54 protein-coding genes and 4 tRNA genes (2 of these 58 running past the window's edge) are annotated in these 55,839 nt (G+C 59.6%); 28 read left to right on the top strand and 30 right to left on the bottom strand.

Annotated features, from left to right (window positions below; all coding sequences use genetic code 11):
• The 7 genes in view from KSS91_RS24845 to thiO are tightly spaced (at most 58 nt apart) and all read left to right on the top strand, a layout consistent with a single transcriptional unit that may run on beyond the window.
• Positions 1-317, top strand: the 3' portion of a protein-coding gene (locus KSS91_RS24845; protein WP_217836401.1) for a GspH/FimT family pseudopilin. It extends 157 nt beyond the left edge of the window; the window shows 317 of its 474 coding nt (coding positions 158-474); its start codon lies off the left edge, out of view; its stop codon occupies positions 315-317.
• Positions 314-763 (top strand): type IV pilus modification protein PilV, encoded by a 450-nt coding sequence (gene pilV / locus KSS91_RS24840; protein ID WP_217836400.1) that lies wholly within the window; start codon positions 314-316, stop codon positions 761-763. The genes KSS91_RS24845 and pilV overlap by 4 nt, the downstream gene beginning before the upstream one ends.
• A complete protein-coding gene (locus tag KSS91_RS24835; protein WP_217836399.1) occupies positions 760-1,467 on the top strand; it encodes a PilW family protein in 708 nt (235 codons plus the stop codon). The genes pilV and KSS91_RS24835 overlap by 4 nt, the downstream gene beginning before the upstream one ends.
• A gap of 10 nt (positions 1,468-1,477) precedes the next feature.
• Positions 1,478-1,957, top strand: coding sequence for a pilus assembly PilX family protein (locus KSS91_RS24830; protein WP_217836398.1), 480 nt, complete (start codon positions 1,478-1,480; stop codon positions 1,955-1,957).
• Positions 1,958-2,015: 58 nt separating this feature from the next.
• Positions 2,016-2,369 carry a hypothetical protein gene (locus KSS91_RS24825; RefSeq protein ID WP_225923714.1) on the top strand — a complete coding sequence of 118 codons (354 nt, stop codon included), beginning with the start codon at positions 2,016-2,018 and terminating at the stop codon, positions 2,367-2,369.
• A 14-nt stretch (positions 2,370-2,383) separates the two neighbouring features.
• Complete coding sequence (locus tag KSS91_RS24820) at positions 2,384-2,785, top strand: type IV pilin protein (protein ID WP_217836396.1); 402 nt, start codon at positions 2,384-2,386, stop codon at positions 2,783-2,785.
• A 56-nt stretch (positions 2,786-2,841) separates the two neighbouring features.
• Positions 2,842-3,942, top strand: a complete 1,101-nt coding sequence (gene thiO, locus KSS91_RS24815) for a glycine oxidase ThiO (protein ID WP_217836395.1) — start codon at positions 2,842-2,844, stop codon at positions 3,940-3,942.
• Positions 3,943-3,955: 13 nt separating this feature from the next.
• On the opposite strand, the gene KSS91_RS24810 is transcribed toward thiO, so the two are convergent.
• The 3 genes from KSS91_RS24810 to KSS91_RS24800 form a co-directional block, all read right to left on the bottom strand.
• Positions 3,956-5,293 carry a sigma-54-dependent transcriptional regulator gene (locus tag KSS91_RS24810; RefSeq protein ID WP_217836394.1) on the bottom strand — a complete coding sequence of 446 codons (1,338 nt, stop codon included), beginning with the start codon at positions 5,291-5,293 and terminating at the stop codon, positions 3,956-3,958.
• A 344-nt stretch (positions 5,294-5,637) separates the two neighbouring features.
• On the bottom strand, positions 5,638-5,871 hold the full coding sequence (locus KSS91_RS24805; protein ID WP_126047608.1) for a PP0621 family protein: 234 nt from the start codon (positions 5,869-5,871) through the stop codon (positions 5,638-5,640).
• A 199-nt stretch (positions 5,872-6,070) separates the two neighbouring features.
• A complete protein-coding gene (locus tag KSS91_RS24800; RefSeq protein ID WP_015096879.1) occupies positions 6,071-7,093 on the bottom strand; it encodes an outer membrane protein assembly factor BamD in 1,023 nt (340 codons plus the stop codon).
• A gap of 151 nt (positions 7,094-7,244) precedes the next feature.
• Between KSS91_RS24800 and rluD the strand changes: the two genes are divergently transcribed.
• From rluD to KSS91_RS24765, 7 genes are all read left to right on the top strand, one after another.
• Complete coding sequence (rluD, locus tag KSS91_RS24795; protein ID WP_007990414.1) at positions 7,245-8,207, top strand: 23S rRNA pseudouridine(1911/1915/1917) synthase RluD; 963 nt, start codon at positions 7,245-7,247, stop codon at positions 8,205-8,207.
• Positions 8,204-8,929 (top strand): peptidoglycan editing factor PgeF, encoded by a 726-nt coding sequence (pgeF, locus tag KSS91_RS24790; protein WP_126047606.1) that lies wholly within the window; start codon positions 8,204-8,206, stop codon positions 8,927-8,929. The genes rluD and pgeF overlap by 4 nt, the downstream gene beginning before the upstream one ends.
• 130 nt (positions 8,930-9,059) lie before the next feature.
• Positions 9,060-11,624, top strand: coding sequence for an ATP-dependent chaperone ClpB (gene clpB, locus KSS91_RS24785; protein ID WP_217836393.1), 2,565 nt, complete (start codon positions 9,060-9,062; stop codon positions 11,622-11,624).
• A 403-nt stretch (positions 11,625-12,027) separates the two neighbouring features.
• Positions 12,028-12,103: transfer RNA gene (locus tag KSS91_RS24780), tRNA-Asn, on the top strand.
• A 9-nt stretch (positions 12,104-12,112) separates the two neighbouring features.
• Positions 12,113-12,189, top strand: a tRNA-Pro gene (locus tag KSS91_RS24775).
• 5 nt (positions 12,190-12,194) lie between these two features.
• Positions 12,195-12,270: transfer RNA gene (locus tag KSS91_RS24770), tRNA-Lys, on the top strand.
• Positions 12,271-12,365: 95 nt separating this feature from the next.
• Positions 12,366-12,442: transfer RNA gene (locus tag KSS91_RS24765), tRNA-Pro, on the top strand.
• 173 nt (positions 12,443-12,615) lie between these two features.
• Here the strand turns inward: KSS91_RS24765 and KSS91_RS24760 are convergent.
• From KSS91_RS24760 to KSS91_RS24745, 4 genes are read right to left on the bottom strand one after another with little or no spacing between them, the layout of a single operon-like run.
• Positions 12,616-13,914 (bottom strand): NAD(P)/FAD-dependent oxidoreductase, encoded by a 1,299-nt coding sequence (locus KSS91_RS24760; protein WP_007970529.1) that lies wholly within the window; start codon positions 13,912-13,914, stop codon positions 12,616-12,618.
• 60 nt (positions 13,915-13,974) lie between these two features.
• Positions 13,975-14,148 (bottom strand): DUF3094 domain-containing protein, encoded by a 174-nt coding sequence (locus KSS91_RS24755; RefSeq protein WP_007970531.1) that lies wholly within the window; start codon positions 14,146-14,148, stop codon positions 13,975-13,977.
• A gap of 53 nt (positions 14,149-14,201) precedes the next feature.
• Positions 14,202-14,729, bottom strand: a complete 528-nt coding sequence (locus tag KSS91_RS24750) for an MOSC domain-containing protein (RefSeq protein WP_217836392.1) — start codon at positions 14,727-14,729, stop codon at positions 14,202-14,204.
• Positions 14,726-15,352 carry a DUF1780 domain-containing protein gene (locus KSS91_RS24745; RefSeq protein WP_007970534.1) on the bottom strand — a complete coding sequence of 209 codons (627 nt, stop codon included), beginning with the start codon at positions 15,350-15,352 and terminating at the stop codon, positions 14,726-14,728. Before KSS91_RS24745 ends, KSS91_RS24750 begins: the two co-directional genes overlap by 4 nt.
• Positions 15,353-15,481: 129 nt before the next feature.
• Between KSS91_RS24745 and KSS91_RS24740 the strand changes: the two genes are divergently transcribed.
• Together KSS91_RS24740 and KSS91_RS24735 are read left to right on the top strand one after the other, a co-directional pair.
• Positions 15,482-15,949, top strand: coding sequence for an FAD/FMN-containing dehydrogenase (locus KSS91_RS24740; protein WP_217836391.1), 468 nt, complete (start codon positions 15,482-15,484; stop codon positions 15,947-15,949).
• Positions 15,946-16,635: an energy-coupling factor ABC transporter permease gene (locus KSS91_RS24735; protein ID WP_217836390.1), complete on the top strand. Its 690-nt coding sequence runs from the start codon at positions 15,946-15,948 to the stop codon at positions 16,633-16,635. Before KSS91_RS24740 ends, KSS91_RS24735 begins: the two co-directional genes overlap by 4 nt.
• Positions 16,636-16,653: 18 nt before the next feature.
• On the opposite strand, the gene yacG is transcribed toward KSS91_RS24735, so the two are convergent.
• The 4 genes from yacG to KSS91_RS24715 are packed head-to-tail and all read right to left on the bottom strand — an operon-like array spanning position 16,654 to position 19,562.
• Positions 16,654-16,854, bottom strand: coding sequence for a DNA gyrase inhibitor YacG (gene yacG / locus KSS91_RS24730; RefSeq protein WP_007970539.1), 201 nt, complete (start codon positions 16,852-16,854; stop codon positions 16,654-16,656).
• Positions 16,851-17,474, bottom strand: coding sequence for a dephospho-CoA kinase (gene coaE, locus KSS91_RS24725; protein ID WP_217836389.1), 624 nt, complete (start codon positions 17,472-17,474; stop codon positions 16,851-16,853). The genes yacG and coaE overlap by 4 nt, the downstream gene beginning before the upstream one ends.
• Positions 17,471-18,343 (bottom strand): prepilin peptidase, encoded by an 873-nt coding sequence (locus KSS91_RS24720; protein WP_217836388.1) that lies wholly within the window; start codon positions 18,341-18,343, stop codon positions 17,471-17,473. Before KSS91_RS24720 ends, coaE begins: the two co-directional genes overlap by 4 nt.
• Before the next feature lies 1 nt (position 18,344).
• Positions 18,345-19,562 carry a type II secretion system F family protein gene (locus KSS91_RS24715; protein WP_217836387.1) on the bottom strand — a complete coding sequence of 406 codons (1,218 nt, stop codon included), beginning with the start codon at positions 19,560-19,562 and terminating at the stop codon, positions 18,345-18,347.
• 227 nt (positions 19,563-19,789) lie between these two features.
• Between KSS91_RS24715 and KSS91_RS24710 the strand changes: the two genes are divergently transcribed.
• On the top strand, positions 19,790-20,212 hold the full coding sequence (locus KSS91_RS24710) for a pilin (RefSeq protein ID WP_217836386.1): 423 nt from the start codon (positions 19,790-19,792) through the stop codon (positions 20,210-20,212).
• 301 nt (positions 20,213-20,513) lie between these two features.
• A complete protein-coding gene (locus KSS91_RS24705) occupies positions 20,514-20,870 on the top strand; it encodes a BON domain-containing protein (protein ID WP_056728649.1) in 357 nt (118 codons plus the stop codon).
• Between the two features lie 215 nt (positions 20,871-21,085).
• Here KSS91_RS24705 and KSS91_RS24700 read toward each other — a convergent pair whose 3' ends face one another.
• The 15 genes from KSS91_RS24700 to dksA all read right to left on the bottom strand — a co-directional run bounded on the left by KSS91_RS24700 (position 21,086) and on the right by dksA (position 41,745).
• Positions 21,086-24,043 carry a DUF748 domain-containing protein gene (locus tag KSS91_RS24700; RefSeq protein WP_217836385.1) on the bottom strand — a complete coding sequence of 986 codons (2,958 nt, stop codon included), beginning with the start codon at positions 24,041-24,043 and terminating at the stop codon, positions 21,086-21,088.
• Positions 24,044-24,136: 93 nt separating this feature from the next.
• The gene (locus KSS91_RS24695; protein WP_217836384.1) at positions 24,137-25,153 is read right to left on the bottom strand and encodes a class I SAM-dependent rRNA methyltransferase; all 1,017 of its coding nucleotides are present in this window, start codon (positions 25,151-25,153) and stop codon (positions 24,137-24,139) included.
• A 171-nt stretch (positions 25,154-25,324) separates the two neighbouring features.
• Positions 25,325-26,194, bottom strand: coding sequence for an oxygenase MpaB family protein (locus KSS91_RS24690; RefSeq protein WP_217836383.1), 870 nt, complete (start codon positions 26,192-26,194; stop codon positions 25,325-25,327).
• 125 nt (positions 26,195-26,319) lie between these two features.
• Positions 26,320-28,257, bottom strand: coding sequence for an acetate--CoA ligase (gene acs, locus KSS91_RS24685; protein ID WP_217836382.1), 1,938 nt, complete (start codon positions 28,255-28,257; stop codon positions 26,320-26,322).
• Positions 28,258-28,450: 193 nt separating this feature from the next.
• Complete coding sequence (gene pgi / locus KSS91_RS24680; RefSeq protein ID WP_015096864.1) at positions 28,451-30,115, bottom strand: glucose-6-phosphate isomerase; 1,665 nt, start codon at positions 30,113-30,115, stop codon at positions 28,451-28,453.
• Positions 30,116-30,339: 224 nt separating this feature from the next.
• A complete protein-coding gene (gene panD, locus KSS91_RS24675) occupies positions 30,340-30,720 on the bottom strand; it encodes an aspartate 1-decarboxylase (RefSeq protein WP_003228271.1) in 381 nt (126 codons plus the stop codon).
• Positions 30,721-30,904: 184 nt separating this feature from the next.
• Positions 30,905-31,765, bottom strand: coding sequence for a pantoate--beta-alanine ligase (gene panC, locus KSS91_RS24670; protein ID WP_217836381.1), 861 nt, complete (start codon positions 31,763-31,765; stop codon positions 30,905-30,907).
• Positions 31,762-32,562 (bottom strand): 3-methyl-2-oxobutanoate hydroxymethyltransferase, encoded by an 801-nt coding sequence (gene panB / locus KSS91_RS24665; RefSeq protein WP_015096862.1) that lies wholly within the window; start codon positions 32,560-32,562, stop codon positions 31,762-31,764. The genes panC and panB overlap by 4 nt, the downstream gene beginning before the upstream one ends.
• 387 nt (positions 32,563-32,949) lie before the next feature.
• Entirely contained in the window at positions 32,950-33,435 is a 486-nt protein-coding gene (gene folK, locus KSS91_RS24660; RefSeq protein ID WP_217836380.1) for a 2-amino-4-hydroxy-6-hydroxymethyldihydropteridine diphosphokinase, read from the bottom strand.
• A gap of 3 nt (positions 33,436-33,438) precedes the next feature.
• A complete protein-coding gene (locus tag KSS91_RS24655) occupies positions 33,439-34,839 on the bottom strand; it encodes a polynucleotide adenylyltransferase PcnB (RefSeq protein WP_173862160.1) in 1,401 nt (466 codons plus the stop codon).
• A 711-nt stretch (positions 34,840-35,550) separates the two neighbouring features.
• Entirely contained in the window at positions 35,551-36,990 is a 1,440-nt protein-coding gene (locus KSS91_RS24650; protein WP_095965619.1) for a sigma-54-dependent transcriptional regulator, read from the bottom strand.
• 22 nt (positions 36,991-37,012) lie between these two features.
• On the bottom strand, positions 37,013-39,967 hold the full coding sequence (locus KSS91_RS24645; protein WP_217836379.1) for a sensor histidine kinase: 2,955 nt from the start codon (positions 39,965-39,967) through the stop codon (positions 37,013-37,015).
• Entirely contained in the window at positions 39,951-40,127 is a 177-nt protein-coding gene (locus KSS91_RS24640; protein ID WP_003176118.1) for a hypothetical protein, read from the bottom strand. Before KSS91_RS24640 ends, KSS91_RS24645 begins: the two co-directional genes overlap by 17 nt.
• A 77-nt stretch (positions 40,128-40,204) precedes the next feature.
• A complete protein-coding gene (gene gluQRS / locus KSS91_RS24635) occupies positions 40,205-41,101 on the bottom strand; it encodes a tRNA glutamyl-Q(34) synthetase GluQRS (protein WP_217836378.1) in 897 nt (298 codons plus the stop codon).
• Between the two features lie 203 nt (positions 41,102-41,304).
• Positions 41,305-41,745 (bottom strand): RNA polymerase-binding protein DksA, encoded by a 441-nt coding sequence (gene dksA / locus KSS91_RS24630; protein ID WP_007971100.1) that lies wholly within the window; start codon positions 41,743-41,745, stop codon positions 41,305-41,307.
• Positions 41,746-42,079: 334 nt separating this feature from the next.
• On the opposite strand from dksA, the gene KSS91_RS24625 reads away from it, so the two are divergent.
• Both KSS91_RS24625 and sfsA read left to right on the top strand, forming a co-directional pair.
• Positions 42,080-43,252, top strand: a complete 1,173-nt coding sequence (locus tag KSS91_RS24625; protein WP_217836377.1) for a pyridoxal phosphate-dependent aminotransferase — start codon at positions 42,080-42,082, stop codon at positions 43,250-43,252.
• Positions 43,252-43,965, top strand: coding sequence for a DNA/RNA nuclease SfsA (sfsA, locus tag KSS91_RS24620; protein WP_217836376.1), 714 nt, complete (start codon positions 43,252-43,254; stop codon positions 43,963-43,965). Before KSS91_RS24625 ends, sfsA begins: the two co-directional genes overlap by 1 nt.
• Here the strand turns inward: sfsA and KSS91_RS24615 are convergent.
• From KSS91_RS24615 to KSS91_RS24600, 4 genes are all read right to left on the bottom strand, one after another.
• A complete protein-coding gene (locus tag KSS91_RS24615; protein ID WP_015096854.1) occupies positions 43,962-44,279 on the bottom strand; it encodes a Rieske (2Fe-2S) protein in 318 nt (105 codons plus the stop codon). The two genes, sfsA and KSS91_RS24615, sit on opposite strands and share 4 nt — an antisense overlap.
• 455 nt (positions 44,280-44,734) lie before the next feature.
• Positions 44,735-45,007 (bottom strand): TfoX/Sxy family protein, encoded by a 273-nt coding sequence (locus KSS91_RS24610; protein WP_007971093.1) that lies wholly within the window; start codon positions 45,005-45,007, stop codon positions 44,735-44,737.
• Between the two features lie 246 nt (positions 45,008-45,253).
• Positions 45,254-45,598, bottom strand: a complete 345-nt coding sequence (locus tag KSS91_RS24605) for a pentapeptide repeat-containing protein (RefSeq protein WP_217836375.1) — start codon at positions 45,596-45,598, stop codon at positions 45,254-45,256.
• Positions 45,599-45,688: 90 nt separating this feature from the next.
• Entirely contained in the window at positions 45,689-47,245 is a 1,557-nt protein-coding gene (locus tag KSS91_RS24600; RefSeq protein WP_217836374.1) for a bifunctional aminoglycoside phosphotransferase/ATP-binding protein, read from the bottom strand.
• 115 nt (positions 47,246-47,360) lie between these two features.
• Here KSS91_RS24600 and mrcB point away from each other — a divergent pair, with 115 nt between their 5' ends.
• The 8 genes from mrcB to msrP all read left to right on the top strand — a co-directional run.
• Positions 47,361-49,679, top strand: a complete 2,319-nt coding sequence (gene mrcB / locus KSS91_RS24595; protein ID WP_217836373.1) for a penicillin-binding protein 1B — start codon at positions 47,361-47,363, stop codon at positions 49,677-49,679.
• A 16-nt stretch (positions 49,680-49,695) separates the two neighbouring features.
• Entirely contained in the window at positions 49,696-50,433 is a 738-nt protein-coding gene (locus KSS91_RS24590) for a tetratricopeptide repeat protein (RefSeq protein ID WP_217836372.1), read from the top strand.
• Positions 50,433-50,768, top strand: coding sequence for a YqcC family protein (locus tag KSS91_RS24585; protein WP_015096848.1), 336 nt, complete (start codon positions 50,433-50,435; stop codon positions 50,766-50,768). Before KSS91_RS24590 ends, KSS91_RS24585 begins: the two co-directional genes overlap by 1 nt.
• Positions 50,769-51,251: 483 nt before the next feature.
• Entirely contained in the window at positions 51,252-52,976 is a 1,725-nt protein-coding gene (locus tag KSS91_RS24580; protein ID WP_015096847.1) for an acetolactate synthase 3 large subunit, read from the top strand.
• Positions 52,977-52,978: 2 nt separating this feature from the next.
• The gene (ilvN, locus tag KSS91_RS24575; protein ID WP_003176102.1) at positions 52,979-53,470 is read left to right on the top strand and encodes an acetolactate synthase small subunit; all 492 of its coding nucleotides are present in this window, start codon (positions 52,979-52,981) and stop codon (positions 53,468-53,470) included.
• A 45-nt stretch (positions 53,471-53,515) separates the two neighbouring features.
• Complete coding sequence (ilvC, locus tag KSS91_RS24570) at positions 53,516-54,532, top strand: ketol-acid reductoisomerase (RefSeq protein ID WP_003228216.1); 1,017 nt, start codon at positions 53,516-53,518, stop codon at positions 54,530-54,532.
• A gap of 144 nt (positions 54,533-54,676) precedes the next feature.
• A complete protein-coding gene (gene pssA, locus KSS91_RS24565; protein ID WP_217836371.1) occupies positions 54,677-55,531 on the top strand; it encodes a CDP-diacylglycerol--serine O-phosphatidyltransferase in 855 nt (284 codons plus the stop codon).
• Positions 55,532-55,589: 58 nt separating this feature from the next.
• Positions 55,590-55,839 carry the start of a protein-methionine-sulfoxide reductase catalytic subunit MsrP gene (gene msrP / locus KSS91_RS24560; RefSeq protein ID WP_217836370.1) on the top strand. 764 nt of this gene lie beyond the right edge of the window, so only the first 250 of its 1,014 coding nucleotides appear in the window; it begins with the start codon at positions 55,590-55,592; its stop codon lies beyond the right edge, outside the window.

The following is a 55,839-nucleotide window of genomic DNA, read 5'->3' as shown; positions in this document are numbered from 1 at the left end:
TTGCCCGGCTCGAAGCCATCGATCGGGGCAATACCACGCGTGTGCGGCCGACAGCCGGCGGGGATGTCTGGAGTGGGGAGCTGGCGATTTACGACGGTACTGGCGCTTTGGCCAATGTATTGCGGGTTGTTCCGGCGATGAGCAACGGCGCAACTCTGGCGCTAACCTCTGGCGTCACTGCCATCGATTTCAACAGTCTGGGCGGATTGTCATCGCCGTCCTCGGAGGTGGTGATCAGCTATGGGCGGGGAGCACAAAGCAGGACGCTGACAGTGTGTTTGAACGGACGAATTCTATTGGGTGGACATTGCGGATGAGGGCAGGGATGCAAGGCTCGCAGGGGGGCATGACGCTGGTCGAAGTCCTGGTGGCGTTAGTCATTCTGGGAGTGGGGTTGCTGGGCGCAGCGGCGTTTCAGCTCAATGCGCTGAAGTACACGGACAGTGCGCGCATGACCAGTCAGGCCAGTTTTATCGCCTACGACATGCTGGACCGCATTCGCGCCAATGCCGCTGCGGACTACACCATTGCGCCTCCGGCTTCGGGCAATCCAGACGTTGCCCGGGATCAGGACCTCTTTGACTTCAATGCCAACATTGTCAGCTCGCTCGGTGCATCCGCGACCGGCAGTGTCACTGTCAATCAGCAGGTGTACACCATCACGATTACCTGGGACGACTCACGGGCTGCCAATGCTGCCGACTCGCGGCGCAGCTTTGTCCTGAGCAGCCGGACGGCCATTGATCTGGTGGTGATTCCGTGAGCCGGCGTAGCAGAGGCTTTGGCCTGGTCGAGTTGCTGATCGCCCTGGCATTGAGCCTGATCGTGGTGCTGGGCGTGGTGCAGGTTTTCATCGCGGCCAAGAACACCTATCTCAGTCAGAATGCGGCCGCGAACATGCAGGAGGATGCACGTTTCGTGTTGAGCAAAATGATTAAGGAAATCCGCATGGTCGGGATGTTCGGTTGTCTGGAAACGATCACTGATTCAAGTGAGAAAGGTGATTTCCATGCCAGTCGCACAACGCCGATCCGTTGGGACAATGGCAGTCGCAGTTTGACGCTGGTTATGGCGGATGTCGGCGGTAATGGCGACAAACCGGACTGGACCGTGCTTTCCGATTGTAGAACCCATTCGACAGCCTACAGTGAAGGCCGGACGCCAGCGGCAGGGCAGCAGGCATTTCCGATCCGGCGTCTGACTTACAACTTCAGCAACAACCAACTGCTCATGAAGGGCGGGGCTGCAGCACCTCAGGTATTGGTGGATAACGTCAGCGCTTTCGACGTGAGCTTCGGCTTGGCCAGTACGGCCACTGATCTGGCAGCATCGCGCTACAGCAGCAACCCGCCGGACCCCGCGCTGATTCGTAGCGTTCGCCTGAGGCTGACCCTCACCGATCCGCGCCACCGAGTGAGTGATCAAACCTTCAACGTGGTTGCCGCTCTGCGCAACCGCTTGCCATGAGGGAATGCCATTGAATCGTTATCCCATGACGTATTACACCCAGCGCGGCATGGCGCTGCTGGTCAGTCTGGTGTTCTTGCTCTTGCTGACGCTGATTGGTCTTTCCTCGATGCAGAGTGCGACCCTGCAGGAAAAAATGGCCGGTAGCGTCGCCTTGCACAACCAGTCGTTTCAGAGCGCCGAGGCAGCATTGCGGGTGGGCGAGAGTGGAGTGCAACGGGACAGTTATGCGCTACCTGTTTGCAGCGGCATCGTTCAATGTGCACCACCGTCCGAGTCCTCGACCATTACCGCAGCCGGCTTCAACGCCACTTCCGGAGTGACCTGGATTGCATCGGGCAAGGGTTTTTACGGCGTGCAAAACATCGGTGTCAGCAAGAAGGCGTTGAATGTGCCAATCAATACCCCGGCGACCTTGTATCGGGTAACGGCAGTCGGCATCGCGGGTCATTCGCGCAGTGTGGTGGAGAGTATCTATGCGAAGTACTGAGCGACCTGTCAGGTTATGGTCACTCCTGCTCGGCGTTGTAGTCGCGCTTGACCTGTCGATGTCGGCGCACGCAGCTGCGCCAGCGGATTCGCCAGCGGATTCGCCAGCGCTGAACCGGCCAACCTGTCTGGCGAATGGCAACTGGTACGGTTTCTATCATGGCAATCAGGGCTTGAAAGCCGTCTGCCTGAAGCTGCCCGAAGCGATCAGCGTTAAGATGCTCGACAGCAACGCCGATGGAGTGGTCGACAACCTCGACACCCTGTCTGAAGGCGTGATCTTCGTCGGAGAGCATTCGACTCAGGATACCGGCGACAATGGCGGGGTCGCAAACGATTCCACTGGCGACGATACCCCGGGGATGGAAAAATCCGGCGGCAGCCGTCGCATCATGTGGCGACAAATACAGTAAGTGAGAGTTGAGGCATGCGTAGTTCCAACCGCGGTTTTACCCTGATCGAAATCATGATCGTGATTGCGATCATCGGGATTGTCATGACCATTGCCGCCCCGAGTTTCACCGAGTACCTGAACAAGGGCCGTCGCGCGGAAGTGGCTGGTCTGCTTTCGGAGCAGGCGCAGCTCCTGGAGCGCTTCTACTCGCAGAAAAATGTCTACACCGATGCGACGGGCCTCAGCGCCGGCAATGACTACTACAGCATCACTCCAACCCTGACCGACCAGACCTTTCTGCTGACGGCGGTACGCAAGGCCGGCTCAAGCATGGCCACTGACAAATGCGGTGATCTGACCATCACCAACACCGGTGTACTGGGTATGGTCAATGCGAAGTCCGGCCTGACCAGCAAAGATTGCTGGGGGCGCTGAGTTTCTTTTTCGGGTGCCTTTTGCACCCTCTGTCTATTTAACGATTGGATCAGAACATGACCAGGCAACAGCAAGTGGTGATTGTCGGCGGTGGGGTGATTGGCTTGCTGACGGCCTTCAATCTCGCCTCCGAAGTGCAAAGCGTTGTGCTGCTGGATCGCTCGAACGTCGGTCAGGAGTCGTCCTGGGCCGGTGGTGGCATCGTTTCGCCGCTTTACCCGTGGCGCTACAGTCCGGCGGTTACCGCGTTGGCTCACTGGTCCCAGGACTTTTATCCACAACTGGGCGAGCGCTTGTTCGCCGCCACCGGTGTTGATCCTGAAGTGCATACCACCGGTCTGTATTGGCTGGATCTGGATGACGAGGCCCAAGCGCTGGCATGGGCCGCCCGGGAACATCGTCCGTTGAGTGCCGTGGATATCTCGGTGGCACACGACGCGGTGCCAGTGCTGGGCAACGGGTTTTCCCGGGCGATCTACATGGCCGACGTCGCCAACGTGCGTAACCCGCGTCTGGTGAAGTCGCTAAAGGCCGCGTTGCTGGCGCTGCCGAACGTGACGATCCATGAACAGTGCGAAGTCAGCGGGTTTATTCGTGATGGCAACAAAGTGGTCGGCGTGCAGACCGCCACAGGTGCTGTTCTCGGCGATCAAGTCGTCCTGACGGCGGGGGCCTGGAGCGGTGAGTTGCTCAAGCGTCTTGATCTGACGCTGCCGGTCGAGCCGGTGAAAGGGCAGATGATTCTCTACAAGTGCGCGGCGGACTTCCTGCCAAGCATGGTCCTGGCCAAGGGCCGTTATGCGATTCCCCGGCGCGACGGACACATACTGATCGGCAGTACGCTGGAGCATGAAGGTTTTGACAAGACACCGACCGGGTCGGCACTGGAAAGCCTGAAGGCGTCGGCGGTGGAATTGATCCCGGCACTGGCCGATGCCGAAGTGGTGGGGCACTGGGCCGGATTGCGCCCGGGATCACCCGAGGGCATTCCCTATATCGGCCCGGTGCCGGGGTTTGACGGGCTCTGGCTCAACTGTGGGCATTACCGTAACGGACTGGTGTTGGCGCCGGCGTCATGTCAGTTGTTTGCCGATGTGATGCTGGGCCGTACGCCGATTATCGATCCGACGCCTTATGCGCCTGCTGGAAGACTGTGATCTGTTTAAAGTCTCAATCCAGTCCCAATTTCTTGAGCCTGTAACGCATCGACCTGAATGACAGATTCAACCGCTGAGCCGCCGCCGTGCGGTTCCAGCGGGTTTCCTCCAGGGCCTGGAGCAGCAGTTGGCGCTCGACGTTTTCCAGATAGGTGTCCAGATTGTCTATCCGGGACAGGTCCGGCATTCCACTTTCAGCTGCGCAATTGCCTTCAGCCAGGCGCAGGTCATTGGCTTCGATCTGATTGTCCTCGCACAAGGTGTGAGCCCGCTCGAGCATATTTTCCAGTTCCCGCACATTGCCCGGGAAGCGATAGCTTTTCAGCGCATCGAGGGCTAGGGGGTGGAGTCTGGCTGCCGATTGACCCGTATCGGCGGCCAGGCGCTTGAGTATGTGGCTGGCCAGCACCTCGATGTCATCGCGACGCTCGCGCAAGGGCGGCACCCGCAGTTCAATCACATTCAAACGGTAGTAAAGGTCATGCCGAAATCGCCCAGCGGCGACTTCGGCGCCAAGGTCCTTGTGTGTAGCGCAGAGAATGCGCACATCCACCGCCACTTCCTGCTGCCCGCCGACGCTGCGTACGGCTTTCTCCTGAATGGCGCGTAGCAGTTTGACCTGCATTGCCAGCGGCAGGTCGGCCACTTCGTCGAGGAGCAGGGTGCCGCCATGAGCTGTCTGGAACAGACCGGGTTTATCTTCGATGGCGCCGCTGAAGCTGCCTTTGCGATGGCCGAAAAACTCGCTCTCCAGCAGTTCCGAGGGAATCGCCGCGCAGTTGATCGCAATGAACGGCTGCTTGGCGCGGGGGCTTTGATCATGGATCAGGCGCGCGACCAATTCCTTGCCACTGCCGGACTCTCCGCTGATGTATACCGTCGCGTGACTGTGGGCCAGTTTGGTGATGTGTTTGCGCAGGTTGCGCATGGGCAATGAGTCGCCCAGCAAACGGCGATCGATGTCGACCCCGCTGGCAGGAAGCAGCAGCGCGCTGGTGACCAGTTCGCGCAGGCGCGTAAGGTCCACCGGTTTCGTCAGGAAGTCGAATGCTCCGGCCTTGAGCACATTGATTGCGGTTTCGAGACTGGCATAGGCGGTGATCATCGCCACCTGGACCTGAGGGTGACGTTGCTGGATGTGCTGCACCAATTCCAGGCCGGTGCCATCCGGCAATTGCATGTCGGTCAGGCAGAGGTCGAATGTTTCGCTTTTCAGTAGCGATTGCGCTTCGCCGACATTGCGGGCGTTGAACGTCTCCAGTTTCATCCTTCCCAGGGTGATTTCCAGGAGTTCGCGTATGTCTGGTTCGTCATCGACGATCAAGACTTTTTGTCGTGGTCTCGTGTTCAAACTGGGTTCCGTCCGTGAGCAAAGGTCATGCAACAGCAGCCGCTTTCCTGGCGTGCCTTGAAGTCTAGGTGGGACAGAATGCTTTCGCCCGGGTAGCCGGACAGATAAAGCCCCGGGCCCTTGATAGACGGGGCGGGGGCTTCGTGATGGAGTATTTCCAGCGATTTCAGGTCAAGCCATGGCGGCGACATTTGCGCGCGGCGCTGCAGGTACAGGACGTTTTCGATTACCCGGTTCATTCGCAGAGAGAGGTCTTGAATAATCTGTGTCAGACGTCACTCGATGCCTTTCAGTTCCTTGGGTGCCTGCGATAGTCCTCGATCGGCCGCCAATTCGGGAGAGTGTCAGCGGTCGCTGGAGTCCTTGTCCTGCTCGAGATGAGCCTGGCTGCAATACCACCGCTGGTCGAGGCTCAGCGCGCGGTCACGGGGCAGGTGAACACCGCAATGGGCGCAGCGGACCATGGGCGCCGCTTCCCGTTCGGCAGGGGAGCTGGGGGTGGAAGCCTGACCCTTGAACTTGCGCCAGAACCATACGGCAGCGGCAATCAGGGCAATCCAGAACAATATACGAAGCATGGTGAGCTGCTTTTCGACGAGTGATTGGCTAGTTTAGCCAAGGACATGACCAGCGCACAGCCTAATAGCTTATGTAGGAGCGAGCTTGCTCGCGATGGTCTCAAGGACGACGCGTTTATTCAGACAAAGCGCGTTAACGTTGACGTCCATCGCGAGCAAGCTCGCTCCTGCAAGTCTCCCTTTGGCATAGCGCGAGGTGTCAGTCGAACACGCCCAGGGTCATGTAGCTGAACCACGAGCGGTCGCTGTTGTTGCCTTCCGCTTCGTGATTTTCTTCTTCGATCACGTCGCCATTGTCGTCTTTAGGCTTGAGTTCGGATGGAATCGCGTCCTTGGCGTCCTGGAACTGCTTCTGTACATCCTGATTGGCGCGGGTTTCGCCCGGTGGCAGCGGCGGACGGGATTCGATCAGGCCCAGGGTCGCCTTGCTCAGCCACGAACGGTTGTCGGCTTCGGCCACGGTCGGCACGAACTGGCCGTCTACCAGCGTCGGGTGGTTCGGGTAGTTGAGCTTCAGGGTTTCCAGGCTGGTGGCAGCCAGTTCGTCCAGGTGCAGGCGCTGATAGGCCTCGGTCATCACCGCCAGGCCGTCGCCGACCGAAGGGGTTTCCTGGAAGTTTTCCACCACGTAACGACCGCGGTTTGCCGCCGCGACATAGGCCTGACGGGTCAGGTAGTAGTCGGCAACGTGAATTTCGTAGGCCGCCAGCAGGTTGCGCAGATAGATCATGCGCTGCTTGGCATCCGGTGCGTAACGGCTGTTCGGGAAGCGGCTGGTCAGCTGGGCGAACTCGTTATAGGAGTCGCGGGCGGCGCCCGGGTCACGCTTGGTCATGTCCAGCGGCAGGAAACGCGCCAGCAGGCCGACGTCCTGGTCGAAAGAAGTCAGACCCTTGAGGTAGTAGGCATAATCGACGTTCGGATGCTGTGGGTGCAGACGAATGAAGCGCTCAGCCGCGGACTTGGCCGCTTCCGGCTCGGTGTTCTTGTAGTTGGCGTAGATGAGCTCGAGTTGCGCCTGGTCGGCATAGCGACCGAACGGATAACGCGACTCCAGAGCCTTCAGCTTGGCGATGGCGCTGGTGTAGCTACTGTTGTCCAGGTCATTTTGAGCCTGTTGGTACAGCTCGACTTCACTGAGGTTTTCGTCTACGACTTCCTTCGATGAGCAAGCAGCGGTCAATGCGAGGATGGCGATCAGCAGCAGGTGTTTCACTTGCATGGCGGCTTGCGTCCCTATGACGGCCGCTGTCTTGGGCGTGGCCGTCCTGTTATGATGAGCGCCCCGTTGAATAGCCTCGGGGCAAAAGACGCCGTATTTAACCACAAGCGCGCAGCCGAAACCAAAGGCTGTGCCGACGCCTAGTCTGAGCATGTCCGATAAAATTGAACTTCGCGCAGAGGTGCCGTCCGAATTGGGCGGCCAACGCCTCGATCAAGTCGCCGCACAATTATTCGCTGAGCACTCGCGCTCGCGCCTTTCCGCCTGGATCAAAGACGGCCGCCTGACTGTGGATGGGGCGGTTATCCGCCCGCGAGACATCGTCCATGGTGGCGCCATCCTTGAGTTGACTGCCGAGCAGGAAGCTCAGGGCGAATGGGTCGCTCAAGACATAGCCCTGGACATCGTCTACGAAGACGACGACATCCTGGTGATCAACAAGCCTGCGGGCCTGGTGGTGCACCCGGCTGCCGGTCATGCCGACGGCACCTTGCTCAACGCCTTGCTGCACCACGTGCCGGACATCATCAATGTGCCCCGCGCCGGTATCGTGCATCGTCTGGACAAGGACACCACCGGTCTGATGGTGGTGGCCAAGACCATTCAGGCGCAGACGCAGCTGGTGACACAGTTGCAGAGTCGCAGCGTCAGCCGGATCTACGAGTGCATCGTGATCGGTGTGGTGACAGCCGGCGGCAAGATCAACGCGCCGATCGGTCGTCACGGCCAGCAACGCCAGCGCATGGCCGTGATGGAAGGTGGCAAGCAAGCCGTCAGCCATTACCGCGTGCTCGAGCGCTTCCGCTCCCACACTCACGTGCGGGTGAAGCTGGAAACCGGTCGTACGCACCAGATTCGCGTGCACATGGCGCACATCAACTACCCGTTGGTCGGAGATCCCGCCTACGGCGGTCGTTTCCGTATTCCGCCGGCCGCCAACCCGACCATGGTCGAGTCGCTGAAAAATTTCCCGCGTCAGGCGCTGCATGCGCGTTTCCTGGAACTGGATCATCCGACCACCGGTAAGCGCATGAGCTGGGAATCGCCATTGCCGGAAGACTTCGTCTGGCTGTTGACCCTGCTCAAGCAAGACCGCGAGGCGTTCATCGGATGAGTGACTGGCTGATTCCTGACTGGCCCGCGCCGGCCGGGGTCAAAGCCTGTGTGACCACCCGTGCGGGCGGCGTCAGTGTGGCGCCGTTCGACAGCCTCAACCTCGGCGATCACGTCGACGACAGCCCCGAAGCGGTTGCCGAGAATCGCCGTCGTCTTACCGATCATTTCTCCATTCAGCCGGCCTGGCTGCAGCAGGTCCACGGCATTGTCGTGGCTCATGCCGATCCGGGGCGGGTGGATACAGCTGATGCCAGCTGGACATCAACGCCGGGTGTCGCCTGCGCAGCGATGACTGCGGACTGCCTGCCTGCGCTGTTTTGCGACCGTGCCGGGACGCGTGTCGCGGCAGCCCATGCCGGTTGGCGCGGGTTGGCGGCAGGCGTGCTGGAAGCGACGCTCGATACGCTGGACGTTGCGCCCGAAGACGTATTGGTCTGGCTCGGCCCGGCCATCGGCCCGCAAGCCTTTGAAGTCGGCCCGGAAGTGCGCGAGACCTTTGTGCAGCAATTGCCGCAAGCGGCTGAGGCTTTTGTGCCGAGCCAAAACCCCGGCAAGTTCATGGCCGACATCTATAGGCTGGCGCGCTTGCGTCTGGCCGCTCGCGGTGTCACCGCCGTTTATGGTGGCGGGTTCTGCACCGTAACCGATCCGCGTTTCTTTTCTTACCGCCGTGCGCCTCGCACTGGTCGGTTTGCCTCCTTGGTTTGGCTCGAACGCTAGACTTGTCTGATCTGCATCAACGTCACGACGCTTGAAACTCCCAGAATCGACCGCATCTATTGTGATATCTGGCAGGTTTCTTCATTCAGGATGTTTTATAGGTCCGGCCTGCTCAAAAGGAAGGTGACCCATGCGTATAGACCGTTTAACCAGCAAATTGCAGTTAGCGTTGTCCGATGCCCAATCCTTGGCTGTCGGCCACGATCATCCGGCCATTGAACCGGCGCACTTGATGCAAGCCTTGCTCGAGCAGCAGGGCGGCTCGATCAAGCCGCTGTTGATGCAGGTGGGCTTCGACGTCAACAGCTTGCGTAAAGAGCTGACCAAAGAGCTCGACCAGCTACCGAAAATCCAGAACCCTACCGGCGATGTGAATATGTCGCAGGATCTGGCGCGCCTACTCAACCAGGCCGATCGTCTGGCGCAGCAGAAAGGCGACCAGTTCATCTCCAGCGAGCTTGTGCTGCTTGCCGCCATGGACGAGAACAGCAAGCTCGGCAAGCTGTTGCTCGGTCAGGGCGTGAGCAAGAAAGCCCTGGAAAACGCGATCAACAACCTGCGTGGTGGCGAGGCCGTGAACGACCCGAACCACGAGGAAGCACGCCAGGCCCTGGACAAGTACACCGTCGACCTGACCAAGCGCGCCGAAGACGGCAAGCTCGATCCGGTGATCGGCCGTGACGATGAAATTCGCCGGACAATCCAGGTGCTGCAACGTCGTACCAAGAACAACCCGGTGCTGATTGGTGAGCCTGGTGTGGGTAAAACCGCCATCGCCGAAGGCTTGGCCCAACGCATCATCAATGGCGAAGTGCCGGATGGCCTCAAGGGCAAGCGTCTGTTGTCCCTGGACATGGGGGCGCTGATTGCCGGTGCCAAGTATCGCGGTGAGTTCGAAGAGCGCCTGAAATCCCTGCTCAATGAACTGTCGAAGCAGGAAGGGCAGATCATCCTGTTCATCGACGAACTGCACACCATGGTCGGTGCCGGTAAAGGCGAAGGCTCGATGGATGCGGGCAACATGCTCAAGCCGGCCCTGGCCCGCGGTGAGTTGCACTGCGTGGGCGCCACCACGCTGAACGAATACCGCCAATACATAGAGAAGGACGCCGCTCTCGAGCGACGTTTCCAGAAAGTGCTGGTGGACGAGCCGAGCGAAGAAGACACCATCGCCATCCTGCGTGGCCTCAAAGAGCGTTATGAGGTTCACCACAAGGTGGCCATCACTGACGGCGCGATCATTGCGGCGGCCAAGCTCAGTCATCGCTACATCACTGACCGGCAGTTGCCGGACAAGGCCATCGACCTGATCGACGAAGCCGCCAGCCGCATCCGCATGGAGATCGACTCCAAGCCTGAAGTGCTGGACCGTCTGGAGCGTCGCCTGATTCAGCTGAAGGTGGAATCCCAGGCGCTGAAGAAAGAAAGCGACGACGCGGCGAAGAAGCGTCTGGAAAAACTGCAGGAGGAAATCGCTCGTCACGAGCGTGAGTACTCCGATCTCGAAGAAATCTGGAACTCGGAGAAAGCCGAAGTCCAGGGTTCTGCGCAGATCCAGCAGAAAATCGAACAGTCCCGTCAGGAGCTGGAGGCAGCCCGCCGCAAAGGCGACCTGAACCGCATGGCCGAGTTGCAGTACGGGGTGATCCCGGATCTGGAGCGCAGCCTGCAAATGGTCGATCAGCATGGCAAAGCCGAAAACCAGTTGCTGCGCAGCAAGGTGACTGAAGAAGAGATCGCCGAAGTCGTGTCGAAGTGGACCGGTATTCCTGTGTCGAAAATGCTCGAAGGCGAGCGCGACAAGCTGATGAAGATGGAAAGCCTGTTGCACCAGCGCGTGATCGGCCAGGATGAAGCGGTGGTGGCCGTTTCCAACGCGGTGCGGCGTTCGCGTGCCGGGTTGTCCGACCCGAATCGCCCGAGCGGCTCGTTCATGTTCCTCGGCCCGACCGGTGTCGGTAAAACCGAGCTGTGCAAGGCGCTGGCCGAATTCCTCTTTGATACCGAAGAGGCGATGGTGCGGATCGACATGTCCGAGTTCATGGAGAAACATTCCGTGGCTCGCCTGATCGGTGCGCCACCGGGCTACGTGGGGTATGAAGAGGGCGGTTACCTGACCGAGGCCGTACGTCGCAAGCCGTATTCGGTGATCCTCATGGACGAAGTCGAGAAGGCGCACCCGGATGTGTTCAACATCTTGCTGCAGGTGCTCGAAGACGGCCGTTTGACCGACAGCCATGGCCGCACGGTGGATTTCAAGAACACCGTTATTGTCATGACCTCCAACCTGGGGTCGGTACAGATCCAGGAACTGGTCGGTGATCGTGAAGCGCAGCGCGCGGCGGTGATGGATGCGATTTCCACCCACTTCCGGCCGGAGTTCATCAACCGGGTCGACGAAGTGGTGATCTTCGAGCCGTTGGCGCGGGATCAGATCGCCGGCATTACCGAGATCCAGTTGGGTCGTCTGCGTAGCCGCCTGACCGAGCGCGAGCTGAAGCTTGAGCTCAGTCCCGAGGCCATGGACAAGCTGATCGCGGTCGGTTACGACCCGGTGTACGGCGCACGGCCGCTCAAGCGCGCTATCCAGCGCTGGATCGAGAACCCGCTGGCGCAGCTGATTCTGTCCGGACGGTTCATGCCGGGCGATACCGCTCACGGTGTGGTGGAAAACGACGAAATCGTCTTCGTCTGATCCTCTGTGGGAGCGAGCTTGCTCGCGATGGTCGTTAACGATAACGCGTACTTCCTGGATGAACGCGGTGTCATTGAGTCCATCGTCGGAACGCCGCCCGGAGCAAGCTCGCTCCTACAAGAACAGCATTGTTCGCATAACGAGGCCTTTTTTTCGTTAGGCTGTTGAACTCAAAGGAAAAGGCTTGTAAAGTGCGCCCCGCAGTCAGTCACCCGCCAGGGTTTCCGCTCCCCAAGCAGGAATCCAAAATAAGTTGCAAATCATTAACTTGAAAGCAATTTAGGGGGTTGACAGAGGTGCTGAAGATTGTAGAATAGCGCGCCTCAGACACACGAACGCAGCGATGCGAACGGGTCGAAGAGAACGCAGTAAAGCTTCAAAGTTGTAAATTGAAATATGTAGTTCCGTGATAGCTCAGTCGGTAGAGCAAATGACTGTTAATCATTGGGTCCCAGGTTCGAGTCCTGGTCACGGAGCCAATTTCAAACCGGGGTATAGCGCAGTCCGGTAGCGCGCCTGCTTTGGGAGCAGGATGTCAGGAGTTCGAATCCCCTTACCCCGACCATATTTGGGTCGTTAGCTCAGTTGGTAGAGCAGTTGGCTTTTAACCAATTGGTCGTAGGTTCGAATCCCACACGACCCACCATTTTTGAAACCAGTTAGCGCTGGAATCGAATCTTAAGATCAGACGCCAAAAGCTCTGTTCGCAGAAGGCGCCTTTCAAAGGTGCCTTTTTTTTACCGGGGTATAGCGCAGTCCGGTAGCGCGCCTGCTTTGGGAGCAGGATGTCAGGAGTTCGAATCCCCTTACCCCGACCATATTAAAAATCCTCGTATCGAAAGATACGGGGATTTTTTTTGTCTGCGAGAAACCCGTAACACCGCAAAACCAATGTGGGAGCGGGCTTGCTCGCGAAGGCAGTGTGTCAGTCGACATAAGAGTTGAATGACACGGCCTCTTCGCGAGCAAGCCCGCTCCCACAGGGGGTGTTTTAGTGCAGCTTCAGCCGTGGCTCAGTGCCGCGACCGATCTTGCTGCCCAACATCAGCATCGCCGTGCGGAACGGCCCGTACAGCGCCATCTGGTGCATGCGGTACAGCGACACGTAGAACATCCGCGCCAGCCAGCCTTCGAGCATCACGCTGCCGGTGAGGTTGCCCATCAGGTTACCCACAGCCGAAAAACGCGACAGTGAGATCAGCGAGCCGTAGTCGGTGTACTTGTACTCCGGCAGGGGCTTGCCTTCGATGCGCAGCTTCAGCGATTTGGCCAGCAACGAAGCCTGTTGGTGAGCGGCCTGGGCGCGTGGTGGCACATTGCGGTCGCTGCCTGGTTGCGGGCAGGCGGCGCAGTCGCCGAAGGCGAAGATGTTCTCGTCGCGGGTGGTTTGCAGGGTCGGCAGCACCTGCAGCTGATTGATGCGGTTGGTTTCCAGGCCATCGATGTCCTTGAGGAAACCCGGCGCGCGAATCCCCGCGGCCCAGACTTTCAGGCTGGCCTTGATTTCGTTGCCGTCGGCGGTGATCAGGCTGTCGGCCGTCACTTCGCTGACCGCGGCATTGGTCATGACGTTGACCCCGAGTTTCTCCAGGGTTTTATGCACAGGCCCGCCAATCCGCTCCGGCAGCGCCGGCAGCACCCGTGGACCGGCTTCGATCAGGGTGATGTGCATGTTTTCCGGTTTGATCCGGTCCAGGCCATAGGCCGCCAGTTCGTGGGCGGCGTTGTGCAGCTCGGCGGCCAGCTCGACCCCGGTGGCACCGGCGCCGACGATGGCCACGCTGATTTGTTCGACTGCGTCGGTCTGGCCGGCGTGTGCGCGCAAATAGTGATTGAGCAGTTGCTGGTGGAAACGCTCGGCCTGCTTGCGGGTGTCGAGGAACAGGCAGTGTTGCGCCGCGCCCTGGGTGCCGAAATCGTTGGTGGTGCTGCCGACGGAGATTACCAGCGAGTCGTAAGGCACTTCGCGGGCCGGCACCAGTTCCAGACCGGCCTCGTCGTAGGTGGCGGCCAGCTGGATTTTTTTGTTCGCGCGATCAAGCCCGCTCATGCGCCCGAGCTGGAACTCGAAGTGGTTCCATTTGGCCTGGGCTACATAGTTGAGTTCGTCTTCGGAAGAGTTCAGGGACCCGGCTGCCACTTCGTGCAACAAGGGTTTCCAGATGTGGGTCAGGTTCGCGTCGACCAGCATCACGCTGGCCGTACCGCGCTTGCCCAGAGTCTTACCCAGACGGGTAGCCAACTCCAGACCGCCGGCGCCGCCGCCGACAATGACAATACGATGGGACATGGGGATAACTCGCAAGGCTAAAAGAAATCGGTACGGTTACCCAAGCGAGCGCAAGGCAGCTCATAGCGTCAGGTAACTGATAAGTCGGCTCAACAGGCCAAGACCAATGGTCACTGCCAATACCAGTACAAGGAGCATCCACGGCCGGAAAGGCCGGCGCTCGACTTGGTGCTGGGACAACTGCAGGTACTCTTCGACATGCTTTTGGTCGTCGGGGTTCAGGCGGCTGGTCATATCGGGCCTCGTCAAAGGTAGACGTTGCTGAATGTGTAGAAGCTACAGTGTTTTTACCCAGGGTTGAACGCAGCATAGCCGCTGTCTGGAACGGGTTCGACGCTGACGATATCGTCCAGGCGAATGATTCCACTTTGTAACACCCGGGCAGTGATTCCGCCATGTCCGCGCACGGCCTGAAAGGTGCCGATGCCCAGGTTGCTTTCAAGGCGCGCGCAGGGTTGGCACCAGCCAGTGGTTTCGAACGTTGCCTGGCCAATCCGGAAGCGGCGGCCCTTGAGGCTGAACAGGTTGATGCCACTGATAACGAGATTGCGCCGCAGATCTTCAGGCCGGACCGGATGATCCTGTGCACGCCCCATCAGCGAACTGATCACCGTCAGGTGCTCCCACTGAATCAGCGTGACCTGCCGCGCATTGCGCACGCCGGGGCGGGCGTGGTCGCCGGTCAGGCCGGCCTCCAGGCGCGCTTCCACGGCATCGAGTTCAAGCATTGCCGAACGTGATTGCGGGCGCACGCCGATCCAGCGTACACGGCCTTGTTGTGGTACCTCGGCGATCAGCACCTGCAGCGGGCTCACAGGCTGATCCCGACGTCAAAGACAATGCTGCGCCCCAGGTTGCTGCGCAAGAAGTCCGGTGCATCCGGGTGGGCGAACAGCACGCGGGCAAATGTCGGCCCGACCAGGGACAGCGAACGCCAGCCCTGGCGCAGGTACTCGGTCGGCGGCGGGAAATGGCTGTTGAGGTCCAGCACTTCGCGTTTGAGGCTGGCGAAGGCAATGATGTCCAGTTCACCCAGATCCATGCCGCGCTCTTTGTAGTTGTGGGCTTTTTTGCGCAAGGTCGGCGCCAATCGCAACAAGAACTCGTTGGCGGGGATGCGTCGAGGCTTGGCCTCGCGGCGTACCAGTTGACTCAGGGAAAACGCGCTGCGTCTGCGCTGCAGTTCGTCGCGCCATTCATCGTTGAGGCGCCTGCCTTCGTCGAGCACGAAGAACACCTCGAAACTGGCATCGCGAAACAACACGTCCGGCGGCTCCCCGGCGGGGGCGAATTCATCGGCGCGATAGGGAATGTTCAAACCTTGCAACAGGCGCTGGCACACCCAACGCTCCCGCTCCCATTTGCGGGCATTGGACAGAAACGCGTTGGCTTGCTCGGCCGCGATGGTCAGCAGGCGTAAATAATCTGAGTCATCCATAGGCCCAAGCTTAGCGTTCAATTGCGACAAGCAGAAAGCGTTAAGCATCAATCAGCATCGCTGGGCACACGGAACGGGCGGTGTAGACTGATGGCCATTACGCGCCTGTGATTGAACAAGGGGGTCAAGGTGAAATATTGGTCGCTATTAATACTCAGTCTGCTGCCGCTGTGGGCTAATGCGCTGAAGGTGGGCGAGCGGCTGGCGCCATGGACATTGCTTGACCAGTTCGATCAGGCCTTCACCCTCGACAGTCGCACTCAGACGCTGCTGGTGGCGCGCAGCATGGAGGCGGCGAAACTGGTCGATGCTGCGTTGCAAGGTCAGCCCGAAGGCTATCTGGAGGCCCGGCACGCGGTCTTTCTCGCGGACATCCAGCGAATGCCACGCTTGATCGCGAAAATGTTCGCAGTGCCGGCCATGCGTGATTACTCCTACCGGGTAATGCTGGATCGTGACGGTCGTGTCGCACCGCGCTACCCCGGCGCTGTGGATAAAGTGTTGTGGTTGCAGCTCAAGGATGGTCGATTGATGGCTCAGCACGAATACGCCACGGCTGCGCAATTGCGTGAAGCGCTGGAGACGTCTGGTCCATGATCGGCGCTGAGCTGCTGTCACCGCAGAGCCTGACAGCTGGCTGGATGATCTATGTGCCGGTGCTGCTTTGGGCGATGTGGCGCGCTCCCTGGGTTGAACTGTTCACCGACAGCCGTCGCCAGCATTTATTGTTCGGCACGGTGTTCGCGTTGTTCATGCTGTGGCTGGTGCGGCGGGATTTCGATACCGGGGTGTCTTACCATTTCATTGGTATGACGGCGGTCACACTGCTTCTGGACTGGCCGCTGGCGATCGTCGGCGGGCTGGTCGCGCAGTTGGGGCTGGTGCTGCTCGGCCGACAGGACCTGGCGGCGGTCGGGGTCAATGGTGCGCTGTTGATTGCGCTGCCGGTGCTGGTCACCGAGTGCTGCGCGATCCTGGTGGAGCGGGCGCAGCCACGAAATCCCTTCGTGTATATCTTCGTCTCCGGATTCTTTGCCGCCGCGCTGTCGGCATTGCTGTGTCTGCTGCTGGCGCTTTGGTTGTTATGGTTCGACGAGCGTTTTGCCATGCCGTACTGGCTGGAAGATTTTGTCGGATATCTATGGCTGATCATTTTTCCCGAAGCGTTTATCAACGGCATGATCGTCAGTGCGCTGGTCGTGTTTTGTCCGGAATGGCTTGAGACGTTCAACCGCACCCGCTACCTCTCGGCCCCCTGGAAGGACGACGATCCCAAGCCCTGAAATCGTCGACCCGGTGGATCAGTGGCGCGGGTCGAAGTCACCGCTGAACATCTCGTCCTCGGCATCGGGGGCCACTGGAATCTTGTGTTCTTCGGACGCCCAGGCGCCCAGGTCGATCAGTTTGCAGCGATCGGAGCAGAATGGCCGGAATTTGCTTTCGGCGGTCCATTCCACGGGGGCGCCACAGGTTGGGCATTCGACGGTTGTTGGCTGGCTCATGACTGGCCTCCACGCAAAGTAAGATAAAAGTGATGCAGGCGTTCGACCTCGCTGTGCAGCCAGGCCAGGTCGCGGTCATTGACCACGACGTCGTCGGCTTGACTTACGCGATCCTGACGGCTGGATTGGGCCTTGAGAATCGCCTGGACCTGCTGCTCGCTGGTCTGGTCACGTTGCAGGGTGCGTTCAATCTGCAATTGTTCCGGGGCATCGATCACCAGTACCCGTTGGGTCATGGCGTACTGGCCGGACTCGATCAGCAGCGGCGATACCAGAATCGCATAAGGCGATTTTGCCAGCGCCAGGTGATGAGCGATTTCCTCGCCGATCAGTGGATGCAGGAGGCCCTCCAGCCAGCGGCGCTCTTCAGGCACTTCGAAGATCAATTTGCGTAGCGCAGCGCGGTCCAGTTGTCCGTCGGTCTGCAACACACCGGGGCCGAAGTGTTCTGCGATTTGTGCCAGTGCCGGACGGCCGGGTTCAACGACCCAGCGAGCGGCATGATCGGCGTCGACCACATGTACGCCCAGATCGATGAAGTGTTGGGCGGCCGCGCTTTTACCGCTGCCGATGCCGCCGGTCAGGCCGAGAATCCAGGGTTTTTCCACAGGGGTATTCATTTCAAACCGACAAACTGCCAATAGAGGTCGGTTATTTGACCACCCCAGAGCAAGGCAATCCAGCCGGCAATGGCCAGATAAGGCCCGAAAGGGATCGGTGTCGAGGTTTTTGCATTGCGCAAGCGCAGGGTGAGCAGCCCGATGATCGCTCCCACCAGCGAGGACAGGAGGATGGTCAGCGGCAAAATCTGCCAGCCACCCCAAGCGCCCAGCATCGCCAGCAGCTTGAAATCACCGTGACCCATGCCGTCCTTGCCGGTGATCAGCTTGAACAGCCAGTACACCGACCACAGCACGCTGTAACCGGCTATCGCCCCCCACAGCGCCTCGTGCAACGACACGAACAGGCCGAAACTGTTGACGACCAACCCCAGCCACATTAGTGGCAGCACCAGCACATCCGGCAATATCTGATGTTCGGCGTCGATCAGGCTCATCGCCAGCAATCCCCAGCTCATGACCAGCATCAGGCAGGCCGGCCAACCGAAGCCGAAGTGCCAGGCAACAAACGCTGACAACAGGCCGCAGGCCAATTCGGTCAACGGATAGCGCGGGCTGATCGCCGCCGCACAGGCTGAACAACGGCCGCGCAAAAACACATAACTGAGCAGCGGGATGTTTTCCCAGACGCGGATTCGGTGTTCGCAGTGCGGGCATTGGGAGTGGGGCAGCAACAGGTTGTAGGTCGGCAACGGCGTTTCGCCAGGCAGCCCGAGAATGTCATGGGCCTGCTCACGCCAGTCGCGTTCGAGCATTTTCGGCAGGCGCCAGATCACGACATTGAGGAAACTGCCGACCAGCAGGCCGGTGATGCCTGCGAGAAGGACAAAGGCCAGCGGAGAGTGAATCAGGATTTCATTCAAGGGCATGTCAGATCGCTGAGCCAAGTTGGAAGATGGGCAGGTACATGGCAACTACCAGTCCACCGACGATAACACCCAGCACCACCATGATGAACGGCTCCATCAGGCTGGTGAGGTTATCGACCATGTTATCGACGCTGTCTTCGTAGAACCCCGCAACTTTGTCGAGCATGGCGTCCAGGGTGCCTGACTCTTCGCCGATGGCCGTCATCTGTATCGCCATGTTCGGAAAGACGCCGCAAGTACGCATGGCGAAATTCAATTGCATGCCGGTCGAAACGTCTTGCCGGATTCGCAGTACAGCGCGCTTGAACACGCTATTGCCGGTCGCGCCGGCCACTGATTGCAGGGCCTCCATCAGCGGCACGCCGGCAGCGAAAGTGGTCGACAGTGTGCGGGCGAACCGGGCCACGGCGGACTTGTGCATCAGGGTGCCCACCAGCGGCAGCTTCAGCAGCCAGGTGTCCATCCGGTCACGCAAGGCTGGGGACTTTCCGAGGATGTGGCGCACGCCGAAGGCCATCGTGAGCAGCGCGCCCAGGACCACCCACCACCAGGCCTGCATGAATTGCGACAGGCCAATGACCATCACGGTAAAGGCCGGCAGTTCGGCGCCGAAGCCTTTGAAGACCGACTCGAACTGCGGCACGACATTGACCAGCAGAATCCCGGTGACAATCGCCGCGACGAACACCACCACCAGCGGGTAGGTCATGGCTTTCCTGATCCTGGCCTTGAGGGATTCGCTTTTTTCCTTGTAGGTCGCGACCCGCTCCAGAAGGGTGTCGAGGGCACCGGCCTGTTCGCCGGCATCCACCAGGTTGCAATACAGTTCATCGAAATACCGGGGCTTCTTGCGCAGGGCTGCGGCAAAACTGCTGCCTGCCGCAACTTCCTGTTTCAGTTCGTCCACCAGCGTGCGCATGGCCGGATTGTCGAAGCCCTCGCCGATGATGTCGAAGGACTGCAACAAAGGCACGCCGGCCTTCATCATCGTCGCCATTTGACGGGTGAACAGGGCGATGTCCTGGGCCTTGATACGCTTGCCCATGCTGAAAACCGATTGGTTTTTTTTGCGAACCTTGCCCGGACTGATGCCTTGCTTGCGCAGTTTCGCCTTGATCAGCGCCGGGTTTTGAGCGCTGAGTTCGCCGGTCACTTTTGTGCCTTTGCGGTCGATGCCTTCCCATGCATACACGCTGATTTTCGCTGCCTTGACCGCCATGTTCAGTCCTGGGGATTCCGATTGAATTGCTCTTATAGCCTAGTCAAAGGATGAGGCCAAACCCACAAGGGTGAGGTGACAAAAAACGTCAGATAGTGCGGGTCCTGGTAGGAGGAAAAGGCCTGACGGCTACCAGATCCCTTGCCAACAGGGGCTTCCGGCCTTGGCACAGGCTGTGCTGCCATGGGGCAGGTCATGAGCCTCCGACTCATGCATGGAGCTTGTAAATGAACAATCAGAAAGGTTTTACCCTGATCGAGTTGCTTGTCGTGGTGGCGATCATCGGGATCCTGGCAACACTGGGCCTGCCGATGTATTCCAAGTACCAGGCCCGGGCCAAGGTCACGGCGGCGATGGCCGAGCTGACTGCGATGAAGGTGCCGTTCGAGGATGTGATCAATCAGGGGGAAACGCCGACAATTGCCAGCGTGGCGCCCGCCGGTGAGGCATCGACCACCCATTGCGCCCTGTCTGTGACGGCTACAACGCCGGAGGGCGCGGGATCAATCGTTTGTACGTTGCACAATGCCCCGGGGGTGGTCCAAGGCAAAACCGTCACCCTGACACGGGACGAAACCAAAGGCTGGTCATGCAAGAGCAGTGTTTCCCCGGATTACTTGCCTAAAGGGTGTTCCGGTTCTGCGGCATGAGTTGCTGAATCAATTCCCCGCTTTTTTGCGGGGTTTTCCTGTTTGTCGACCCGTCCTCAGAAGCTAAAAAGAAAGCTCAGAAATTTCAGCATCTTAGGAACTTTCCACAAACCCGCAACTTGCATGCAGTGTTTCTGAATCTCGTGCATTTTGCATGATTCCGAAAATTGGCTGATTTTATAATTCATTGATTTATAAGGTTTTATTCTCGGTTTCAAAGTTGGCACAGCGTTCGCAATACCCTTGGTAACCCTGCCGACAAGACACCCGGCAGACTTTCCGAAAAACAGGAGTTACTCGTATGAAGAAGTTCGCTATCACTGCCGCTGCTGCTACCGCGCTGACCCTGACCATGGCTAACGCCGCGTTTGCTCAAACCACCCAGGCAACCCAGTCGCCAATGGTGCTGGCTGCCGGTGAGATGACCGAAGCGAAAGAAGCTACTTCCGATACCTGGATCACCACCAAAGTCAAAGCTGACCTGATGACTGAAAAAGGCATTCCAGGTAGTGACATCAAGGTTGAAACCAACAAAGGTGTGGTATCGCTGTCGTCGACTACCGCCGTGACCGATTCGCAAAAAGAAATGGCTGTGGCCATCACCAAGAAAATCAAAGGCGTCAAGGCGGTCTCCGCTGACGGCCTGAAAGCCGAGTAAGGCAAGACTTCTCGCCTGGACCGGGAGAAGGCGCGACAGACGAGCCGAGTCATACGTCTGTTGCAACCTGAGTGTTCATGCGAAGGGCCAAACGGATATTGGCCACCACAGGCCCCGCGCAATTTTGCCGGGGCCTGTTTTATTTGGGGAGAAATACAAAAAACTGTGCGGGCTATATGAAGTTTTGGTGATGCCCCATCAGCTCTGACCGGGCATCACTCGGCATCCAGATGCATCGGTGTCACCACGCGGCCGTCACTTTCCGCTTCGCCCAGACTGGCGTCGATGAAGTACACCCGCTCATCCTCCAGTTTGGCCTTGTCGACCAGGTAATCCTTGATGCTGCTGGCGCGCTCCTGGCCCAGTTGACGCAACAGTACGTCACTGGAGCTCCAGAACTTGATCACCTCGGCGCGCATTTTCGCGGTGCGCTCTTCCTTGCCCAGGTCCTTCCATTCGGCAGGGGGCTGGGTTTTAAGTCGGGTGCGGTAGATGCCTTCGAGCAACGGGCCTTTTTCCCCGTCCGGCACTTCCAGCAAAGAAGCCTGGGCCGGGACCTTGTCACCGCGGCGCTGGAGCATTTTGTAGTAGTTGTACTGGTACTCACGCTCCAGGCGTTGTTCGGCGATCAGCGGGCCATCGCTGCTCTGGGCGGCGGTGCCTTCGATTTCCAGGCGCAGGGCCGGGCGTTCCTTGAGCGCACTGGAGAGTTTGTCCAGGGCGGCTTCGGCGTCCTTGCCCAATTCGCTGGACCCCGCTGCGAATGAAACACTGCCCAGGTCTTCCGAACCGCCACCGTTGACCAGCCCGCCAATGAGTTTGAACGGTGCCGCCGCGGCTTTGACGATCAGGTTGCGCAGGGTCTGCCAGATAATCGGCATGACGCTGAACTGAGGGTTGTTCAGATCGCCGGTGACCGGCAGCTCGATGGAGATCTTGCCGTCGACGTCCTTGAGCAAGGCAATGGCCAGTTTCAGCGGCAGGCTCACGGCATCCGGGCTGTCGACTTTTTCACCCAGTTGCAGTTGCTCGACCACCACTTTGTTGTCGGCTTTGAGCTGCCCCTTGGTGATCTGGTAATGCAGGTCGAGATTGAGCCGGCCCTTGCGGATGCGGTAGCCGGCGAACTTGCCGGAGTAGGGGGTCAGCGTGGTCAGTTCCACGCGTTTGAAGCTGGTGGCGATGTCGAGGCTCTCCATCGGGTCGAACGGGTTGACCGAGCCCTTGATGGTCACCGGCGCGTAGCGATCGACCTTGCCCTTGACGTCGACATTGGCCGGTTTCCGCTGGCGGCTGTCGATGGTGCCGATCTGCCCGTTGAGTTGCTGGACGGCGGTGGCGAAGTTCGGGGTCAGGCTGAAGTCGGCGAAGTTGGCCGAACCGTCATTGATGAAAATACCGCCGATGTGGACGCCAAGAGGTTTTTCGTTGCTTGTCGGTTTGCTCGTTGCCGGTTTTGCCCCGGAGTCCGCCGGTTGCGGAATCAGCAGGTCGTCGATGTTGGTGGTGCGATCATCGTTGATCATGAAACGCGCATAGGGCTGGAACAGGTTGACCTTGTCGATCGACAGGCTGTCCCCATGCTGATAGTTCAGGCCTTCGACCACGACCTGTTGCCACTTGAGGAAGTCGCGGGTTTTCAGGGTGTCCAGGGTATGCAACTGATCGACCTGGGCGCGACCGGTGACGTTGAAGGCCAGGGGCTCGGTGCTTTTCAGGTTGACCGCCAGATCGCTGCCGAGCATGCCGCTGCGCAGTTCCAGGCGAATGAAGGGCGTGATGTAGGACTGGGCAACCCGCAGGTCGATGTCTCTGGTCTGGACCTTCAGCCTGGCGCTGACCGGGGCCAGATTGACCTCGCCGTCGGCCATGATCTTGCCTTGCTTGCCCACACCGGTATCGAGCTTGAGGGTAAAGGGCGAGCCGTTGAGGCTGTCGAAGTTTTGCAGGTCGAGGTTCAGCGGAGCCAGGTCCAGGGCGACGGCAGGCTGCGCCTTGCGGTCAGCCAGATGCACCTTGTAGTCGCGCAGTTGCACATCCTTGAGCAGCACCTGCCAGGGTTTGTCGGGTGCGCCCGGTTCTGGTTTCGGTGAGTCTGCCGCCGCCGGAGTGCTGGCCGGTTCGGCATCCGCCTTGGCTTTGGCGGTGGATTTTGACGGTTGGCTGGCGAACAGTTTCTGCCAGTCCAGTTGGCCGTCCGGTTCCAGTGCGGCCCAGGTTTCCAGTTTGTGGCTGCGGATCTTGCCGACCACCACCTGCTGTTTGGCCAGGTCCACCGTGGTTTCGCTGACGTCCAGACGCTCAAGCTTTACCAGCGGCCGGCCATCCGGCGCCTTGATCGCGAAGGGGGCGACAGTGACCGCTACATTGCTCAACAGCAGCTCGGTTTCCTTGGACAGGTTGAGTTTGTAGTCGGTGCTGATGCTCATGATGCCGTTCTCGAGGTCCAGTGGCACGGCATCGCGCACATAGGGCCAAAAGGCTTTCATCTTGCCATCGGTGATTTTCAGCTTACCTTCGGAGGCGATCGGGATCAGGCTGAAGTTGCCCGTCCAGTCGATCTGTCCGCCATTGGGGCCGACGGCCACCAGGGTCATGTCGGCGCTGTCATCGGGCAGAGTACTGAGGTTCTTCAGCTCGAAATCGAGGGTGTCGTAGAGAAACTCGATAGGCTCGCTGGGCCGGGCGTCTACAAAGTGCAGGGCACCGCCGGCCAGCTTGATCCGCTCGATGCGCAGCGGAAACGGTTTGGCATCCGGGTCGGTTGGTGTGGGTTCGCTTGCTGGCAGTTTGAACAGCCCGAGCAGATTGAGTTTGCCGTCCTTGCCGAACAGAATTTCGGTCTTGGGCTTGTCCAGTTCGACATCGGACAGGTGCACCGCCTTGGTCCACAGGCTGTCGAGTTGCAGATTGGCGTACAGGCGTTCGAAAGCGACCTGCTCCTTGCCGGGCTCGCCGATGTTCAAGCCCCAGAGGGTCAGTTCAAGGCTGAACGGATTGAACTCGATCCGCTGGATCGTGGCGGGGGTGGTGGCGTAATTGGCCAGTTGCTGGTTGGCAATGCGCAACGCCACACCCGGTAAAATCAGAAAACCCAGCAAGCTGTAGAGGGCCAGAGCAGTCAACAAGGCGCCGATGGCGCGAATCAATCCTTTGTACATGTGCGGCTTCATCTGTCTGAATCGGAGTGCCTTGGAGTATGGCACGCGTTTCCGGTTCCGAAGTGATTGACTTGTCGAGGAAGTTTCAGATTTCTCCCACAGTTGTCAGAGCTGCAGAATCAGGGTTTTCAGCGGTGGTTGCTGATCCATCGACGGGAAGTCGGCGCCTGGTTTCATCACGCGCCACTCACGCACCGGCCGCCCGGCCTTCTCCGCACAACGCAAAACCTGCTCGCGCCAGTCGTCCATGCTGACTTTCGCCAGGTTGTTGCAGCAGATCAGCACGCCGTTGTCGGCGGTGGTCAACAAGGCCGGCTTGAGCAGGCTCTGATAGTCGCGCAGCAGGTCGACGGTGCCGAATGCGCTCTTGGCCCAGGCCGGAGGGTCCAGCAGCACCAGATCGTACTGGCGCTGTTCCAGGCGCTGATAGCTCGGCAGTTTTTGCCCGCGGCGCTGGCTGATCGGCAGGCCGGCCAGTTGGCGAATGGCCGGGAAGTAGTCGGACTGGATAAATTCCATGGGCGGCAACTGCGGGTTGAGTAAACCGTTCTCGCGACCGACCGCCAGATTGCCTTCGGCGAAGTCCAGGTTGCATACCTCGCGCGCACCGCCGGCGGCGGCACTGAGGCCGACACCACAGGTGTAGGCGAACAGGTTCAGCACGCTTTTGTTCTTGCTGTGATCCTTGACCCAGCCGCGGGTGTTGCGCAGGTCGAGGAACAGCAGCGGGTCTTGTCCGGCATGGCGGCCACGCACCCGATAGTTCAGGCCCCATTCGTGGCCGACCAGGTCCTGCAGGGCGGCTTCGTCGGCGCGGTAGACGATGTCTTCGCGATCGATGCGCGAGTTGCCGCGGGAGCGGTCGTTGTAGACCAGCAGGGTTTCAAAGCCCAGGTATTGGTTGACCGTGTCGTGCAGCTGCAGCAGCGCCTCGCGTTCCAGCGGCTGGTGGAAGCTCTGCACCAGCAGTTGCGGGCCGTAGCGGTCGATGGTCAGGCCCCCTGCACCTTCCTGGCTGCCGTGGAACAGGCGATAGCAGTCGGTACCCTGCTGGTGCAGTTCGGCGAGCAGGTCCTGGCGTTGATCGAGGGCGGCGCACAGCGCCTGATTCAAGGAAGACATGCTGGGCGCCTTGCAGGAGAGAATTGGGCGCGGGAGTTTAACAGTTTTGGCGCGGGACCGAGGCGCTGCCTTCGCGAGCAAGCCCGCTCCCACAGGTAGATCACACCTGTTGTGCATGTCATAAAACCTGTGGGAGCGGGCTTGCTCGCGAAGCTTTTGATTTTATTCTTTCTAAGTAATTCCCATCCGTCGCTTCGCCCGATGCACCGATCCATTACGCACCGCCCAGCGCAGCATTGGTGCGCTGCGATTGACGCTGGCGCGGATCAGTTTGCGTTGCAGCGGGTTCTGGCTGACGCCGAGCATGTCACTGGCCCAATCCGGCAGCAGATCAATCCCCGCCTGCATCATCAGCCCGCCGAACGGCTTGGCCAAACGACTTGGAGAGGGCGCGTTCAACAACAGGCGCAGCACCTCGCGGCTGCGCTCGTCGCACAGCAGTTGCGGGCGCATGCGCTCAAGGTAGTCGGCAATGGCCTGTCGCGAACGGGGCACATCCCGGGCACCGAGACGCTCGGCGACCAAGGCGATCTCTGCGTAATAGCGATCCTGATCGACTGGGGACAGATGCGGGTTGCGATAGCGCAAATGCGCAGCGAGGAAGTTGCTGACCTCGGCGACGTGCACCCAGGTCAGCAGATCGGGATCGCTGGCGGCATAGGGGCGTCCATCCGGCGCCGTGCCGGTCACCTGTAAGTGAATGGTGCGAACCTTCTCGATCAACCAGTCGGCGTCCTTCCGCGAACCGAAGGTGGTACCGGAGATGAACTGCCCGGTGCGGCGCAAGCGACCGAGCATGTCCTCACGAAAATTCGAATGGTCCCACACCCCGGCCAATGCCAGCGGGTGCAAGGCCTGCAGCATCAGGGCGCTGATGCCACCGATCAGCATGCTGCTGAAATCGCCATGGACTTGCCAGCTCACCGAGTCCGGTCCGAACAGCCCGGGGTCGCCCTTGGGGTTTTCCAGGTCGAGCTTGCCCAGGGACAAACCGGTCAGGCTCATGATCTGGGTTTCGATGCGGGTGCGGATGAATTCCATGGTGTCCCGGTAATTTCCTGTAGGAGCGAGCCTGCTCGCGATGGACGTCAACGGTAACGCGTTTTCCTGAATACACGCGGCGCACTTGAGTTCATCGCGAGCAAGCTCGCTCCTGCAAAGGCACGTTATTGATTCAGGCGTTTGTCGATCAGCCCTTGCACCACGCTCGGGTCGGCCAGGGTCGAAGTATCGCCCAGGCTATCGAGTTCGTTGCAGGCGATCTTGCGCAGAATGCGCCGCATGATCTTGCCTGAGCGTGTTTTCGGCAAGGCTGGCGCCCATTGGATCAAGTCCGGTTTGGCAAAATTGCCGATTTCCTTGCCGACCAGGGCCAGCAATTCCTGCTTCAGTTCATCGCTGGTCTCAACGCCGTTCATGGGCGTGACGAAGACATAGATGCCCTGGCCCTTGATGTCGTGGGGGTAACCGACCGCAGCGGCCTCGGCGATGCTTTCGTGCAGCACCAGGGCGCTTTCCACTTCGGCGGTGCCGATACGGTGGCCGGACACGTTGATCACATCGTCGATGCGCCCGGTGATCCAGTAGTCGCCATCTTCATCGCGCCGCGCGCCATCGCCGGTGAAGTAGTAACCGGGATACGGCTTGAAATAGGTGTCGACCATGCGCTGCGGGTCGCCATAGACGCTACGGATCTGCGCCGGCCAGCTGGATTTTATGGCCAGTACGCCGCTGCCGGCGCCTTTGATTTCCTTGCCTTGCTCGTCGAGCAGCACCGGCTGCACGCCGAACATCGGTTGTGTGGCGCAACCGGGCTTGATCCGTTGGGCGCTGACCAAAGGGCTGAGCATGATGCCGCCGGTTTCGGTCTGCCACCAGGTATCGACGATCGGGCAACGCTCTTCGCCCACCTCATGGAAGTACCACTCCCACGCTTCCGGATTGATCGGTTCGCCGACCGTACCGAGTAGTCTGACGCTGGCGCGGGAGGTTTCCTTCAACGCGGCGGGCCCTTCGCGCATCAACGAGCGCAGGGCCGTCGGGGCGGTGTAGAAAATGTTCACCTTGTGTTTGTCGATCACCTGCCAGAAGCGCGAGGTCGTCGGGTAGCTCGGCACGCCCTCGAAGATCAGCGTGGTCGCGCCGTTGGCCAGCGGACCGTAGACGATGTAGCTGTGGCCAGTGACCCAGCCGACGTCGGCGGTGCACCAGAAGACCTCGCCATCGCGGTAATCCAGCACGTACTTGAAGGTCATCGTCGCTTGCAGCAGGTAGCCGCCGGTGGTGTGCAGCACGCCTTTGGGTTTACCGGTACTGCCGGAGGTGTAGAGGATGAACAGCGGGTCTTCGGCGTCCATCGGCTCCGGCGGGCAATCGGCGCTGGCTTCGCGCAGGGCCTGCTGGTACTTGATGTCCCGTCCTTCGACCCAGTTCACCTGTGCATTTCTGCGCTCGACCACCAACACGGTGCTCACGTTCGGGCAGCTTTGCAGCGCCTTGTCGACGTTCTGCTTGAGTGGCACGGGCCGGCCGCCGCGCACGCCTTCGTCGGCGGTGATCACGGTGCGGCAGTCGGCGTCGAGAATGCGGTCGCGCAACGAGTCCGGGGAGAAACCGCCGAACACCACCGAGTGCACTGCGCCGATGCGGGTACAGGCAAGCATGGCGTAGGCCGCCTCGGGAATCATCGGCATGTAGATGCATACGCGGTCGCCTTTTTTCACGCCACGGCTTTTCAGCACGTTGGCCAGGCGGCAGACGTTTTCATGCAGTTGGTTGTAGGTGATCGATGTCGAGTCGGCAGGGTCGTCGCCTTCCCAGATGATGGCGACCTGATCGCCGCGTTTCTCCAAGTGCCGGTCGATGCAGTTGTAGCTGACATTCAATTGCGCACCGGCAAACCAGCTGGCCTCGCCGGTCTTCAGGTTGTAGCGCTGGACGGTTTCCCAGGGCGCGCTCCAGTCGAGAAAACGCGTGGCCTGTTCGGCCCAGAAGGTGCTGGGGTGTTCAATGGATTCGCGGTACAGGCGCTGATAGTCGTCTTGACTCAATTGTGCAGCCCGGCGGACGGCATCGGCTTTGGGGAACTTGCTGATATCGAACATGACGGTTCCTTATTCTTGTTTTGCGACAAGGATAAAGATGCGCCGAGTGGTCAATGGGTTCAAGCCGTACACAAAACAACTGTGGGAGCGAGCCTGCTCGCGAAAGCGTTGGGTCAGTCAACATCAAAGTCGACTGACAAACCGCATTCACGAGCAGGCTCGCTCCCACAAGGTACAACAGGGCGGTGTCAGATTATCCGCGGTGACGACCGCGGAAGTAGTTGATCAGCCCTTGAGTCGAGGCGTCCTCGGCCGGGGTTTCTTCGCTGCCGACTAGGCGGTTGTAGACACCTTTGCCCAGCTCTTTGCCCAGCTCCACGCCCCACTGGTCGAAGGCATTGATGCCCCAGATCACGCTTTGCACGAAGACTTTGTGTTCGTACATCGCCACCAGTGCGCCGAGGCGACGCGGGCTGATGCGCTCGACCACCAGGGTGTTGCTCGGGCGATTGCCCGGGATCACCTTGTGCGGCGCGAGTTTGTGTACGTCGGCTTCGCTCATGCCTTTGTCGCGCAGCTCGGTTTCGGCCTCGGCCAGGGTCTTGCCGAGCATCAGCGCCTGGCTTTGCGACAGGCAGTTGGCGTACAGCCACTGGTGGTGGTCGGACACCGGGTTGAAGCTGACGATCGGCACGATGAAGTCTGCCGGAATCAGTTGGGTGCCCTGGTGCAGCAGCTGGTGGTAGGCGTGCTGACCGTTGCAGCCGACGCCGCCCCAGATCACCGGCCCGGTGTCGGTGGACACGGGCTTGCCGTCCTGGCGCACGCTTTTGCCGTTGGATTCCATGTCCAGCTGTTGCAGGTGCTTGGTGATGTTACGCAGGTAGTGATCGTATGGCAGGATCGCGTGGCTTTGCGCGCCCCAGAAGTTGCCGTACCACACGCCGAGCAAGGCCAGCAGCACCGGCATGTTCTGTTCGAACGGTGCACTCTGGAAGTGCTGGTCCATGGTGTAGGCACCGGACAGCAGTTCCTTGAAGTTGGACATGCCGATGGCCAGGGCAATAGGCAAGCCGATGGCCGACCACAGCGAGTAGCGGCCACCGACCCAGTCCCACATCGGGAAGATGTTTTCTTCGCGGATACCGAAGGCTACGGCGGCGGCGTTGTTGCTCGATACCGCGATGAAATGGCGATACAGCTCGGCTTCCGAACCACCCTGGGCCAGATACCAGGCACGGGCGGCCTGGGCGTTTTTCAGGGTTTCGAGGGTGTTGAAGGATTTCGACGAAACGATGAACAGCGTGGTTTCGGCACGCAGCTTCATGGTCAGCTCGTGGAACTCGCTGCCATCGATGTTCGCCAGGTAATGGCAACGCACGCCTTTCTGGGCGTAGGACAGCAAGGCTTCGGAAACCAGTTCCGGGCCGAGGAAGGAGCCACCGATGCCGATGTTCACTACGTCGGTGATCGGCTTCTCGGTGTAACCGCGCCACAGACCATCGTGGATACGGCCGACGAGGTCGGTGATCTGGTTCAGCACCTTGTGCACTTCCGGCATCACGTTGACGCCGTTGACCGACAGCTTGTCGCCAACCGGGCGGCGCAGGGCTGTATGCAGGGCCGGACGGCCTTCGGAGGAGTTGACGATTTCGCCGTCGAACAGCGATTTGATCGCGCCCTTCAGGTCGACTTCGTTGGCCAGGCCTACCAGCAGATTACGGGTCTCGGCGTTGATCAGGTTTTTCGAGTAGTCGAGAAACAGGCCGCAACTGCTGAGGGTGAATTGAGTAAAACGCTGCGGATCGGCATTGAAGGCTTCGCGCATGCTGAAATCCTGCATGGCTTGGCGGTGGTCATTCAACGCTTGCCAGGCGGGCAGAGCGGTAACGTCGTGAGGAGTGCGGTAATACGCCATCGCTGCGGGTTTCCTTATTACTTGAACGGCCTTTTGAACACTAAAAATCCCGGAGCGCTGTGGGTGGGCGTTCCGGTCAACTGCGTCGACACGATTTCATGGCGCAGGGCGAATACAGTAAACCCCGCGCAATGATCTGTCTTGACTTTGTCTGACCTGTTTCCGGTACTTTTTTAACATCGAAGTTAGGAATGGTCCGACAAACGGAAGAGACAGGGCTCGGATCAGGCGACCTGGACCGGAATGGCATTGCTGGTGTGGCTCAGTTCATTGCCTGGTGCCATGTAAAGCATGCGCGGCTTGAAGTTGAGCAGTTCGGCTTCGCTGTAATGAGCGTAAGCGCAGATGATCACGCGATCACCGACCTTGGCCTTGTGTGCCGCGGCGCCGTTGACCGAGATCATGCGCGAACCTTCTTCGCCACGGATGGCGTAAGTAGTGAAGCGCTCGCCGTTGTCGACGTTGTAGATCTGGATCTGTTCGTACTCGCGGATGCCGGACAGGTCCAGCCATTCACCGTCGATGGCGCAGGAGCCTTCGTAATCGAGTACAGCGTGGGTGACTTCGGCGCGATGCAGCTTGGCTTTGAGCATGATGGCGTGCATGAATGTTTCCCAGGTCGGCGGGCAAGTGGCCCGAAGGGTTTGTGGGCGTCAGTAAGGTCTGTATGTGCGCAGCAGAACCCCTGTGGGAGCGAGCTTGCTCGCGATAGCGGTGGATCAGGCAAAACTGTTGTGACTGAACATCCGCCTTCGCGAGCAAGCCCGCTCCCACAGGGTTTTTTGTTGTTTAAATTGGCGCGTCTAGGTTCAGGTGCAGGTTGTCGATCAACCGTGTCGTACCGAGGAACGCCGCCACCAGAATCACCAGGTCACGATCCTGCGCCGTTGCCGGGCGCAGGGTCAGGGCATGGCGGATTTCCAGATAGTCAGGACGCAGGCCAGCCGTTTCGAGCTGTTTGACCTGCGTGTCGATCAGCGCCGGGTAATCGCGTTCGCCCTGCTTGATCGCCTCGCTGATCGCATTCAGCGTGCGGTAGACCACCGGTGCCAATGCGCGTTGCTCTTCGTTGAGGAAACCGTTGCGCGACGACAGCGCCAGACCATCGGCCGCCCGTACGGTCGGCTCGCCGATGATCTGGATCGGCATGTTCAGGTCATGTACCAGCGCGCGAATCACCGCCAGTTGCTGGAAGTCCTTCTCGCCAAAGATCGCCAGGTCCGGCTGGACCATGTTGAACAGCTTGCTGACCACCGTCGCCACGCCTTCGAAATGCCCTGGCCGGCTTGCGCCACACAGTCCTTCGGACAATTGCGGGACACTGACGCGGGTCTGGCCGGCCATGCCGTCGGGATACATCTCCTCGACGGTTGGCGCGAATAGCAGATGGCAACCGGCCTGGAGCAGTTTTTCCTGGTCGGCGGCGAGGGTGCGCGGGTACTTGTCGAGGTCTTCGCCAGCACCGAATTGCAGCGGGTTGACGAAGACGCTCGCCACCACGAAGTCCGCCCGTTGGGAGGCCTTGGTCACCAGCGCAACGTGGCCGCTGTGCAGGTTGCCCATGGTCGGCACAAAGGCAATGCGTTTGCCTTCGCTACGGGCACGGGCTACGGCGGCCCGCAGTTCACGTACGGTTTTTACGGTGTTCATGCAGAGAATCCGTGTTCGATTCCAGGGAAAGTCGCCGCCTTGACTTCAGTCACGTAGGCATTCAATGCAGCTTCAATACTGGTCTGGCCAGTCATGAAGTTCTTGACGAATTTTGGCATGCGGCCGGTAATGGACAGCCCCAGCATGTCGTGCAGAACCAGCACCTGGCCATCGGTGCGATTGCCGGCGCCAATCCCGATCACCGGAATCTTCACCGCCTGGGTGATTTCTTCTGCCAGCTCGCTCGGGACGCATTCGAGCAGCAGCATGGCCGCGCCAGCCTGTTCCAGGGCGATCGCGTCGGCACGCATCTGCCGCGCCTGGTTTTCATTGCGACCCTGGACCTTGTAGCCGCCAAGGATGTTCACCGACTGCGGCGTCAGGCCCATGTGCGCGCACACAGGGATGCCGCGCTCGGCCAGCAGGCGGATCGAATCGGCCAGCCACAACGCTCCTTCGACCTTGACCATGTGCGCGCCGGCCTGCATCAACAGGGCGCTGTTGGTCATGGCTTGTTCGGTGGTGGCATAGGCCATGAATGGCAGGTCGGCGAGGATCAGGGCATCGCTGTTACCGCGTTTGACGGCAGCCACGTGGTAAGCCATTTCTGCGGTGGTGACAGGCAAGGTGCTGTCGTGGCCCTGCAAAACCATGCCGAGGGAGTCGCCCACCAGCAGCACTTCGACGCCGGCCTGGTTGCAGGCGTGGGCGAAGGTTGCGTCGTAGCAGGTCAGCATGGTGATTTTTTCACCTTTTTGCTTCAGACCTTGCAGGGTGGTCAGGGTGATGGCTGGCATGAAAAGTTCCTCATTCAGGCGCTGTGGAAACTACTGCGAGTAACGCGCGTGATTCTTTGTTGAATACAGGCGCACGCTCTTTCGTCGTGCTTTTAAAGCCTGGATTGCGCCCTTGAACGCCGTGTAGGCGGCAGCGGGACGCCTATAGTCGTGAGGAGAACGAGGGAAGTCAATTGCGTGTGTTACCGCATTGTTACGGGTGGGGTGTTACCGGAGTAACTGATGCGATTCAGCAGGTTTGTTCGATTCGGCGGTCAGCCGCACTTTTGTGTTCGCCACAAACCAATGTGGGAGCGAGCCTGCTCGCGATGGCGGTGTGTCAGTCCATATCTATGTTGAATGTACTACCGCTATCGCGAGCAGGCTCGCTCCCACAGGGGATTTGGGTCAATTCGGGGGCAGGCGTTCCAGGCCGACGAACGGGCATGCCTTGAGCAGTTCGGCCAGGGTTCGGCCATCGGCGAGTTGCAAATCCGCAGGTGCCAGCTCCGCCAGCGGGTAAAGCACGAAGGCCCGTTCCTGCATGTGGTAGTGGGGAACCTTGAGGCGCGGTTCGTCGATCAGGCGATCACCGAACAGCAAGATATCGAGGTCCAGCGTACGCGGTCCCCAGCGTTCAAGGCGCTCGCGGCCCTGGCCGTTTTCGATGGCCTGCAAGGCATCCAGCAATTCCAGTGGCGCCAGCGTGCTGTCGAGCGCGGCCACCGCATTGGTGTAGCGCGGTTGTCCGGGAAGCAGTGAGTCGCTTTGATAAAACGCAGAAACCCCGACCAGTCGGGATCGCGGCAAGTACGCCAGCGCCTCGGCGGCGCTGCGCAATTGTTCGGCGGGGTCAGCCAGATTGCTGCCCATGCCGATGTAGATGCGTTCCATGGATTACTCGCCCGTGGTGCTCGAGGCGCCGGCGGCGCGCTTGCGCTTGGAACCAGCGCTGCGGCGACGCTTGCGCGGGGCGCCGGTGCCTTCTTCCTTCCCGCTGAGGTCGCGGATCATGTCGCGACGCTCGCTTTCATTGGCGTCCTGATAGTCGGTCCACCATTCGCCGAGGCCGTCAGTCTGCTCGCCTGCACTCTCGCGCAACAGCAGGAAGTCATAGCCGGCGCGGAAGCGCGGATTGTCCAGCAACAGATCGGCACGCTTGCCGCTGCGGCGTGGCAGGCGTTCCTGCATGTCCCAGATCTCGCGGATCGGCATGGTGAAGCGTTTCGGAATCGCGATTCGCTGGCACTGTTCGGCAATCAGCTCATGCGCCGCTTCCTGCATCGCCGGAATCGGCGGCATGCCACGCTCCTGCAGGCGCAGGACGCGCGCCGGCAGGGCAGGCCAGAGCAGGGCTGCAAACAGGAACGCCGGGGTGACCGGTTTGTTCTGCTTGATCCGCAGGTCGGTATTGATCAGGGCTTCGCTGATCAGGGTGTGGGTGTAGGTCGGGTTGTACTCCAGTGCTTCGGCGCTGGCCGGGAACAGTGGATCGAACAATTGCAAGTCGACCAGCATTTCAAACGTATCGGCGGCGTGGCCGGAGAGGAACAGCTTGAGCACTTCTTCGAACAGGCGAGCCGACGGGATCTCGCGCAGCATCGGCGCCAGGTCGCGAATGGGCAGGGCACTGTGTTTTTCGATACCGAAGTTCAGCTTGGCGGCGAAACGCACCGCCCGCAGCATGCGTACCGGGTCTTCCTGGTAGCGTTGTTTCGGATCGCCGATCAGGCGGATCAGGTGATTGCGGATGTCGTGTACGCCGTTGGCGTAGTCGAGGATGCGTTCGCTGACCGGATCGTAATACAGGGCATTGATGGTGAAGTCGCGACGTTGCGCGTCTTCTTCCAGGGTGCCATAGACGTTATCGCGCAGGATGCGCCCGCTTTCGTTGCGCGAAGACTGGTTGCTGTCTTCCTCGTCTTCGTTTTGCGGGTGATTGGCGCGGAAAGTCGCTACTTCAATGATTTCTCGGCCGAAGTGGATGTGCACCAATTTGAACCGACGCCCGATGATTCGCGCGTTACGGAATTCGGCCCGTACCTGCTCGGGGGTGGCGCTGGTGGCAACGTCGAAATCTTTCGGTGTAATGCCCAGCAACATGTCGCGCACGCAACCGCCCACCAGGTAAGCCTGGTAACCGGCGCTCTGCAGGCGTTCAACGATATTCACCGCGTAGCGGCTGAATTGCGCCTTTTGCAGCGAGTGTTGGCCGCTGTTGAGCACTTCAGGCGTGCTGCGAATGTGTTGCGTAGGACGCTTGGGAGAACGGAATGACTGGAACAGCTTCTTCAGCATGGGATGCACTGTTTGAAGGAATATTCGGCCATAACAGAAGAATGACCGCATGATGGGCGGGGATTCTAGCATTTAGTCGGGGGATGGTGTAGGACACAGCAGATATGAGCTGTAGGTCCGTAGGAGGTGGGGGGCTGAATCGCAGAAACTACAAGGGGAGCCGAAGCTCCCCAAGAAGTAGTTGCATGCTCTATTTTTATTTTTGGTTTCGGGCTTTTTGTTTTTGTTAAGTGCCCTTGCCATGAAGCTTTCCTTCATGACCCTCCCAATCGGGAGCCAAGAGCAAACGGATTGCTTTGGTCGCTGAATTGCAGTGATCTTTCGATCCAACCAGTACAGGCTCTGTCTTAGGACAGTTTTTGTTGTTCTCGGCCTGGTCGTGGGGCTAGCCCCAAATACAACGCCTCTCCAAAAGAATCAGTTAGCTGCGCCTCTCGCCGTCTTGTTTTTATTGTGCGTGAGTCGATTCGTCTTATTTTTATTGTCTTTTGCATTGCTTGTTATTGTTCTTGTACCAAACATATAGCAGGGTGCGTGCCAACTTTTGTGAAGCCCAATAAAACAAGGGGTTAAGCCAGCTGTCGGGCATTTCGAAGGCGAAAAAAAGCCGGGGCTTCGTTACCGTAAGCCCCGGCTTCTGTTACGTGAAAAAGCTGAGGTAACAGTTTTTTCACAAAGTCACGTGTTACCCGCACATGAGACAGGTGGGGTTCAGCTTTCGCTGGCCACCCCGGTCTTGCGTCGCGGGATGCCCAGGCGCTGACGGCGTTCCCACAGGCATTTGCGGCTGACCCCGAGTTTGCGGGCCAGTTCGGTTTCAGTCATGTGGTCCTGATGCTCGAGGACGAAATGCTGGAAGTAGTCTTCCAGAGAGAGGTCTTCGGTCGGCTCGTGATTGTTGTTGCTGGCATTGCCGTTGCCCTGTTGTGGGGGCAGGCCAATGAATTCGTCATCTTCCAGGTCGCTCAGTTCGATGTCGATGCCCAGCAACTCGGCGGAGATTTCCGGGCTTTCGCACAGGATAACGGCGCGCTCGACGGCGTTTTCCAGTTCGCGAACGTTGCCCGGCCAGGAGTAGTGACGAATGGCTTGCTCGGCATCCGCGGCGAACTTCAGGTCGGTGCGGTTGATTCGCGCACTTTGCCGCGCCAGGAAGGCGTTGGCGATTTCGTTGACGTCCGCACCGCGTTCGCGCAGGGCTGGCAGCTTCAGCGCAATTACGTGGAGGCGGTAATACAAGTCTTCGCGGAACTGGCCGATCTTCGCCAGGCTCTTGAGGTCACGGTGAGTCGCGGCGATCAGGCGCACATCGACTTTTTGCGACTGCACCGAACCTACGCGGCGAATTTCGCCTTCCTGCAATACGCGCAGCAGGCGAGCCTGGGCTTCCAGAGGCAGTTCGCCAATTTCGTCGAGGAACAAGGTGCCGCCGTCCGCCGCTTCCACCAGGCCGGCGCGCCCTGCGCTGGCGCCGGTAAATGCGCCTTTTTCGTGGCCGAACAGTTCGGACTCGATCAGGCTTTCCGGAATGGCTGCGCAGTTCACCGAAATCATCGGTGCCTTGGCGCGTCTGGACAGGTTGTGCAGGGCGCGGGCCACCAGTTCTTTACCGGTGCCCGATTCGCCCTGGATCAGCACGTTGGAATCGGTCGGCGCGACTTTGCGGATCTTGCCATACAGGTCCTGCATCGGCGGGCATGAGCCGATAATGCCGATCTCGCCGTTGCTGTTGTCGGCACCGGATTTCGCCGCACCATTGGCGGCTTTGCCGGCAACCGCTTCACCACCGGCTTGTGCCGTTTGTCGGTCACGCAGGATTCGTGCGGCGGCTTGCAGCATTTCGTCGTGGTCGAATGGCTTGGCAATGTAATCCACCGCACCCATTTTCATCGAGTCGACTGCCGAGCGCAGGCTCGCGTAGCTGGTCATGATCAGCACCGGCGTACCTTGGGCGAGCTTGATCAACTCTGTGCCAGGCGCGCCCGGCAGGCGCAGGTCACTGACGATCAGATCGAACGAGGGAATGGTGAAGCGTTCTTGTGCTTCCTGCACTGAACCGGCTTCGCTGACCTGGTACTGGTTGCGTTCCAGCAGGCGGCGCAAGGCGGAGCGGATAATGGTTTCGTCTTCGACGATCAAAATGTGCGGCATTGATTCGATACTCTCGACGGTCTCAGTTCACAGCGGACGTCGCTTCGACATGACGCGGCAAGGTAACCCTGATTCGGGTGCCGCGTTGGCTTTGAACATCAGCCGGGCTGTCGATGGTGATTTGTCCATAATGCTCTTCAACGATGGAATAGACCAGTGCAAGGCCCAGACCGGTGCCTTCGCCTGGGTCCTTGGTGGTGAAGAAAGGTTCGAACAATCGGTCCATGATGCTCGACGGAATACCGCTGCCTTCGTCCTCCACGATCAGGTCGACCGTGTGTTCGCCGGCTTCGCTCTTGACCCGCACCGCACTGCCGGGAGGCGATGCGTCACGGGCGTTTGAGAGCAGGTTGATCAACACCTGGGCCAGCCGTTGCGGGTCGCCTTCGACCCAGTGCTCGGGGTCGCACAGGTTGTAGAACTGCACTTCGAAATTGCGTCGGTTCAGTGCCAGCAGGCCGATGGCATCCTGAGCCACTTCGGCCAGACAGACGGGCTCGTCGCTGTGCTGATGGCTGCCGGCATGGGCAAAGCTCATCAGCGACTGGACAATGCGCGACACACGCTTGGTCTGCTCGAGGATCTGGCCGCTGATCTCCTTCAGCTCGCCGTCTTCCTCGCGTTCTTCGCGCAGGTTCTGCGCCAGGCACGCGATACCGGTGATCGGGTTGCCGATTTCATGGGCCACGCCGGCCGCCAGGCGACCGATGCTCGCCAGGCGCTCGGAGTGCACCAGCTTGTCCTCGAGCATCTGGGTTTCGGTCAGGTCTTCCACCAGCAACACCAGGCCACTGTTACCCGGTGCCAGGGGTTCGTCGATTGCCGCTTTGTGCAGGTTCAGCCAGCGTGTCTGGCCGTCGAGGGCCAGGTGCTGCTTGTGCAAGTGCTCGTCCGGCAGATTGATGAAGCCTTGCAGCAGTTCTTTCCACGGATCGGCAATGGTGCTCAGGCGCGAACCGACCACGCGCTGCGCGGCGATGCCGGTCAGCTCCTCCATAGCCTTGTTCCACATGAGGATTTCCTGATCTTTCGCCAGCGAGCAAACGCCCATCGGCAATTCCTGCAGGGTCTGGCGGTGATAGCGGCGCAGGGCATCGAGTTCGGCGGCCAGGCCGGTCAGGCGCGAGTGGTAGTCCTCGAGTCGGCTTTCGATGAAGTGAATGTCTTCGGTCACGTAGTTTTCGCCGCCAGCCTTGTAGGGCAGGAACGTCTCGACCATGTCCTGGGCCACGCTCGGCCCCATCAGGCCGGAGAGGTTGGCTTCGATGCGGTCACGCAAGCGCCGCAGGGCATAGGGTCGGCGTTCGTCGAATGGCAGATAAAGGTCGCGCAGCGCCTGTTCCACTTCTTTCTGCGCCGCTTTTGCACCCAGCGGTTTTGCAAGCTGCGTGGCGAATTCCTGGGGCGAGGCTGCGTGCAGTTCGCGGCGTTGCGGGCGGCGCACGTTATCCACGGCGCAGGCTTCGGCGGCGCTGGCCTCTTCGGTGCTGGCGTTGGTGAACAGCGAGATCAGGGTGAACATCAGTACGTTGGCCGCCAACGAGGCAATCGCCGCCATGTGCCAGCTGGTGTCGTCCAGCACGTAGATCATGTTCAGCAGCGGAATGTAGAAGCCCTGCAGGTTACCGACCAGCGGTAACAACATAGTCACCAGCCACACCAGTATCCCCGCCAGCAAGCCGGCGATGAAGCCGCGACGGTTGGCGGTCGGCCAGTACAGGACCGAGAGCACGCCCGGCAGGAACTGCAGCGTGGCGACGAAAGCGACGATGCCGAGGTTGGCCAGGTCCTGTTCGGCACCGAGCATCAGGTAGAAGCCGTAGCCAGCCATGATGATCGCGACAATCAGCGCCCGGCGGGTCCACTTCAGCCAGCGGTAGATATTGCCTTCGGCCGGTGGTTGATAAAGCGGCAGTACCAGGTGGTTCAAGGCCATCCCGGACAGCGCCAGTGTGGTGACGATGATCAGGCCGCTGGCAGCAGACAGCCCGCCGATATAGGCCAGCAACGCCAGCGCCTTGCTGTTGGCGGCGATGCCGATGCCCAGGGTGAAGTATTCCGGATTGGTGGTGGCGCCCAGTTTCAGGCCGGCCCATAGAATCAGCGGCACCGCCAGGCTCATCAGCAGCAGGAACAGCGGCAGGCCCCAGCTCGCACTGACCAGCGAGCGCGGGTTGAGGTTTTCGGTAAAGGTCATGTGATACATGTGCGGCATCACGATCGCTGAGGCGAAGAACACCAGCAACAGGGTGCGCCACGGGCCTTCCTGCAAAGGCGTGTGCAAGGCCGCGAGCGCGGTCTGGTTTTGCAGCAACCACAGTTCAAGGTGTTGCGGGCCGTCGAACACGCCGTAAAGCGCATACAACCCGACACCGCCGAGGGCGATCAGCTTGATCACCGATTCGAAGGCAATCGCGAACACCAGGCCTTCATGCTTTTCCCGGGTGGCGATGTGGCGGGAGCCGAAGAAAATCGTGAACAGCGTGATCAGTGCGCAGAAACTCAGGGCCACGCGATTTTGTACAGGCTCGCGGGTGAGGATGCCGATGGAGTCGGCGACCGCCTGAATCTGCAGGGCCAGCAATGGCAATACGCCGACCAGCATGAAGATCGTCGTCAGCGCTCCGGCCCAGGTGCTGCGGAAGCGGAAGGCGAACAAGTCCGCCAGGGACGACAGTTGATAAGTGCGGGTGATCTTCAGGATCGGATAAAGCAACACCGGCGCCAGCAGAAAGGCCCCGGAAACGCCCAGGTAGCTGGATAGAAAGCCGTAGCCGTACTGATAGGCCAGGCCCACGGTGCCGTAAAACGCCCAGGCACTGGCATAGACGCCCAGTGACAGGGTGTAGGTCAGCGGGTGGCGAATGATCGCCCGGGGAATCATGCCCCGTTCACTGATCCAGGCCACACCGAACAGCACCGCCAGGTACGCGGCGCTGATCAGGATCATCTGGGTCAGGCTAAAGCTCATCGGCATCTTTTTGGCTCTGCAGGATGAAGGTCACGACGATCAGAATCAGCCAGAGCAGATAAGGGCGATACCAGGCGCCAGTGGCGTCGATCCACCAATCCATGATGGCCGGGGAAAACAGGTAAATGCCCACTACCAAAAGCAGGACCAAGCGATAGATGTACATCCCGGCCTCTCTTTTTTATGTGCGTGCCCGAAAACGTGCGGCGATGGTAACGGATGGGCGCGGCACTGCAAGTGTGATCACAACAGCTGTGCCTCGGGCAGGCTCAGTGTGCGCGGGATCAGCGAGGCATCCCAGTGGGCAATGCCCCAGTTCAGCACTTCCCGTGGCGTGGCATCAATCAGTTCGGTTCCCGGGTTCTGTCCCAGCGCGCGCAGCGCCCGCAACAACAGTGGCGTTGCCTGATCCTCGGTCAACGGCGGCGAACGGTAGGATTTACCGAGTTTATTGCCATCGGGCTGAGTAATCAGCGGGATATGCAGATAACGTGGTTGCGGCAGGCCGAGCAGTTCTTGCAGGTACAGCTGGCGGGGCGTGGAATCCAGCAGGTCGGCACCCCGAACGATATCGGTGATGCCCTGCCAGGCATCGTCCAGGACCACGGCAAGTTGATAGGCGTAGAGCCCGTCGCGACGGCGGATCACGAAATCGCCGACTTCCCGGCCCAGGTGCTGGCGGTACTCGCCCTGCACCCGGTCGAGGAAGTGGTATTCCAGCTCCGGTACGCGCAGGCGGATGGCGGCATCATCGGCGCCATGGCCGGCATTGCGGCACAGTCCGGGGTAAATCCCGTGATACGGTTCCAGCTGTTTGCGCGAGCAGGTGCAGGCGTAGGCCAGGCCGTGATTGAACAGGCGATTGAGCACCTCGGCGTAGGCGTCGTGCCGCTCGCTTTGGCGAACCAGGTTGCCATCCCACTCGAAGCCATAGCTTTCCAGGGCCTTGAGAATGGCCGCCTGGGCGCCGGGTTCCTCGCGGGGCGGATCAAGGTCTTCCATGCGCATCAGCCAGCGTCCGCCCACCGAGCGCGCGTCAAGGTAGGAGGCCAATGCGGCGACCAACGAGCCGAAGTGCAGATGGCCACTGGGCGTGGGGGCAAAGCGCCCGATGTAGGTGGGTGAGGCGATGGCAGTCATAAGGGCAGTGTTACTTTTTCCAGGCTTGCGCTAACCACCTTGTGGGAGCGGGCTTGCTCGCGAAGAGGCCATCAGCCTCAACATCAATATAGGTTGACGCACCGCTTTCGCGAGCAAGCCCGCTCCCACAGGTTTGCTGCTGAGGCAAATTTTAGAAACAAAAACGGAGCGTTCGCACGCTCCGTTCTTCGTTCAAGTCGCAATTACTTGCCGACTTGCTTTTCCTTGATTTCCGCCAAGGTCTTGCAGTCGATGCACAGGTCGGCGGTAGGACGCGCTTCGAGGCGCTTGACGCCGATCTCGATGCCGCAGGATTCACACCAGCCATACTCTTCGTCTTCGATCAGCTGAAGTGTCTTGTCGATCTTCTTGATCAACTTGCGTTCACGATCGCGGGCACGCAGTTCAAGGGCGAATTCCTCTTCCTGGCTGGCACGGTCTGCCGGATCAGGGAAGTTGGCCGCTTCGTCCTTCATGTGGTCCACGGTCTTGTCGACACCTTCCATCAGCTCTTTTTTCCACTGATTCAGGACCTTGGTGAAGTGCTTGCGCATGGGCTCGCCCATGTACTCTTCGCCAGCTTTCTGAACATAGGGCTCGAAGCCGCTGATTGCCTGGTTTTGCTGCTTTGCTTGGGTGGACATGAAATAGACCGCCTCTACTCTTGTAATCCATCTGCGCAGGATTGCTCCATCACCGACACCTGCCGGCCCTGCGGCTGCAAGCGGGCGAACTTACCAGATCAACTCGGGCCGCGCTACTCCCGGATGTCGAGCTTGCGGCTCATGGTGCTTGCCAATGATGACAAACCGTTGTCTGGCGGCTCCGGAACCCTGCTCAACTATTGATTTTAGTCAAACCTTGCGCGCACGCTTGAATCGTTTGTGGTCAGGGTAATAAGCCCTCTGACCGCTTTAGGTTCTCGCTCGTTCCTGCGCTTGGGTAGAATCGGTTTTTTTCCCCGTTGAAGGAAGGCCAATGGCTCAGTCCTACAGTGCCCGCAGTCGCGCGATCGAACCCTTTCATGTCATGGCGTTGTTGGCGCGGGCCAATGAATTGCAGGCGGCCGGCCACGATGTGATCCACCTGGAAATCGGCGAGCCGGACTTCACCACCGCCGAACCGATCATCCAGGCCGGCCAGGCTGCGCTGGCAGCGGGGAAGACCCGTTACACTGCCGCGCGCGGCATTCCGGAGCTGCGTGAGGCCATTTCGGGCTTTTATCAGCAGCGTTATGGCTTGAACATCGACCCTCGACGCATCCTCATCACACCCGGCGGGTCCGGCGCGTTGCTGCTGGCCAGTGCTTTGCTGGTAGACCCCGGCAAGCACTGGCTGCTGGCAGACCCGGGCTACCCCTGTAACCGGCACTTCCTGCGACTGGTCGAAGGCGCGGCGCAATTGGTGCCGGTCGGTCCGGAGGTGCGTTATCAATTGACGCCTGGCCTGATCGAGCGTCATTGGGATCACGACAGCGTGGGCGCATTGGTGGCGTCGCCAGCCAATCCGACCGGCACGATCCTGACCCGCGACGAACTGGCGAAGTTGTCTGTCGCGATCAAGGAGCGCCATGGTCATCTGGTGGTCGACGAGATCTATCACGGCCTGACCTACGGCACCGATGCGGCCAGCGTGCTGGAAGTCGACGACAGTGCCTTTGTGCTGAACAGTTTTTCAAAGTACTTCGGCATGACCGGTTGGCGGTTGGGATGGCTGGTGGCCCCGGACGCTGCCGTCGGTGAGCTGGAAAAGCTCGCCCAGAATCTTTATATCAGCGCTCCAAGCATGGCGCAGCACGCCGCGCTCGCCTGCTTCGAGCCGGCAACCATCAGTATTCTTGAAGAGCGTCGCGCCGAATTTGGCCGACGTCGGGATTACCTGCTGCCGGCCTTGCGTGAATTGGGCTTCGGCATTGCCGTGGAGCCGGAAGGGGCATTCTACTTGTACGCCGATATCAGCAAGTTTGGCGGCGATGCCTTCGCGTTCTGTAAATATTTTCTCGAAACCGAGCATGTGGCCTTCACTCCGGGGCTGGATTTCGGGCGTTATCAGGCCGGGCATCATGTACGGTTCGCCTACACGCAAAATCTCGAGCGTTTGCAGGAAGCGGTCGAGCGCATTGCCCGTGGGTTGCGGAGCTGGCAAGGCTGATGCGATTTCATCCCCCCCTCGAAGAAGGTCGCCTGATTCGACGCTACAAGCGTTTTCTCGCCGATATCGAAACCGTTGACGGCGAGTTGCTGACTATTCACTGCCCGAATACAGGCTCGATGCTCAATTGTCAGGTCGAAGGCGGGCAGGTCTGGTTCAGCCGCTCCAACGACCCGAAACGCAAGTTGCCCGGCACCTGGGAGATCGGCGAAACCCCGCAAGGTCGGTTGTTTTGCGTGAACACCGCCCGTGCCAATGGTTTGGTCGAAGAGGCGCTGCGAGCGGGCGTCATCACCGAATTGAACGGCTTTACCGGGCTCAAGCGCGAAGTGGCTTATGGTCAGGAAAACAGTCGTATTGATTTCCGGCTCGATTTCCCCGAAGGGCCTGCCTACGTCGAGGTCAAAAGCGTGACCCTGGGTTTCGACGGTACGGCGGTGGCGGCGTTTCCGGATGCAGTCACCCAGCGTGGTGCCAAGCATCTGCGGGAGCTGGCCCACTTGGCCAGGGACGGTATTCGCGCGGTGCAGCTGTACTGTGTTTGCCTGACCGGCATCGAGGCCGTACGCCCGGCGCAGGAAATCGATGCGGCTTATGCGCAGGCCTTGCGTGAGGCTATTGAATGTGGGGTCGAGGTGTTGGCTTACGGTGTGCGGTTGAGCCACGAAGAGATGCTGGTCGACCGGCGTCTGGATGTGTTGCCGGGCGGCTAAAGGCTGATCCAGATCCCTTGTTCGTCCTCGCGACAGGCCACTCTGGTCAAGGCTTGCCCCGCGCAAGGGCCGGCGACGCATTCACCGTCTTCGATCAGGAACAGTGCGCCATGGGTGGCGCACTGGATCAGGCTGTTGCTCGGGTCGAGAAACTGGTCGGGATGCCACTCCAAAGCGACGCCCCGGTGCGGGCAGCGGTTGATGTAGACATGGACCTGACCGCTGCGGCGCACCGCAAAAAGCTTTTGGCCGTCAATGTCGAAACCGCGACTGCTGTCATTCACCAGTTCGGCACCTGCGCAAAGCAACTTCATCTCTATCCTCTGTCCCGCAACTCGTGACCGGATATGTCCGGGCTTGACGGTTAAATGCGATCAAATGGCCGTCTTGTCCGCCGGGGACAAGTGCCTGTCGTCGAGGATACTTGGCCTGGTCATTCGATGCCCCTGAAACTGTCATACGTCTGACCACCCGCGTTGTGGTGATCGGTATCGCCGGCCCCGTCAGTACTTTTCCACAGGCAAAAAAAGACCCGGCAAGAGCCGGGTCAAATAACCGTGATTAGCCTGATGAGGAGATAATCTGAGAGTCCGAACCAAGGGCTTTTCAGAAAATCGACCAGTCTCGCGACCAGTTGTGGTAATAATATCGATTCTCATTACCAAGTCAACCGCTGTTTTTCGATTTCTTGGTGATTCGCCGAATTTACTTCTGCAGGCCCCGTAATCATTGGGTTTCAGGATGCAAAGCTTCGGGAATACTTGTCTGATCAGTTCTTGTGACGTGAAGAAATGGCTTCCAGTTGTTTGTTCAACGCTTCCTTGCGCTCGGCAGGGATGTCATTCCAGTGGACGTCCATCAAGGCGCCTTCAATGGCGTACAACAACACCTTGGACGCCCGAAAACCGCGCGTACGCACGGCCCGATAAGCATCCACCGCCCCGAGGCGACGCAAGTCCGATGCGCTATGGATGCCCACGGCATGCAGCCATTGCGCTGACGTCTTGCCAAGATTCTTCAGGTGTTGCAGTTCATCATTCATCAAGCCTCCTTGCGATGGCCGAATGGAGAGCGTGGGCAATCTTCTGAGGAGTGTAGCCATCAGCAGGAAAAGCGTGATTGTTTGCTCGTTTTCGACGCAAACGCTTCTAAGAGATGGGCATTGGCAGGGCGTGAAAAGTCTGCGAACGAGGGAGGAAGAGGTGGGGAACAGTCGGGAATTGCGGGTGAACATCCCTGTAGTCCAGTGCAGGGGGAGGGCACTGGACGTGTCAGTCGGCAACGATGATCAGCGGGTACGGTAGCGCAACCGTGTGCCGAAGTTCATCGACATGAGGATTTCGTCGGCACTCAGTTCCACTGGAAAGTAGGTGCCGGAGATTTGCGCGTGGGCCAGGCTCGCGCCTTCCAGGTTCGCTTTGCGAAAATCGATGCCGCGCAAGTCGGCGGAACGGAAGTAGGCGTCGCTGAAATCCACGCCGTCGGCATTCAGTTCGCGCAGGTCCAGCCCCCGGAAATCGCCACCCGCCATGTCGATGGGGCCATCCTTGGGGCGCTCACTGTTGAAGCCTCTGATGTCGTCTTTGTGCAGCAGGGCATAAAGCGGTGTGTCGAGAAGTTTTGGCTGGCTCATGTCGCATCACCTGATGGTTTTATGACGCCAGTATAGTGCCACTGTTTAACAGCCGTGAGGCCTGCGAGGGCCTCACGACTGAAATAGTTTTTACAGGCCCGGCAGGCGCTGGCGAATCTGTTCCACAACGGTATCGAGAGTCCCGCTTTCATTGGTCTGGACGCGCTTGCTGCAGAGGATTTCTGCGGGGGTCAGCGCCTCGCGGCTGGCTTGTTGGGCTTCGATTACGGCCAGCGTGGCGTCGGACGGGTCCTTTTTGTCGGCCTGGCGTGCGGCCAGCCAGCTTTCGATCACGGCCTGTGGTGCATTGCAGTCGAGGATCAGGAAGGGGGCACCCGTGGCCTCGGCCACCTTCGCCGCACTGTCACGCTGCTCACGCTTGAGGTAAGTGGCGTCGACCACCACCGGGAAGCCCGCATGCAGAATGACGTCGGCGATGTCGTGCAGGCGGGCATAGGTCGCCGCACTGGCGTCGGCGCTATAGATGCCGGCCTGTACATCATTCTCGACGGTCTGCTCGCCGAACAGGCGCTTGCGCTCGACATCGGAGCGCAGGCGAATCGCGCCCAGGGCTTCGACCAGGCGCATGGCGACATGGCTCTTACCGACTGCGGAAACGCCGCTGGTAATGGCCATGAAGCGCGAAGGAATGGTGCTGTAGCTTTCCGCAAGGTTGGCGTAGTTGCGGTACTGGCGCAGGGTCGTGGCACGCTGCACCGCAGTGGCGTCGGCCGGCATGCTGAACAGGGCGACCTTGGCGCGAACCAGGGCGCGGTAGGCTTTATAGAAGTTCAGCAGCTCGAGGCCGCGATAGTCGCCGGTCAGCTCCAGGTACTGGCTGACGAAACGGCGCGCCAGACACTTCAGGCCACGATCTTCCAGGTCCATCGCCAGGAAGCCGGTGTCGGCATAAACGTCGGTAAAACGGAACGGCTCGTTGAATTCGATGCAGTCGAAGATCACGACCTTGCCGTCGATCACGGTTGCGTTACCCAAGTGGATATCACCGTGGCATTCGCGAATGAAGCCTTCGGCCTTGCGCTGGGTGAGCAGTGGTTTGAGGCGTTCGAAGCTGCTTTCGGCCCAGGCTTGCAGGGCGTCGAGTTGCAACAGGTCGGCTTTATCGCTAAGGAACGGGCGAATCTGCTCGAAGTTCTGGCGTACTGGCGCCATGACGCTGTCCGGGGTGCCGGCTTCGTGCCCGGCCGGCACTTTGGGGGCGCTGAGGTGGAAGCGGGCGATTTGCTCGGCCATCTCGTCGATGTGCGCAGTGGTCAATTCGCCATTGGCTTGCAGGGTACTCAGTAGTCCGCTTTGCGGGAACTGGCGCATCTTCAGCAGATATTCGATGGCTGGCCCTTCGCCGCCCAATTGCGGAGCCTCGGCGCTGCCGGTGACGGGCAACACTTCCAGGTACAAATCGTTGGTCAGGCGCTGGTTCAGGCGCAGTTCTTCAGTGCAAAAATGCTCGCGAGCCTCAAGGCCGGTAAAGTCGAGAAAACCGAAGTTGACCGGTTTCTTCACTTTATAAGCGAAGGGGCCGGTGAGAATGACCCAGGAGATATGGGTTTCGATGACCTGGAATCCTTCTACCGGGTGCGGGTAGAGGGCAGGGTTTTGCAGGGCAGCGATCAAGGTCTGGCTCACAGGCGATCCTTCAGAGTCTGGAAAATCAAGGCCGTCATTATGGCTGCAAGTCCGCTTGACGCAAACCTCGGAGCGCTCCTGTTGAGTATCAATAAAGTGCGTATAATCCGCCGCCATGACTCGTACTCGAACTCCCCGCACCCCCAAAAAACCACCCTCCAGGGGCCTGCGCCCGTGGCTGGGCTGGGCCATTAAACTCAGTCTGGTCGGCCTGGTAGTGCTGGCCGGATTCGCCGTTTACCTTGATGCAATCGTCCAGGAGAAGTTCTCCGGCAAGCGCTGGACGATTCCGGCCAAGGTTTACGCACGTCCGCTCGAGCTGTTCGTCGGACAAAAGCTGAGCAGGGATGATTTCCTGACCGAGCTCGATGCCCTGGGCTATCGCCGTGAAAGCGTGGCCAACGGCCCGGGCGCGGCGTCGGTCAACGGCAATACCGTTGACCTGAACACCCGTGGCTTCCAGTTCTATGAAGGCATGGAGCAAGCGCAACCGGTGCGGGTGCGTTTCTCCGGCGATTACGTGGCCGAGTTGGCGGGGGCAAAAGGCTCGAAGCTGTCGGTGGTACGCCTGGAACCGCTGCTGATCGGTGGCCTGTACCCGAAAAACCTCGAAGACCGGATTCTGATCAAAATCGATCAGGTGCCGCCGTATCTGCTGGAAACGCTGGTGGCTGTCGAGGACCGCGATTTTTATCATCACTTTGGTGTTTCACCGAAGTCGATCGCCCGAGCGATCTGGGTCAACGGTTCATCCGGCCGCATGCGTCAGGGTGGCAGTACCCTGACTCAGCAGTTGGTCAAGAACTTCTACCTGACCAACGAGCGCAGCCTGAGCCGCAAACTCACCGAAGCGATGATGGCGCTGTTGCTTGAACTGCATTATAACAAACGCGAAATCCTTGAGGCTTACCTCAACGAAGTGTTTATCGGGCAGGACGGTCAGCGCGCGGTGCACGGTTTCGGTCTGGCCAGCCAGTTCTTCTTCAGCCAGCCGCTGGCCGAGCTCAAGCTGCATCAAGTCGCACTGCTGGTGGGGATGGTCAAAGGGCCGTCTTCCTACAACCCGCGTCGTTATCCGGAACGTGCCCTTGAGCGGCGCAACCTGGTACTCGATGTGCTGCAGGAGCAGGGCGTCGCGACTGCCGAGCAGGTTGAGGCGGCGAAGAAAATGCCGCTGGGTGTGACCAAACGCGGCAGTCTGGCGGACAGCTCGTTCCCCGGATTCCTCGATCTGGTCAAGCGTCAGTTGCGCGAAGACTATCGCGACGAAGACTTGACCGAGGAAGGCCTGCGCATCTTCACCAGTTTCGACCCGATCCTGCAGATGAAGGCTGAAGCCTCGGTCAACGACACCTTCAAGCGCCTGGCCGGGCGCAAGGGGTCTGATGATGTTGAAGCGGCGATGGTCGTGACCAACCCGGAGACTGGCGAAGTACAGGCCATGATCGGCAGTCGCCAGGCCAGTTTTGCCGGGTTCAACCGGGCGCTGGATGCTGTGCGGCCGATCGGCTCGTTGATCAAACCGGCTGTGTACCTGACCGCGCTGGAGAAGCCGAGCCAGTACACGTTGACCAGTTGGCTGTCGGACGAGTCCTTCTCGGTCAAGGGCGCCGACGGCCAGGTCTGGAAGCCGCAGAACTACGATCGTCGTTCTCACGGTACCGTCTTCCTCTATCAGGGTTTGGCGCATTCCTACAACCTGTCGACCGCGCGCCTAGGCTTGGCGGTCGGTGTGCCGAACGTCCTGAAGACGGTGGAGCGCCTGGGGGTGTCTCGTGAATTCCCGGCCTTCCCGTCGATGTTGCTCGGTGCTGGCGGGATGACGCCCATCGAAGTGGCGACCATGTACCAGACCCTCGCCAACGGTGGGTTCAATACGCCGATGCGCGGGATTCGCAGCGTACTGACCGCCGAAGGCGAGCCGCTCAAGCGTTACCCGTTCCAGATTCAGCAGCGTTTCGATCCGGCCTCCATTTACCTGATCCAGAGCGCCATGCAGCGCGTGATGCGAGAAGGTACCGGCAGCTCGGTTTATAACGTGTTGCCAAGAACACTGACTCTCGCGGGTAAAACCGGCACCAGTAACGACTCGCGAGACAGTTGGTTTGCCGGTTTCAGCCAGGACTTGCTGGCGGTGGTCTGGCTGGGGCGCGATGACAACGGCAAGACGCCATTCACTGGCGCCACCGGGGCCTTGCAGGTCTGGACCAGCTTCATGCGCAAGGCCGACCCGTTGCCGCTGGACATGCCGCAGCCGGATAATATCGTTCAGGCCTGGGTGGATTCGCGAACCGGACAAGGTTCTGACGCCGGTTGCCCCGGTGCCGTGCAGATGCCGTATATTCGCGGCAGCGAACCGCCTCCCGGCGCCGCTTGCGGTGGTGAAAACCCTGCGGAGTCGGTGATGGACTGGGTCAAGGGCTGGATGAATTAAGCAAAGAGGATTTCAAGTGAACAAGTGGTTGATTCCAGCGGTTGCCGCCGTAGCTTTGCTCAGCGGTTGTTCTACCGTCCAACGCGGTTCGATTCCGGTTGTAGATTCCGGCACCGCGGTGTCCAACAGTGAGCGGATCTCGGCCAATGGCGGCTTCCGCCAGACGACCGTCAAGCGCCCTGTACAAGGTCAGTCGCAGACCCAGGCGATTCCGCAAGGTGACAGCGGCGTCGTGGTGATGGTGCCAGGCGCTGCGACGACTTCAACGCCAATCAGCACCACGCCTATTACCCCGGGGCCGATCACGCCGGGGCCGATTGACACGTCGCCGGTACAGCCGGCGCCGATCAACCAGGGCAGCTACAGCATGCCGTCGTCGCCAAGCGGGATTCCGTCGGCCAGCTCGGGCGGGCTCTCTGCCGACGAGCAGCTGGACGGCCCGGTACTGGCTTTGCTGACCACCGCTCAGCAGCAACAGGCGAGCGGTGATCTCAACGGTGCCTCTTCCAGCCTTGAACGCGCCCAGCGCGTTGCTCCGCGTGAACCGCAGGTGCTGTACCGCCTGGCGCAGGTGCGGATGGCGCAAGGCGATGCAGCCCAGGCCGAGCAGTTCGCTCGCCGTGGGCTGACCTTGGCCAATGGGCGTCCGGCCCTTCAGGCCAACTTGTGGGAGCTGATTGCCCAGGCGCGTGAAAAACAGGGTGACTCCCAGGGCGCCGCACTGGCGCGCCAGAAGGCCAAGGTAACGCTGTGATGGATGCGCGCTTTCTGAAAATCGCCGATCAACTGCTGTTGATCGAGCGCGAGTTGCGGATGCAAGGATGGTGGGATGAAGTCTCGCCATCGGCCGAAGCGCTTTCCAGTGTCGAGCCGTTTTCGGTTGATACACTGGATTTCGAGCAATGGCTGCAATGGATCTTCCTGCCGCGCATGAAGATGATCCTCGAGCAGGATCTGCCGCTACCCAATGCTTCGGGCATTCAGGAAATGGCTGAAATGGTCTTTGCCGGACGCAATGTCCAGGGCAAGGATCGGCAGTTGCAGGTATTGCTAAAAGAGTTTGATCAGTTGATCACCGCCTCTCGCTGAGCCAGAAGCTGCCAGTGTCCGCTAGCAGTTGTCCACAATCTCTCTCTATTTTGTCGGCTACTGCAGGGTAAGTGCATGCGCGTGCCAATTTTTTGCCAAAAGTTGCGCAATCGAAGCTAACACGGGGCTGATTTACGGGTTTTTTCTTGCGTTCTCATGTGCTTAGTAGAATAAAGCTCATAGACGACTTGACTTGCGAAGGGCGAAACAGAAGAATCCAAAGTCCGCTGTACAGGGACTGCCAGAAGCAGACCCTCTCAGCAGATCATGAGGCGCATATCCGCGTCGACCTGTTACACCCGCAACGCGTTACCTCGCGCTGGGTGGGAAAGCCCCGCAACACTTGGGACGATCCCAATACTTGCTCAGTCAGTGCTGACGTAGTCGGCGACCACCGTCGCTCATGCTCTGCCGAGAAGTAAACCTATTAAGACCCGTCCTATTTTTCGTGGGCGGTATTCTGGCGTTTTAGAGGTGAGCAACGTGGAGCTTTTATCTGGCGGTGAGATGCTCGTCCGCTTTTTGCGCGACGAAGGCGTCAAATATATCTACGGGTACCCGGGTGGTGCTCTTCTTCATGTCTACGATGCCCTGTTCAAAGAACCGGAAGTGACCCACATCCTGGTTCGTCACGAGCAAGCGGCTACCCATATGGCTGACGGCTACGCCCGTGCCACCGGTAAAGCCGGTGTGGTACTGGTGACTTCCGGGCCGGGCGCGACAAACGCCATCACCGGTATTGCCACGGCCTACATGGACTCCATTCCGATGGTGGTCATTTCCGGCCAGGTACCGAGCACCATGGTTGGCACCGACGCATTCCAGGAAACCGACATGATCGGTATCTCCCGGCCGATCGTGAAACACAGCTTCATGATCAAGCACGCGTCGGAAATCCCGGAAGTCATGAAGAAAGCCTTCTACCTGGCGCAATCCGGTCGCCCTGGTCCGGTCGTTGTCGATATTCCGAAAGACATGACCAACCCGGCCGAGAAGTTCGAATACGTCTTCCCGAAAAAAGCCAAGCTCCGTTCCTACAGCCCGGCTGTTCGCGGTCACTCCGGTCAAATCCGCAAGGCGGCAGAAATGCTCCTGGCGGCCAAGCGTCCTGTGTTGTACTCGGGCGGCGGCGTGATCCTCGGCGGTGGTTCCGCACCACTGACCGAACTGGCGAAGATGCTCAACCTGCCAGTGACCAATACCCTGATGGGTCTCGGTGGCTACCCTGGCACCGACCGTCAGTTCATCGGCATGCTCGGCATGCACGGCAGCTACACCGCCAACCTGGCGATGCACCATGCTGACGTGATCCTCGCTGTCGGCGCGCGTTTCGACGACCGTGTCATCAACGGCGCGTCGAAGTTCTGCCCGAACGCCAAGATCATTCACATCGACATCGACCCGGCTTCGATCTCCAAGACCATCAAGGCCGACGTGCCTATCGTGGGTCCGGTCGAGAGTGTCCTGACCGAAATGGTCGCGATCCTCAAGGAAATCGGCGAGACCCCGAACAAGGAGTCCGTTGCCAGCTGGTGGAAGCAAGTCGATGAGTGGCGCGGTGATCGTGGCCTGTTCCCTTATGACAAGGGCGACGGCAGTGTCATCAAGCCGCAGGCCGTGATCGAAACCCTGTGCGAAGTGACCAAGGGCGATGCCTTTGTAGCCTCTGACGTGGGTCAGCACCAGATGTTCGCGGCGCAGTACTACACGTTCAACAAGCCGAACCGCTGGATCAACTCCGGTGGCCTGGGCACCATGGGCTTCGGTTTCCCGGCGGCCATGGGCATCAAGTTGAGCTTCCCGGATGACGACGTCGTTTGCGTCACCGGCGAGGGCAGCATCCAGATGAACATTCAGGAGCTCTCGACCTGCCTGCAATACGGTTTGCCGGTCAAGATCGTAATCCTGAACAACGGTGTGCTGGGCATGGTTCGCCAGTGGCAGGACATGAGCTACGGCAGTCGTCACTCCCATTCCTATATGGAATCGTTGCCTGACTTCGTCAAACTGGCAGAGGCTTACGGTCACGTTGGCGTGCGTATCACCGATTCGAAGGACTTGAAGTCGAAGATGGAAGAGGCGTTCGCCATGAAAGATCGCCTGGTGGTGATCGACATTTCGGTCGACACCAGCGAGCACGTCTATCCGATGCAGATCAAAGACGGCTCCATGCGCGATATGTGGCTGAGCAAGACGGAGCGTACTTAATCATGCGGCACATTATTTCCTTGCTTCTGGAAAACGAACCCGGCGCTCTGTCTCGCGTGGTTGGCCTGTTCTCGCAGCGCAACTACAACATCGAAAGCCTGACCGTGGCCCCAACCGAAGACCCGACCCTGTCGCGTCTGACGCTGACCACTGTCGGTCACGATGAAGTCATCGAGCAGATCACCAAGAACCTGAACAAGCTGATCGAAGTGGTAAAACTGGTCGACCTGTCGGAAAGTGCTCACATCGAGCGCGAACTGATGTTGGTCAAGGTCAAGGCCACCGGCGCCCAGCGCGCCGAGATCAAGCGCACTACCGATATTTACCGTGGGCAGATCGTAGATGTCAGCGCCAGCGTGTATACCGTTCAACTGACCGGTACCAGCGACAAGCTCGACAGCTTCATTCAGTCCATCGGCACCGCCTCGATTCTGGAAACCGTCCGTAGCGGCGTGACCGGCATTGCCCGCGGCGACAAAGTACTCAGCATCTAAACCAAATTAGCGAACGGCCTGAACGGCCTGATATAGGGGAAATTCATGAAAGTTTTCTACGATAAAGACTGCGACCTGTCGATCATCCAGGGCAAGAAAGTTGCCATCATCGGTTACGGTTCCCAAGGCCACGCTCAGGCGTGCAACCTGAAAGACTCCGGCGTTGACGTGACTGTTGGCCTGCGTAAAGGTTCGGCTACCGTTGCCAAGGCAGAAGCCCACGGCCTGAAAGTGACCGACGTTGCTTCCGCTGTTGCGGCTGCCGACCTGGTCATGATCCTGACCCCGGACGAGTTCCAGTCCTCCCTGTACAAGAACGAAATCGAGCCGAACATCAAGAAAGGCGCCACCCTGGCCTTCTCCCACGGCTTCGCGATCCACTACAACCAGGTTGTGCCGCGCGCTGACCTCGACGTGATCATGATCGCGCCGAAGGCTCCAGGCCACACCGTACGTTCCGAATTCGTGAAGGGCGGCGGTATCCCTGACCTGATCGCTATCTACCAGGACGCCTCGGGCAACGCCAAGAACGTTGCGCTGTCCTACGCTGCCGGCGTTGGCGGCGGTCGTACCGGCATCATCGAAACCACTTTCAAGGACGAGACCGAAACCGACCTGTTCGGCGAGCAAGCCGTTCTGTGTGGCGGTACCGTTGAACTGGTAAAAGCCGGTTTCGAAACCCTGGTTGAAGCTGGTTACGCGCCAGAAATGGCCTACTTCGAGTGCCTGCACGAACTGAAGCTGATCGTTGACCTCATGTACGAAGGCGGTATCGCCAACATGAACTACTCGATCTCCAACAACGCCGAATACGGCGAGTACGTGACCGGCCCGGAAGTTATCAACGCCGAGTCCCGTCAGGCCATGCGCAACGCCCTGAAACGTATTCAGGACGGCGAATACGCCAAGATGTTCATCAGCGAAGGCGCTACCGGCTATCCTTCGATGACCGCCAAGCGTCGTAACAACGCCGCTCACGGTATCGAAATCATCGGCGAGCAACTGCGCTCCATGATGCCGTGGATCGGTGCCAACAAGATCGTCGACAAAGCTAAAAACTAAGTCACGCCCTTGTACGAAAAACGCGGCTTAGGCCGCGTTTTTTCGTTTGGGAGACCGGTTCTGGTATAAAGCTGCATCGTTTGCGGCCGAACCGTCGTCCCAGACACCTGTCCAAACTTTCCACCCCGTTGCAAGGTAATGTCCATGAGCGAACGCCCCGAAGAGCCAAACCAGGCTTCTGACGCCGAAAGCCTGCTGCCCATCGATGAACATGTCGAGGAGGGCCATGACGCTGAAGGTCGTAAAGTCCGGCATCGTGGTATCTATCTTCTGCCGAACCTGTTTACCACTGCGAACCTGTTCGCAGGGTTTTACTCCATCATCAACTCGATGAGCGCCCAGGCGGCCCTGAGTGCAGGTGATGCGGTCAATGCGAGCAAGTATTTCGCGTTTGCGGCCATCGCCATCTTCGTTGCGATGGTGCTCGATGGCCTTGATGGCCGCGTGGCCCGTATGACCAATACCCAGAGCGCCTTTGGTGCCGAGTACGACTCGCTGTCGGACATGGTTGCCTTTGGTGTCGCACCGGCATTGCTGGCCTTCGGTTGGGCTCTGGGTGACATGGGCAAGGTTGGCTGGATGGTCGCCTTCGTTTATGTCGCGGGTGCGGCGCTGCGTCTCGCACGTTTCAACACTCAGGTCGGTACGGCGGACAAGCGCTACTTTATCGGCCTGGCCAGCCCGGCGGCGGCGGGTGTTGTTGCAGGCATCGTCTGGGCGTTCAGCGATTACGGTATCCAGGGGTCGAAGATGTCCTTCCTGGTTGCGCTGATGGTGGCTGCGGCCGGCATGCTGATGGTCAGCAACATCAAGTACAACAGCTTCAAGGAGCTGGATCTGAAAGGGCGCGTGCCGTTCGTGGCGATTCTCGCTGTGGTGCTGGTGTTTGCAGTGGTGTTCAGTGATCCGCCGCGCATCCTGCTGCTGGTATTTCTCGCCTATGCAGCCTCCGGCCCCGTTCAATACCTGTTACGTCTTCGCCGTAACAAGAACGCGTAATTTCCCTCATACTCCGCAGTCTATAGGTGCGTCTGTCCTCCAGAGCTGCGGAGTCACCATGCTGATCAAAGTCACCAGAACCTCCGACTGTCATGAGTCGGACGTCACGCCTGAATCCCTCTATCTTTCTCGACGCAATGTGCTCGGCGCCGCGGTTGCGGGCTTCGCCCTGGGCAGCCTGCCGCAATGGGCCAGCGCTGGCGATGCTGCACGTTACCCGGATGTCGAATCCGGCAAGGCGCCTTCCTGGTTCAGCGAAAAACTTCCCGCTACCAAGTGGGAGGCGATCAACATCAAGGATGAGGCGA

It is taken from the genome of Pseudomonas azerbaijanorientalis (assembly GCF_019139795.1).
Classification (GTDB): domain Bacteria; phylum Pseudomonadota; class Gammaproteobacteria; order Pseudomonadales; family Pseudomonadaceae; genus Aquipseudomonas; species Aquipseudomonas laurylsulfatiphila.
Note: the sequence above shows the minus strand (reverse complement) of the source record. Positions and strands in the feature narration are given on the sequence as shown.

Excerpts from the sequence above, each read along its gene's own strand:
- folK (WP_217836380.1), bottom strand. The coding sequence starts at position 33,435 with ATGGAACGCATCTACATCGGCATGGGCAGCAATCTGGCTGACCCCGCC.
- pilV (WP_217836400.1), top strand. The coding sequence starts at position 314 with ATGAGGGCAGGGATGCAAGGCTCGCAGGGGGGCATGACGCTGGTCGAA.
- thiO (WP_217836395.1), top strand. The coding sequence starts at position 2,842 with ATGACCAGGCAACAGCAAGTGGTGATTGTCGGCGGTGGGGTGATTGGC.
- KSS91_RS24690 (WP_217836383.1), bottom strand. The coding sequence starts at position 26,194 with ATGGAATTCATCCGCACCCGCATCGAAACCCAGATCATGAGCCTGACC.
- KSS91_RS24585 (WP_015096848.1), top strand. The coding sequence starts at position 50,433 with ATGGATGCGCGCTTTCTGAAAATCGCCGATCAACTGCTGTTGATCGAG.
- KSS91_RS24760 (WP_007970529.1), bottom strand. The coding sequence starts at position 13,914 with ATGTCCCATCGTATTGTCATTGTCGGCGGCGGCGCCGGCGGTCTGGAG.
- KSS91_RS24720 (WP_217836388.1), bottom strand. The coding sequence starts at position 18,343 with ATGCCCTTGAATGAAATCCTGATTCACTCTCCGCTGGCCTTTGTCCTT.
- KSS91_RS24705 (WP_056728649.1), top strand. The coding sequence starts at position 20,514 with ATGAAGAAGTTCGCTATCACTGCCGCTGCTGCTACCGCGCTGACCCTG.
- gluQRS (WP_217836378.1), bottom strand. The coding sequence starts at position 41,101 with ATGACTGCCATCGCCTCACCCACCTACATCGGGCGCTTTGCCCCCACG.
- KSS91_RS24605 (WP_217836375.1), bottom strand. The coding sequence starts at position 45,598 with ATGAGCCAGCCAAAACTTCTCGACACACCGCTTTATGCCCTGCTGCAC.
- KSS91_RS24825 (WP_225923714.1), top strand. The coding sequence starts at position 2,016 with ATGTCGGCGCACGCAGCTGCGCCAGCGGATTCGCCAGCGGATTCGCCA.
- KSS91_RS24645 (WP_217836379.1), bottom strand. The coding sequence starts at position 39,967 with ATGCCGATGAGCTTTAGCCTGACCCAGATGATCCTGATCAGCGCCGCG.
- KSS91_RS24805 (WP_126047608.1), bottom strand. The coding sequence starts at position 5,871 with ATGCTTCGTATATTGTTCTGGATTGCCCTGATTGCCGCTGCCGTATGG.
- pgeF (WP_126047606.1), top strand. The coding sequence starts at position 8,204 with ATGAGTGACTGGCTGATTCCTGACTGGCCCGCGCCGGCCGGGGTCAAA.
- KSS91_RS24735 (WP_217836390.1), top strand. The coding sequence starts at position 15,946 with ATGATCGGCGCTGAGCTGCTGTCACCGCAGAGCCTGACAGCTGGCTGG.
- yacG (WP_007970539.1), bottom strand. The coding sequence starts at position 16,854 with ATGAGCCAGCCAACAACCGTCGAATGCCCAACCTGTGGCGCCCCCGTG.
- pgi (WP_015096864.1), bottom strand. The coding sequence starts at position 30,115 with ATGGCGTATTACCGCACTCCTCACGACGTTACCGCTCTGCCCGCCTGG.
- KSS91_RS24655 (WP_173862160.1), bottom strand. The coding sequence starts at position 34,839 with ATGCTGAAGAAGCTGTTCCAGTCATTCCGTTCTCCCAAGCGTCCTACG.
- rluD (WP_007990414.1), top strand. The coding sequence starts at position 7,245 with ATGTCCGATAAAATTGAACTTCGCGCAGAGGTGCCGTCCGAATTGGGC.
- ilvN (WP_003176102.1), top strand. The coding sequence starts at position 52,979 with ATGCGGCACATTATTTCCTTGCTTCTGGAAAACGAACCCGGCGCTCTG.
- KSS91_RS24615 (WP_015096854.1), bottom strand. The coding sequence starts at position 44,279 with ATGAAGTTGCTTTGCGCAGGTGCCGAACTGGTGAATGACAGCAGTCGC.
- KSS91_RS24820 (WP_217836396.1), top strand. The coding sequence starts at position 2,384 with ATGCGTAGTTCCAACCGCGGTTTTACCCTGATCGAAATCATGATCGTG.
- sfsA (WP_217836376.1), top strand. The coding sequence starts at position 43,252 with ATGCGATTTCATCCCCCCCTCGAAGAAGGTCGCCTGATTCGACGCTAC.
- KSS91_RS24640 (WP_003176118.1), bottom strand. The coding sequence starts at position 40,127 with ATGTACATCTATCGCTTGGTCCTGCTTTTGGTAGTGGGCATTTACCTG.
- panD (WP_003228271.1), bottom strand. The coding sequence starts at position 30,720 with ATGCACGCCATCATGCTCAAAGCCAAGCTGCATCGCGCCGAAGTCACC.
- KSS91_RS24610 (WP_007971093.1), bottom strand. The coding sequence starts at position 45,007 with ATGAATGATGAACTGCAACACCTGAAGAATCTTGGCAAGACGTCAGCG.
- KSS91_RS24755 (WP_007970531.1), bottom strand. The coding sequence starts at position 14,148 with ATGACCAGCCGCCTGAACCCCGACGACCAAAAGCATGTCGAAGAGTAC.
- panB (WP_015096862.1), bottom strand. The coding sequence starts at position 32,562 with ATGCCAGCCATCACCCTGACCACCCTGCAAGGTCTGAAGCAAAAAGGT.
- clpB (WP_217836393.1), top strand. The coding sequence starts at position 9,060 with ATGCGTATAGACCGTTTAACCAGCAAATTGCAGTTAGCGTTGTCCGAT.
- coaE (WP_217836389.1), bottom strand. The coding sequence starts at position 17,474 with ATGAATACCCCTGTGGAAAAACCCTGGATTCTCGGCCTGACCGGCGGC.
- acs (WP_217836382.1), bottom strand. The coding sequence starts at position 28,257 with ATGTTCGATATCAGCAAGTTCCCCAAAGCCGATGCCGTCCGCCGGGCT.
- mrcB (WP_217836373.1), top strand. The coding sequence starts at position 47,361 with ATGACTCGTACTCGAACTCCCCGCACCCCCAAAAAACCACCCTCCAGG.
- KSS91_RS24710 (WP_217836386.1), top strand. The coding sequence starts at position 19,790 with ATGAACAATCAGAAAGGTTTTACCCTGATCGAGTTGCTTGTCGTGGTG.
- ilvC (WP_003228216.1), top strand. The coding sequence starts at position 53,516 with ATGAAAGTTTTCTACGATAAAGACTGCGACCTGTCGATCATCCAGGGC.
- KSS91_RS24700 (WP_217836385.1), bottom strand. The coding sequence starts at position 24,043 with ATGAAGCCGCACATGTACAAAGGATTGATTCGCGCCATCGGCGCCTTG.
- KSS91_RS24625 (WP_217836377.1), top strand. The coding sequence starts at position 42,080 with ATGGCTCAGTCCTACAGTGCCCGCAGTCGCGCGATCGAACCCTTTCAT.
- KSS91_RS24800 (WP_015096879.1), bottom strand. The coding sequence starts at position 7,093 with ATGCAAGTGAAACACCTGCTGCTGATCGCCATCCTCGCATTGACCGCT.
- KSS91_RS24715 (WP_217836387.1), bottom strand. The coding sequence starts at position 19,562 with ATGGCGGTCAAGGCAGCGAAAATCAGCGTGTATGCATGGGAAGGCATC.
- KSS91_RS24695 (WP_217836384.1), bottom strand. The coding sequence starts at position 25,153 with ATGTCTTCCTTGAATCAGGCGCTGTGCGCCGCCCTCGATCAACGCCAG.
- pssA (WP_217836371.1), top strand. The coding sequence starts at position 54,677 with ATGAGCGAACGCCCCGAAGAGCCAAACCAGGCTTCTGACGCCGAAAGC.
- KSS91_RS24745 (WP_007970534.1), bottom strand. The coding sequence starts at position 15,352 with ATGGATGACTCAGATTATTTACGCCTGCTGACCATCGCGGCCGAGCAA.
- dksA (WP_007971100.1), bottom strand. The coding sequence starts at position 41,745 with ATGTCCACCCAAGCAAAGCAGCAAAACCAGGCAATCAGCGGCTTCGAG.
- KSS91_RS24650 (WP_095965619.1), bottom strand. The coding sequence starts at position 36,990 with ATGCCGCACATTTTGATCGTCGAAGACGAAACCATTATCCGCTCCGCC.
- panC (WP_217836381.1), bottom strand. The coding sequence starts at position 31,765 with ATGAACACCGTAAAAACCGTACGTGAACTGCGGGCCGCCGTAGCCCGT.